This is a genomic window from Geosporobacter subterraneus DSM 17957 (assembly GCF_900142145.1).
Classification (GTDB): domain Bacteria; phylum Bacillota; class Clostridia; order Peptostreptococcales; family Thermotaleaceae; genus Geosporobacter; species Geosporobacter subterraneus.
This window is the reverse complement of the sequence record NZ_FQZV01000020.1, coordinates 1-55670: the sequence shown is the minus strand read 5'-3', so window position 1 is coordinate 55670 and position 55670 is coordinate 1. Positions and strand designations below refer to the sequence as shown.

Annotated in this window: 66 protein-coding genes and 1 pseudogene (1 of these 67 running past the window's edge); 43 read left to right on the top strand and 24 right to left on the bottom strand. The window is 38.8% G+C overall.

All coding sequences use genetic code 11. The features are described 5' to 3' along the window. Nucleotides 1–294 carry the 3' portion of a stage V sporulation protein AE gene (gene spoVAE / locus BUB56_RS08790; RefSeq protein WP_110940945.1) on the top strand. The gene continues 63 nt to the left of window position 1, outside the view, so only the last 294 of its 357 coding nucleotides appear in the window; the start codon falls outside the window, past its left edge; its stop codon occupies nt 292–294. 22 nt (nt 295–316) lie between these two features. Continuing rightward, nucleotides 317–895, top strand: a complete 579-nt coding sequence (locus BUB56_RS08785; protein ID WP_110940944.1) for a stage V sporulation protein SpoVABEA — start codon at nt 317–319, stop codon at nt 893–895. 67 nt (nt 896–962) lie between these two features. Here the strand turns inward: BUB56_RS08785 and BUB56_RS08780 are convergent, their stop codons facing one another. The 5 genes from BUB56_RS08780 to BUB56_RS08760 all read right to left on the bottom strand — a co-directional run bounded on the left by BUB56_RS08780 (nt 963) and on the right by BUB56_RS08760 (nt 6547). Next, complete coding sequence (locus tag BUB56_RS08780; protein WP_190014341.1) at nt 963–3845, bottom strand: penicillin-binding protein 1A; 2883 nt, start codon at nt 3843–3845, stop codon at nt 963–965. 177 nt (nt 3846–4022) lie between these two features. Beyond that, on the bottom strand, nt 4023–4832 hold the full coding sequence (locus BUB56_RS08775; RefSeq protein WP_110940942.1) for an ATP-binding cassette domain-containing protein: 810 nt from the start codon (nt 4830–4832) through the stop codon (nt 4023–4025). After that, nucleotides 4829–5593, bottom strand: coding sequence for a cobalt ECF transporter T component CbiQ (gene cbiQ / locus BUB56_RS08770; RefSeq protein ID WP_110940941.1), 765 nt, complete (start codon nt 5591–5593; stop codon nt 4829–4831). The genes BUB56_RS08775 and cbiQ overlap by 4 nt, the downstream gene beginning before the upstream one ends. Beyond that, nucleotides 5590–5904, bottom strand: a complete 315-nt coding sequence (locus BUB56_RS08765) for a PDGLE domain-containing protein (protein ID WP_110940940.1) — start codon at nt 5902–5904, stop codon at nt 5590–5592. Before BUB56_RS08765 ends, cbiQ begins: the two co-directional genes overlap by 4 nt. Beyond that, nucleotides 5894–6547, bottom strand: a complete 654-nt coding sequence (locus tag BUB56_RS08760) for an energy-coupling factor ABC transporter permease (protein ID WP_110940939.1) — start codon at nt 6545–6547, stop codon at nt 5894–5896. Before BUB56_RS08760 ends, BUB56_RS08765 begins: the two co-directional genes overlap by 11 nt. Nucleotides 6548–6924: 377 nt before the next feature. On the opposite strand from BUB56_RS08760, the gene BUB56_RS08755 reads away from it, so the two are divergent. Then, nucleotides 6925–7413 carry a prolyl-tRNA synthetase associated domain-containing protein gene (locus tag BUB56_RS08755; RefSeq protein ID WP_110940938.1) on the top strand — a complete coding sequence of 163 codons (489 nt, stop codon included), beginning with the start codon at nt 6925–6927 and terminating at the stop codon, nt 7411–7413. A gap of 15 nt (nt 7414–7428) precedes the next feature. Here the strand turns inward: BUB56_RS08755 and BUB56_RS08750 are convergent, their stop codons facing one another. Continuing rightward, nucleotides 7429–7902: a DUF441 domain-containing protein gene (locus BUB56_RS08750; protein WP_190014339.1), complete on the bottom strand. Its 474-nt coding sequence runs from the start codon at nt 7900–7902 to the stop codon at nt 7429–7431. 244 nt (nt 7903–8146) lie between these two features. Between BUB56_RS08750 and BUB56_RS08745 the strand changes: the two genes are divergently transcribed. From BUB56_RS08745 to BUB56_RS08725, 5 genes are all read left to right on the top strand, one after another. Next, a complete protein-coding gene (locus BUB56_RS08745; RefSeq protein ID WP_110940936.1) occupies nt 8147–9505 on the top strand; it encodes an MATE family efflux transporter in 1359 nt (452 codons plus the stop codon). Between the two features lie 191 nt (nt 9506–9696). After that, nucleotides 9697–9840, top strand: a complete 144-nt coding sequence (locus tag BUB56_RS08740) for a cyclic lactone autoinducer peptide (protein WP_110940935.1) — start codon at nt 9697–9699, stop codon at nt 9838–9840. A gap of 56 nt (nt 9841–9896) precedes the next feature. Next, the gene (locus BUB56_RS08735) at nt 9897–11276 is read left to right on the top strand and encodes a sensor histidine kinase (protein WP_110940934.1); all 1380 of its coding nucleotides are present in this window, start codon (nt 9897–9899) and stop codon (nt 11274–11276) included. Beyond that, complete coding sequence (locus BUB56_RS08730) at nt 11230–11814, top strand: accessory gene regulator ArgB-like protein (RefSeq protein ID WP_110940933.1); 585 nt, start codon at nt 11230–11232, stop codon at nt 11812–11814. Before BUB56_RS08735 ends, BUB56_RS08730 begins: the two co-directional genes overlap by 47 nt. Then, nucleotides 11795–12031, top strand: coding sequence for a hypothetical protein (locus BUB56_RS08725; RefSeq protein ID WP_110940932.1), 237 nt, complete (start codon nt 11795–11797; stop codon nt 12029–12031). Before BUB56_RS08730 ends, BUB56_RS08725 begins: the two co-directional genes overlap by 20 nt. Nucleotides 12032–12101: 70 nt before the next feature. Here BUB56_RS08725 and BUB56_RS08720 read toward each other — a convergent pair whose 3' ends face one another. After that, nucleotides 12102–12533 (bottom strand): hypothetical protein, encoded by a 432-nt coding sequence (locus tag BUB56_RS08720; protein ID WP_110940931.1) that lies wholly within the window; start codon nt 12531–12533, stop codon nt 12102–12104. Between the two features lie 310 nt (nt 12534–12843). On the opposite strand from BUB56_RS08720, the gene BUB56_RS08715 reads away from it, so the two are divergent. From BUB56_RS08715 to BUB56_RS19375, 12 genes and pseudogenes are all read left to right on the top strand, one after another. After that, nucleotides 12844–13356, top strand: coding sequence for a ferritin-like domain-containing protein (locus BUB56_RS08715; RefSeq protein WP_110940930.1), 513 nt, complete (start codon nt 12844–12846; stop codon nt 13354–13356). 172 nt (nt 13357–13528) lie between these two features. Continuing rightward, nucleotides 13529–14179 carry an MBL fold metallo-hydrolase gene (locus BUB56_RS08710; RefSeq protein WP_110940929.1) on the top strand — a complete coding sequence of 217 codons (651 nt, stop codon included), beginning with the start codon at nt 13529–13531 and terminating at the stop codon, nt 14177–14179. Nucleotides 14180–14446: 267 nt separating this feature from the next. Next, nucleotides 14447–14902: a (2Fe-2S)-binding protein gene (locus tag BUB56_RS08705; protein WP_110940928.1), complete on the top strand. Its 456-nt coding sequence runs from the start codon at nt 14447–14449 to the stop codon at nt 14900–14902. Between the two features lie 30 nt (nt 14903–14932). Further along, on the top strand, nt 14933–15817 hold the full coding sequence (locus BUB56_RS08700; protein ID WP_242946268.1) for an FAD binding domain-containing protein: 885 nt from the start codon (nt 14933–14935) through the stop codon (nt 15815–15817). Beyond that, nucleotides 15807–18074 (top strand): xanthine dehydrogenase family protein molybdopterin-binding subunit, encoded by a 2268-nt coding sequence (locus tag BUB56_RS08695; protein WP_110940926.1) that lies wholly within the window; start codon nt 15807–15809, stop codon nt 18072–18074. Before BUB56_RS08700 ends, BUB56_RS08695 begins: the two co-directional genes overlap by 11 nt. A gap of 25 nt (nt 18075–18099) precedes the next feature. Further along, nucleotides 18100–19623, top strand: coding sequence for an HAL/PAL/TAL family ammonia-lyase (locus BUB56_RS08690; protein ID WP_110940925.1), 1524 nt, complete (start codon nt 18100–18102; stop codon nt 19621–19623). Between the two features lie 68 nt (nt 19624–19691). Continuing rightward, nucleotides 19692–21653, top strand: coding sequence for a glycine betaine ABC transporter substrate-binding protein (locus BUB56_RS08685; RefSeq protein WP_110940924.1), 1962 nt, complete (start codon nt 19692–19694; stop codon nt 21651–21653). Nucleotides 21654–21791: 138 nt separating this feature from the next. Next, nucleotides 21792–22358: a flavodoxin family protein gene (locus BUB56_RS08680; RefSeq protein WP_110940923.1), complete on the top strand. Its 567-nt coding sequence runs from the start codon at nt 21792–21794 to the stop codon at nt 22356–22358. A gap of 99 nt (nt 22359–22457) precedes the next feature. Further along, a pseudogene (locus BUB56_RS08675) lies at nt 22458–22757 on the top strand (N-acetyltransferase family protein); the annotation flags it as partial. 9 nt (nt 22758–22766) lie between these two features. Next, on the top strand, nt 22767–23135 hold the full coding sequence (locus BUB56_RS08670) for a GNAT family N-acetyltransferase (protein WP_110940922.1): 369 nt from the start codon (nt 22767–22769) through the stop codon (nt 23133–23135). A 44-nt stretch (nt 23136–23179) separates the two neighbouring features. Continuing rightward, the gene (locus BUB56_RS08665) at nt 23180–23731 is read left to right on the top strand and encodes a GNAT family N-acetyltransferase (RefSeq protein ID WP_110940921.1); all 552 of its coding nucleotides are present in this window, start codon (nt 23180–23182) and stop codon (nt 23729–23731) included. Nucleotides 23732–23745: 14 nt separating this feature from the next. Continuing rightward, a complete protein-coding gene (locus BUB56_RS19375; protein ID WP_190014337.1) occupies nt 23746–24039 on the top strand; it encodes a hypothetical protein in 294 nt (97 codons plus the stop codon). Nucleotides 24040–24169: 130 nt separating this feature from the next. On the opposite strand, the gene BUB56_RS08655 is transcribed toward BUB56_RS19375, so the two are convergent. Further along, nucleotides 24170–24391 (bottom strand): hypothetical protein, encoded by a 222-nt coding sequence (locus tag BUB56_RS08655; RefSeq protein ID WP_207650417.1) that lies wholly within the window; start codon nt 24389–24391, stop codon nt 24170–24172. Between the two features lie 255 nt (nt 24392–24646). On the opposite strand from BUB56_RS08655, the gene BUB56_RS08650 reads away from it, so the two are divergent. Next, nucleotides 24647–25255: a DJ-1/PfpI family protein gene (locus tag BUB56_RS08650; protein WP_110940920.1), complete on the top strand. Its 609-nt coding sequence runs from the start codon at nt 24647–24649 to the stop codon at nt 25253–25255. A 100-nt stretch (nt 25256–25355) separates the two neighbouring features. Here BUB56_RS08650 and BUB56_RS08645 read toward each other — a convergent pair whose 3' ends face one another. The 4 genes from BUB56_RS08645 to BUB56_RS08635 all read right to left on the bottom strand — a co-directional run bounded on the left by BUB56_RS08645 (nt 25356) and on the right by BUB56_RS08635 (nt 27963). Beyond that, a complete protein-coding gene (locus BUB56_RS08645) occupies nt 25356–25604 on the bottom strand; it encodes a hypothetical protein (protein ID WP_110940919.1) in 249 nt (82 codons plus the stop codon). Nucleotides 25605–25737: 133 nt separating this feature from the next. Continuing rightward, nucleotides 25738–25863 (bottom strand): hypothetical protein, encoded by a 126-nt coding sequence (locus tag BUB56_RS20105; protein WP_278319474.1) that lies wholly within the window; start codon nt 25861–25863, stop codon nt 25738–25740. A gap of 348 nt (nt 25864–26211) precedes the next feature. Beyond that, nucleotides 26212–26433 carry a hypothetical protein gene (locus tag BUB56_RS08640; RefSeq protein WP_242946264.1) on the bottom strand — a complete coding sequence of 74 codons (222 nt, stop codon included), beginning with the start codon at nt 26431–26433 and terminating at the stop codon, nt 26212–26214. Between the two features lie 450 nt (nt 26434–26883). Further along, on the bottom strand, nt 26884–27963 hold the full coding sequence (locus tag BUB56_RS08635; protein ID WP_110940918.1) for a substrate-binding domain-containing protein: 1080 nt from the start codon (nt 27961–27963) through the stop codon (nt 26884–26886). A 463-nt stretch (nt 27964–28426) separates the two neighbouring features. On the opposite strand from BUB56_RS08635, the gene BUB56_RS08630 reads away from it, so the two are divergent. From BUB56_RS08630 to BUB56_RS08590, 10 genes are all read left to right on the top strand, one after another. Beyond that, nucleotides 28427–28774 carry a cupin domain-containing protein gene (locus BUB56_RS08630; protein ID WP_110940917.1) on the top strand — a complete coding sequence of 116 codons (348 nt, stop codon included), beginning with the start codon at nt 28427–28429 and terminating at the stop codon, nt 28772–28774. A gap of 482 nt (nt 28775–29256) precedes the next feature. Then, complete coding sequence (kduI, locus tag BUB56_RS08625; RefSeq protein ID WP_110940916.1) at nt 29257–30099, top strand: 5-dehydro-4-deoxy-D-glucuronate isomerase; 843 nt, start codon at nt 29257–29259, stop codon at nt 30097–30099. Between the two features lie 13 nt (nt 30100–30112). Continuing rightward, the gene (locus BUB56_RS08620; RefSeq protein WP_110940915.1) at nt 30113–30910 is read left to right on the top strand and encodes a gluconate 5-dehydrogenase; all 798 of its coding nucleotides are present in this window, start codon (nt 30113–30115) and stop codon (nt 30908–30910) included. A gap of 511 nt (nt 30911–31421) precedes the next feature. Continuing rightward, nucleotides 31422–32105 carry a sporulation protein YunB gene (yunB, locus tag BUB56_RS08615; RefSeq protein WP_110940914.1) on the top strand — a complete coding sequence of 228 codons (684 nt, stop codon included), beginning with the start codon at nt 31422–31424 and terminating at the stop codon, nt 32103–32105. Between the two features lie 142 nt (nt 32106–32247). Next, a complete protein-coding gene (locus BUB56_RS08610) occupies nt 32248–32949 on the top strand; it encodes a B3/B4 domain-containing protein (protein ID WP_110940913.1) in 702 nt (233 codons plus the stop codon). Between the two features lie 108 nt (nt 32950–33057). After that, on the top strand, nt 33058–33630 hold the full coding sequence (locus BUB56_RS08605; protein ID WP_242946263.1) for an MBL fold metallo-hydrolase: 573 nt from the start codon (nt 33058–33060) through the stop codon (nt 33628–33630). Nucleotides 33631–33674: 44 nt separating this feature from the next. Next, nucleotides 33675–33821, top strand: coding sequence for a hypothetical protein (locus BUB56_RS19875; RefSeq protein WP_242946262.1), 147 nt, complete (start codon nt 33675–33677; stop codon nt 33819–33821). Nucleotides 33822–33868: 47 nt separating this feature from the next. After that, a complete protein-coding gene (locus BUB56_RS08600) occupies nt 33869–34057 on the top strand; it encodes a DUF6954 family protein (protein ID WP_110940912.1) in 189 nt (62 codons plus the stop codon). Between the two features lie 296 nt (nt 34058–34353). Further along, entirely contained in the window at nt 34354–35616 is a 1263-nt protein-coding gene (locus BUB56_RS08595) for a DNA polymerase Y family protein (RefSeq protein WP_110940911.1), read from the top strand. 14 nt (nt 35617–35630) lie between these two features. Beyond that, nucleotides 35631–35894: a hypothetical protein gene (locus BUB56_RS08590; RefSeq protein WP_110940910.1), complete on the top strand. Its 264-nt coding sequence runs from the start codon at nt 35631–35633 to the stop codon at nt 35892–35894. A gap of 48 nt (nt 35895–35942) precedes the next feature. On the opposite strand, the gene BUB56_RS08585 is transcribed toward BUB56_RS08590, so the two are convergent. Next, nucleotides 35943–36854 carry a hypothetical protein gene (locus BUB56_RS08585; protein ID WP_110940909.1) on the bottom strand — a complete coding sequence of 304 codons (912 nt, stop codon included), beginning with the start codon at nt 36852–36854 and terminating at the stop codon, nt 35943–35945. A gap of 228 nt (nt 36855–37082) precedes the next feature. Between BUB56_RS08585 and hflX the strand changes: the two genes are divergently transcribed. Both hflX and BUB56_RS08575 read left to right on the top strand, forming a co-directional pair. Beyond that, complete coding sequence (hflX, locus tag BUB56_RS08580) at nt 37083–38381, top strand: GTPase HflX (protein WP_190014335.1); 1299 nt, start codon at nt 37083–37085, stop codon at nt 38379–38381. A 27-nt stretch (nt 38382–38408) separates the two neighbouring features. Then, nucleotides 38409–39074: a HEAT repeat domain-containing protein gene (locus BUB56_RS08575; RefSeq protein WP_110940908.1), complete on the top strand. Its 666-nt coding sequence runs from the start codon at nt 38409–38411 to the stop codon at nt 39072–39074. On the opposite strand, the gene BUB56_RS08570 is transcribed toward BUB56_RS08575, so the two are convergent. Beyond that, nucleotides 39071–39535, bottom strand: coding sequence for a DUF3189 family protein (locus BUB56_RS08570; protein ID WP_242946267.1), 465 nt, complete (start codon nt 39533–39535; stop codon nt 39071–39073). The genes BUB56_RS08575 and BUB56_RS08570 overlap by 4 nt on opposite strands. Before the next feature lie 219 nt (nt 39536–39754). Between BUB56_RS08570 and BUB56_RS08565 the strand changes: the two genes are divergently transcribed. The 3 genes from BUB56_RS08565 to BUB56_RS08555 all read left to right on the top strand — a co-directional run bounded on the left by BUB56_RS08565 (nt 39755) and on the right by BUB56_RS08555 (nt 41374). After that, complete coding sequence (locus tag BUB56_RS08565; RefSeq protein ID WP_110940907.1) at nt 39755–40186, top strand: NUDIX hydrolase; 432 nt, start codon at nt 39755–39757, stop codon at nt 40184–40186. 60 nt (nt 40187–40246) lie between these two features. Continuing rightward, nucleotides 40247–40894 (top strand): YigZ family protein, encoded by a 648-nt coding sequence (locus BUB56_RS08560; RefSeq protein ID WP_278319475.1) that lies wholly within the window; start codon nt 40247–40249, stop codon nt 40892–40894. Between the two features lie 90 nt (nt 40895–40984). Continuing rightward, nucleotides 40985–41374 (top strand): CoA-binding protein, encoded by a 390-nt coding sequence (locus tag BUB56_RS08555; RefSeq protein ID WP_110940905.1) that lies wholly within the window; start codon nt 40985–40987, stop codon nt 41372–41374. 8 nt (nt 41375–41382) lie between these two features. On the opposite strand, the gene BUB56_RS08550 is transcribed toward BUB56_RS08555, so the two are convergent. After that, entirely contained in the window at nt 41383–41745 is a 363-nt protein-coding gene (locus BUB56_RS08550) for a sulfite exporter TauE/SafE family protein (RefSeq protein ID WP_110940904.1), read from the bottom strand. After that, nucleotides 41745–42107, bottom strand: a complete 363-nt coding sequence (locus BUB56_RS08545; RefSeq protein ID WP_110940903.1) for a sulfite exporter TauE/SafE family protein — start codon at nt 42105–42107, stop codon at nt 41745–41747. The genes BUB56_RS08550 and BUB56_RS08545 overlap by 1 nt, the downstream gene beginning before the upstream one ends. 146 nt (nt 42108–42253) lie before the next feature. Here BUB56_RS08545 and cysK point away from each other — a divergent pair, with 146 nt between their 5' ends. Beyond that, the gene (gene cysK / locus BUB56_RS08540) at nt 42254–43177 is read left to right on the top strand and encodes a cysteine synthase A (protein ID WP_110940902.1); all 924 of its coding nucleotides are present in this window, start codon (nt 42254–42256) and stop codon (nt 43175–43177) included. A gap of 196 nt (nt 43178–43373) precedes the next feature. Continuing rightward, complete coding sequence (gene nadE / locus BUB56_RS08535; protein ID WP_207650416.1) at nt 43374–44129, top strand: NAD(+) synthase; 756 nt, start codon at nt 43374–43376, stop codon at nt 44127–44129. A gap of 85 nt (nt 44130–44214) precedes the next feature. On the opposite strand, the gene BUB56_RS08530 is transcribed toward nadE, so the two are convergent. Then, nucleotides 44215–44646, bottom strand: a complete 432-nt coding sequence (locus tag BUB56_RS08530) for a DMT family transporter (protein WP_110940901.1) — start codon at nt 44644–44646, stop codon at nt 44215–44217. 168 nt (nt 44647–44814) lie between these two features. Between BUB56_RS08530 and BUB56_RS08525 the strand changes: the two genes are divergently transcribed. After that, the gene (locus BUB56_RS08525) at nt 44815–45879 is read left to right on the top strand and encodes an HD-GYP domain-containing protein (RefSeq protein ID WP_110940900.1); all 1065 of its coding nucleotides are present in this window, start codon (nt 44815–44817) and stop codon (nt 45877–45879) included. A 158-nt stretch (nt 45880–46037) separates the two neighbouring features. Here BUB56_RS08525 and BUB56_RS08520 read toward each other — a convergent pair whose 3' ends face one another. Next, nucleotides 46038–47054 carry an LptM family lipoprotein gene (locus tag BUB56_RS08520; RefSeq protein WP_110940899.1) on the bottom strand — a complete coding sequence of 339 codons (1017 nt, stop codon included), beginning with the start codon at nt 47052–47054 and terminating at the stop codon, nt 46038–46040. A gap of 185 nt (nt 47055–47239) precedes the next feature. Between BUB56_RS08520 and BUB56_RS08515 the strand changes: the two genes are divergently transcribed. From BUB56_RS08515 to galU, 4 genes are read left to right on the top strand one after another with little or no spacing between them, the layout of a single operon-like run. Next, a complete protein-coding gene (locus BUB56_RS08515) occupies nt 47240–47794 on the top strand; it encodes a phosphatase PAP2 family protein (protein WP_110940898.1) in 555 nt (184 codons plus the stop codon). 14 nt (nt 47795–47808) lie between these two features. Further along, complete coding sequence (locus BUB56_RS08510) at nt 47809–48960, top strand: glycosyltransferase family 4 protein (RefSeq protein ID WP_110940897.1); 1152 nt, start codon at nt 47809–47811, stop codon at nt 48958–48960. A gap of 16 nt (nt 48961–48976) precedes the next feature. Beyond that, nucleotides 48977–50383 carry a UDP-glucose dehydrogenase family protein gene (locus BUB56_RS08505; RefSeq protein ID WP_110940896.1) on the top strand — a complete coding sequence of 469 codons (1407 nt, stop codon included), beginning with the start codon at nt 48977–48979 and terminating at the stop codon, nt 50381–50383. Then, entirely contained in the window at nt 50319–51212 is an 894-nt protein-coding gene (gene galU, locus BUB56_RS08500; protein ID WP_110940895.1) for a UTP--glucose-1-phosphate uridylyltransferase GalU, read from the top strand. Before BUB56_RS08505 ends, galU begins: the two co-directional genes overlap by 65 nt. Nucleotides 51213–51240: 28 nt before the next feature. Here the strand turns inward: galU and BUB56_RS08495 are convergent, their stop codons facing one another. The 6 genes from BUB56_RS08495 to BUB56_RS08470 form a co-directional block, all read right to left on the bottom strand. Next, nucleotides 51241–52338 (bottom strand): NADH:ubiquinone reductase (Na(+)-transporting) subunit F, encoded by a 1098-nt coding sequence (locus tag BUB56_RS08495; protein WP_110940894.1) that lies wholly within the window; start codon nt 52336–52338, stop codon nt 51241–51243. 11 nt (nt 52339–52349) lie between these two features. Further along, complete coding sequence (locus BUB56_RS08490) at nt 52350–52940, bottom strand: NADH:ubiquinone reductase (Na(+)-transporting) subunit E (RefSeq protein ID WP_190014332.1); 591 nt, start codon at nt 52938–52940, stop codon at nt 52350–52352. Then, nucleotides 52937–53557 (bottom strand): NADH:ubiquinone reductase (Na(+)-transporting) subunit D, encoded by a 621-nt coding sequence (locus tag BUB56_RS08485; RefSeq protein WP_110940893.1) that lies wholly within the window; start codon nt 53555–53557, stop codon nt 52937–52939. The genes BUB56_RS08490 and BUB56_RS08485 overlap by 4 nt, the downstream gene beginning before the upstream one ends. A gap of 2 nt (nt 53558–53559) precedes the next feature. Further along, entirely contained in the window at nt 53560–54162 is a 603-nt protein-coding gene (locus BUB56_RS08480) for an RnfABCDGE type electron transport complex subunit G (RefSeq protein ID WP_110940892.1), read from the bottom strand. Then, a complete protein-coding gene (locus tag BUB56_RS08475; RefSeq protein WP_110940891.1) occupies nt 54159–55118 on the bottom strand; it encodes an RnfABCDGE type electron transport complex subunit D in 960 nt (319 codons plus the stop codon). The genes BUB56_RS08480 and BUB56_RS08475 overlap by 4 nt, the downstream gene beginning before the upstream one ends. 390 nt (nt 55119–55508) lie before the next feature. Next, on the bottom strand, nt 55509–55670 hold a 162-nt coding region (locus BUB56_RS08470), incomplete at its 5' end, for a transposase (RefSeq protein ID WP_190014331.1).

Below are 55670 nucleotides of genomic sequence, written 5' to 3'. Positions count from 1 at the left end.
GATGGAACAAAACTGACACCTGCCCATGTTTTGGTATTATTTGTAACCTTAGGAGTTTTTTTAACAGCTATTGGAGTATATGACCCTATTGTAGATTTTGGCGGTGCAGGTGCTACCGTACCGTTGCCTGGTTTTGGGTACGCCCTTGCGAAGGGTGCCATAAAGGGAGTAAAGACATCAGGGCTCTTGGGAGCTTTTACAGGCGGGGTATCAGCAACTTCAGGAGGTGTGGCAGCCGCCATAGTATTTGGATATGCAATGGCAGTACTGTTTACACCAAAATCAAAACAGTAAGCCTTGGGAAAGGAATTAGATTATGACAGAAAAAAGAAAAGTAATTTTAGTAACCGACGGAGACTCTATCGCTCAGAGAGCAGTAGAAACTGCAGTAGCCAATATTGGTGCACGCTGTATATCCCGTTCAGGCGGCAATCCTACACCCATGAGTGGTATTGAAATTGTTGAGCTTATTAAAACAGCCAAATATGATCCTGTAGTAGTAATGGTAGATGATAAGGGATCCTCTAGAACAGCTCAGGGAGAATGGGCCTTATATGAGATTGTCAATCATCCCGATATAGAAATATTAGGTGTTATTGCAGTTGCCTCCAATACACAGGGGGTAAACGGTATAAAAGTGGATTTTTCTGTTACAAAGGATGGAAAACTCATCAGGGGATCAGTAGATAAAGACGGATTGCCGCGCAGCGGGAATGTGATCTATGGGGATACGGTAGATATTATTGAAAAGTGTGATGTTCCGCTAATTGTTGGGATTGGCGATATTGGCAAGATGCAGGGTAATGATAACTGTGAAATGGGGGCACCGATCCTTACAAGAGCTATGGAAGAGATACTAAAAAGAAGCGGATATAAGACAAAACAGGAAACATGATGGGAAGATAGCTCCAATATAAAGGAAAAAGGCCAAAGCTGGCCTTTTTCCTTTATATTTTAAAATATTAATTTGCAGGTTGTGGATCTTCTGTGAGATTATTTAAATCCAAGTTAGGAATCGAATCAATGATTCCCGGTACAGGTACAGTTGGAGAGCCATCTATAGGCGTACCCTGATTAAAGTGGCTATGCACATCACACTCGGCTGTAGGGACTTCATAAGGGAAATCCCTTGGAACAATGCCGTTATTGGCTGAAGGGTTATAGGGAATAGGCCTTCTTACAAATACACGCCTCTCAATAAGTGTGGGCGGACAATAAGGTGTTGCCAGCTTACCTGTAGATGTGTCGATTTCTACCTCCACATGGAGATCGTCAAATTCTTTTGGTTCTGTACCTTTTACAAACAACTCTGTACGAACCTGGCTGCCTCTAGGATCTCGTTGGCTTAATTCTGTAGGGAGCTTTCCAGATATTTTATCTATCTGAACGGATATCACATTCTGCGGCTTTTCAAAGTTTTTCGGAGGAAGTCCCTGATGAACCTGTGCCATCACAGTTTTCCAAAGCTGGGCACTCATGGCACTGCCGCTGGCTAACTCGATTTGCACGTCATTTCCAATCCAAACTGCCCCGACATAATAGGGGGTATAGCCTACAAACCAAGCATCGTAATTATCGGAGGTAGTTCCGGTTTTACCTGCTACAGGAATATTCGCGTTGCCTTGATCCAATTTGGCTCTTTGGCCGGTTCCTGCGGTTACGACGCTGCGCATCATGTCAGTAATGATATAGGCAACCTCAGGGCTTACAACACGGTTTTTATAGCCCCCGTTTTCTAGAATTAGGTTTCCTTCCCGATCTGTAATTTTAATAAAGGACTTTGGCTTCACGTACACGCCCTGATTTGCCAGGGAACCATAGGCTGCTGTCATTTCCAAAGGACTGATTCCTCTCGTCATACCGCCTAAGGCCATGGCTGCAAGGTTTAGATCGTTAGTCCCGCCTTTTTCATCTATTGTGGTAATACCCATTTTCTTCAGATATTCAACGGAGGTATTTACCCCAACCCGCTCTGCAACTTTTACAGCCATAACGTTCATAGACCATTGTACACCTTCACGAAGATTTGAAAGTCCCCAAAAAGCGTTATAGTAGTTCTTAGGCCACATTCGCCCGCTATGATCATAGTTGGGAACGTCATCTACTATATCAGCAGCTGTCCATCCATTGTCCAGAGCCGGAGTATAAACCGATAGAGGTTTGATGGAAGAACCAGGCTGTCTTGGGTTGGTTGCACGGTTGTAAAGCTTTCTGCCCCTAATATCACGACCGCCTACCAGGGCTTTAATTTCGCCTGAGCGATAATCCATAATCACCATGGAGGACTGAGGTTGGATAACACCTCTATCACTCATAGAATAATTGTCTTTTGAAATCAAAAGATTGCCATTGCTGTCTTTTTGAAAAAATTGTGGATTAGCGTCTAAAAACTCCTTGCTTACAACCAGATTCTTTTGCTCATCATATTGCTTGTGCTGGGCAGGAATTCTAACAGCTCCACCCTTAAGCATGAGATACTCTTTTGCTGCATTTTGAATATAGATATCCTTTGCCAGTACTTGAATGCCTTTTACCTCGCCATTTTCGTACAATGGCTCAAAGGACAGCCGTTTTCCTTTTAATAAAACCAGATTGCCTGCAGTATCATATTTATAGTCGTTTTTAGGTATCATAAGTTCTTCTTTATCGTTAATGAGGTTTTCTTTTTTATACATTAGGATGGCTTTGCTGTTATTGTTAATTAGGTTTCCCGCCCCATCCTTTTTAGCAACCAGACTAGGGAAATTTTTACTGTCTTGATATGCATTTTCCAGGGACTTTTGTATTTTTAAATCCATTGTACTATAAATCCTGAGTCCCTGATTGTAAAGCATGTCGAGAGCTTCTTCGTCGGTTTTACCCAATTCCTTTTTTAAGGCCTCTATAACATCCTGCTTTACCAAGTCTACGAAGAATGAAGAAATGCCTTGATTTTGTTGTTTCCCCGGCTTCAATCGGGGCTTCATGTCCTCATTGATCGCCTGATTGTACTCTTCTTCCGTAATCATATTTTTATTTTTCATAATACGCAGTACCAATTGCTGTCGGTCTTTATAGCGATCGTCGTAGACAATCGTGTAAATCTCGTCGCTGTCGTCTACAATATAGTGTTTTTCAGGATCAACATCTTCTTTCCGAAGGGTTTTCAGCGGAGAATATTTAGATGGGTGTTGCGTTAATCCTGCTATCAGTGCACATTCCGCTAAATCTAATTCACTTACATCCTTAGAGAAGAAGGTAAAGGCGGCTGCCTGTACACCATTAGCACCACCGCCAAAATGAGCGGTATTCATGTAAGCTTCAAAAATTTGTTCTTTTCGTAAATGCTTCTCCAGCTGGAAGGCATAATAGGCCTCTTTGATCTTACGTGTATAGGTTTTGTCATGGGTCAGATAAAGGTTTTTCGCCAACTGCTGTGTAATGGTACTACCGCCTGAAACTGGGTTCCCGCCGGCTTTTACAACATCAATAGCAGATTTTATAATTCTTTTCGGATTGATGCCCTTATGGTTAAAAAACTCTTGGTCTTCAATGGCAATGAAAGCATCCTTCAGATTTTGCGGGATGGCATCATATTTTACAATCGTTCTTGTACCGTCACTTCTTTCCACTTTTTCAATTAGATTCCCCTCTTTATCCAGAATAAAGGAGTTCTCATCCAGTATGGTGTAGATTTTTGATGGATCAATGGGTTTTGTTGATTTTAATGTAGCCACTACCAGGCCGCCAACAGCACCTGCACCGATAAAACCAAGCAACAATATAATCAATATGAGTATTTTTATAATACTAAATCTTCGTTTCTTTTTGGTATTTTTCTTTTTTCGTTCTGTATTTTCAGTCAAAATAAATCCCTCCTAATAATATGAAAAAGGAAAAAAGCATGCTTAAGAACACAGCTTTAGACCATTATACCATATTAAAAGAGGGATGTTAATAAATAAGCAGATAATCCCACTGCCAAGTATAGGAGTTTTCCTCACTCGGAAGATTATAACACACATTAAAGGACTAACTCCACACTATTTTAACCATTGGTTTATACGATTTGCTGCTTCCTGAAGGGTGGTGGGCAAGGTAAGAATATCCTTGTTAAGTTTCTGAAACAGTTTGGCCACAATGGGAAGACGCAGCCGCCCTTGGGCAATGAGATCCTCCCGCACCAAAAGCTCAGTACCGCCCTGTGCCAGTACTCGTCCATCCTTCATAAGAATGATATAATCAGCCCATTCACAGGCCAGATTTACATCATGGGTAGCGATCAGTATGCTCATACCCTGCTGATATAATTCATTCAAAAGGGAAAATAGTTGATCCTGGCCTTGAGGATCCAGATAGGCTACCGGTTCATCCAACATCATAATTTCGCAATCCATAGCCAATATGCCTGCAATGGCTGCACGCTTCTTCTGTCCAAAACTAAGATGATAAGGGGGCTTGTGGCGATAATCCCACATATCTACAGCTTTTAGTGCTCTTTCTACCCGGTGTTCAACCTCTTCTTTTGAATACCCCAGGTTTTCAGGGCCAAAGGCTACATCCTCCCACAGGGTGGAAGAGAAAACTTGATCATCGGGATCCTGAAATACCAGACCCACTTTTCTTTTTAGATCCTTTTCTGTCTTTTTGTTGACTGGGATTCCCAGAACCTCAACATTTCCTTCCTGCGGAAGAAAAATACCGTTAAAATGCAGAAAAAGGGTAGACTTTCCAGAACCGTTTGGTCCTAGGATGGCTACCTTGGCATGATTTGGGACTGAGAAGCTAATCCGATCCAATGCTTTTGTTCCATCCCGATAGGTATAAGTTAATTGCTCCACTTTCAGCATCATAAAATACCGCCTTTGTCGATCCAGATCATAAAGCAGGTGAAACAAAAAGACGCCAGAGCTACGCTGCAATCCCGATAACAAAGAGGCCCGGTTTTTTTTATCATGGGGGTTCGGTTATATCCTCGAGCCGCCATCGACCAATAGATTCGTTCACTCCTGTCAAGAGCCCGAAAGAATACATGGCCAATAGACTGTGCGATGATTTTTAAGGTATATGTGTTCATCAGACTTTTACCTTTCTGAAAACCCCGGGCTCTTTGTGCACGGTCAATCCGAAGGAATTCTTGATGAATAATTGTAAAATAGCGAAAAGTAAAAGAGATAATTTGCAAAAGAAGGTCTGGTACGCGCAGGGTGTACAGTGCCTGCTGCAATTCTTTTAGCGGTGTAGTCTCTGTAAGGAGCAGAAGAATCATAATACTGTTCAATGACTTTAACCAAAGCATAAGGCTGAAAAGAACCCCCTGCTCCGTTGCGATAAGTGAAGTAAACCCTATATGGATAGAAAAGAGGGGTTTACCGGGAATTTGAAAGGGAACTATCAAAAGCATAAAGCATAAAAAGGGAAGTGCTGTCCTTAATCTTCTTAGCATGATGCCTATGGGAAGGCCCATAAATAGGATACAGCACAGTACTACGCCGATACAGAGAAATAATAAGGAAAGACGATTGATCAATATAACACCCAAAACAAATATGAGGGAAGCGATTAGCTTCATGGTAGCATCTACCGGTTTGACAGAATCCCTTAATAAGATCATACTTTTGAGCCTTCTTTCACCTTAGATTTCGGCGTTATGAGCTTACCTATGCCGTAAAGAAATATAAAGGTTAACAGAACTCCGATAATACCGGCTAGAGCAGTAGCCACACCTTCGTGAGGGATCCCAGGGACCATATAATCAGGTATCAGGGATGAGATGATGTTATCCTGAGCCCATTCAATAAAGCCCGTATCTTCCCCAACTCTTTCCAAGCCATCAGGAGAAGAAGAAGCAAAGGGCGAAAAAATTCCCGCTACAATAAGCGCCGATGCAAGTCCAATCCAAATAAATTTTTTACTATTTTCCATGATGTCCCTCCTTATTCACTACAGGCTGAAGCAGCAAATCGCTTCGAACCTTTGCGATATAAGATATAAGAAACAAGGTAATTAGACCTTCTCCAATACCGATGATGATATGCCAGAACAACATTGGCGGCAATACAATCATTAATTCAGATCTTCTTGATAAAAAGATCTCCACTGCTGCTGCAAGAGCAGCTGCAACTACCGAAATACACCCTCCGGCTACGATCCCTGATGAGGAGTAACCTCTTTCATTTCGCTTAAAGAGCTGATAAAGATAATAACCTGAAAAGTTAGCAATAACAGCCATATTAAAAATATTGGCACCAAGGGCAAGTACTCCGCCGTCGCCAAAGAAAAAACTTTGAATGATCAATATAGCAGAAAGTACTAGGGCTGAAGCCCAAGGACCTAATAGAATAGATGCAAAAAAAGCACCAATGAGATGACCTGAAGTTCCCATGCCCACTGGGAAATTAATCATCTGTGCTGCAAAGATGAAAGCACCCATTACACCTAATAATGGAATTTTATGATCGTCCAGCTGCTCTTTTGTTTTTTTTACAGCGGTCCCAATTCCTCCTACTGAGGCGGCACCGGTTACTGCCAGCGTCGGCAGACTTAATAACCCGTCTGGAATGTGCATAGTGAACCCTCCTATGTAATATGATCTATAAAGCTAAATAAAAACAAAAAAAGATAACCTAAAGATGAAAGATGTCAATCTTTAAGATTACCTTCGTGGTATTCTTCGGGTATTTAAATTTTATCCTCCAGTAAATATGGAACCGTTAATGAGGCTGAAATTATGTTCGTAGATAAGACCTTCATGATCTTAGATTCAACTTTATTATAATAAAGTTGAGTGGAAAAATCAACCACTGTATTGCAAATAATTAATTAACAAAGTCATAGTTTTGTTCCGTCATAATTATAGGAAATAAGATAAAAAATAGAGGAAAAAATAAAGGAAAATAGAAATATAATGAAATATTGTTAGAAATACGAAAGAGAGGAAAGCACATGGAAAAAGAAAAAAAGGTATACGAAATACTTGAATATTTACAAATACCTTATTTAAGGTATGAACATACACCTGTTTATACAATTGAGGAAGCCAATCAATTAGATCTGGATATGCAGGGGCAGCATTGTAAGAATCTTTTCGTTCGAGATAAAAAGGGAGAAAGGCACTATCTGGTAATCATTGAAGAGTCGAAAAAAGTAGATCTGAAAAGCCTGTCCAAACAAATTGAAAGTACAAACCTCAGCTTTGCCTCAGAAGAACGATTGCTGAGATACTTAGGACTTACCCCTGGGGCAGTAAGTCCCTTTGGGCTTATCAATGACAGAGAAAAGCACGTTGAAGTATTGCTGGATGAGGATATAACCTTATTAAAAGATATAAGCTTTCATCCTAATGTGAATACGGCTACAGTCACACTAAGCTTCCAGGATTTCAGACGGTTTCTTAGCTGGACTGGAAATAAAATGAGATTGATAAAAGTATAAGTTCAGAATAATCCCTTATATTCCTTTCCATATTTTCTGGATATACGATATCATGTTATAAATCAATACTGCAACGCCGGATGCTACTAAGGGACCGACGGGAATCCCCTTAAACAAGATTACACCTAGTATGGTTCCTAATAGGATGGGCACAGCTACAGCGGGAGTTTCTAACAAAAGGACATAGCCTTTTCCTGTCAGCAGTATGATAAGGACACCACCTAGAACTGCAGAGACACCTAAAGGGGTTCTAAAAGACTGATAAATTTCAAGTATTGAGTATTTACCTGCGGCAATAGGGGCTAAAATACCTATGGTAACAATAATAATGCCTACTTTTAATCCATAAGCTTCCAGCTTTGGGAGCAGCAGATTTAAATTTAGAAGCTTTAACAGGATCAAAGCAGCTCCAGCTATTGCTAAAGAATCATTTTTCATAAATAGTCCCATAATCAAAATGGTCAGCAGCATCAAATAACTTTGCTCCATAATGAGCATCCTCCTGTATCAGAGTATGTATCTGAGAAAGCCAGGGATCAAGTTAAGGATTAGATATATTTAATATATTCTTTGTAATAGATTGTGTGAATGAAGGCTGCAGCTAGAAAAGCAGTAGTAATATAGGAAAGGCTATATTTTGTTGCTTTCCATACCTTCTCTCCATTATAATAGTATCGTTAGAGATGCGAAATAAAGCCATTTTATAGATGGTTAGAGGTAGGGGACGGAAGAAATGCAAATAAATCTACGGGATCGGGTATTTTATAAGACAATGATGGGAATCGCATTGCCCATTGCACTGCAAAACTTGATTTCATCCTCACTAAATATGGTAGACACGGTGATGATTGGCAAACTTGGAGAGAAGCAGATTGCTGCTGTGGGGTTGGCAAATCAGGTTTTCTTTTTATTTATTCTTTTGATGTTTGGCATCAACAGTGGATGTGCTATATTTACTGCTCAGTTTTGGGGGAAAGAAGATATCCTTAATATTAGAAGAGTAATGGGAATAGCACTGATTTCGGGTATAGCGGTCAGCTCGCTCTTTGGCATAAGTGCTCACTTTATGCCAGAAAAAATCCTAAGAGCTTTTACTAGGGATACAGCAGTTATTTTTATGGGAAGCCAGTATCTGAAAATCGTATCTGTCAGCTACCTTATTACTGCAGTTAGCTTTGCCTATGCTTTTGCCTCAAGAAGTATAGGCAAGGCAAAGTTGCCAATGGTAGTCAGTGCAGTATCATTATTGGCAAACACAGGATTAAATTATTTGCTAATTTTTGGGAAATTTAATTTTCCCCGAATGGGAATTCAAGGGGCTGCTTTAGCTACTTTGATTGCAAGGACCATTGAAATGATTTTAATGCTGGGGCTCATCTACAGCAATAAAGATGTGTTGGCCGGAACTCTTAAGGAGATGCTAAGTTTTGATTATAGCTTCTTTAAGAAAGTTTATCGAACGGCAATTCCAGTGATTCTAAATGAAGGGTTTTGGTCCTTGGGAATGATTATGTATGCTGCTGCCTACGCAAGAATTAGTACGGAGGCTATTGCATCGGTACAGATTGCCAATACGATACAGGGTGTGTTTATGGTTGTATCCATGGGATTGGGAAATTCCTGTGCCATTATGCTGGGCAATGTAATTGGGGCAAATAGGCAGAAAGAGGCTGTTGTCTATGGCAATACATTTTGCATATTAGGTCTTATAGCCGGTGCACTGCTAGGAATTATGTTGGTTTTGTTATCTCCCATGATATTAGGATTTTTTAATATATCGTCTGTAGTTTATCAAAATACCTCAAAGATTTTATTTATTATGGGCTTGTTTATGGCTTTTAGATTTTTCAATACAGTATTAATCATAGGGATTCTCAGAAGTGGTGGAGATACAAAATTTTCCTTGTTTCTAGAAATGGGAAGTGTGTGGATTCTGGGAGTTCCATTAGCCTTTCTGGGGGCATTGGTATTTAAACTTCCGGTCTATTGGGTATACGGACTAATTTCTTTAGAAGAGCTGGTTAAAGCCTGTATTGGTGTACCGAGGGTGATCTCAAAAAAATGGGTTAAGAATGTAATTGAAAATATGTAGCGGATACATTATGTTTCAGTATTATGGATACTTCTTCTAGGTCTCCAGTAGGAAATTTGATCTTTTGATGAAAAAATGACATAAATCGATAAAATTATCAACAAATTTCAACAATAGTCGCGTTTGCTTCATGATAAGATTGTCCTAAGCAGCGCTCATTTATCAGAATAAAAAGGAAAGGGGGGATCTGCATGAAAAAAATTATGGGATTTGTAAGAAGAAACGGCTTAACCATGTTATCATTTCTTGGACTAGTTGTAGGATCAATGGCGTCAACTACACAAACACTATTCTATACACATCAGGTTAAATGCCCTGAGGAACTACTAAAATAGGATCGAATGAGGGGTGATCGCCCCTCATTCGATTAGGAAAATGAGGAGAATAAAGAATGAACGTTTATACTCTGTTAAATGAGGTTGTTTTTGCTGCTGTAGAAGCACTAATCATTATGCTTTTGGTTTTGGCTATATCAAATAAAGGGCACTATCTTAAAGATGCAAAACACAAAGTTGCCTTTTTCGTAGTTTTCTATACGATTTTTTCTTACTACACTACTTCTTATGTTCCAGTTGGCTATCATACGGTTTTAATTATGATATTTGCAGTTATAAATTTGACATTGACTGCAGAATTAAGCTTCGGCAATGCTATTATGGGTTTTGCCATCGTTATGGCCTTTATGATCGTGACAGAGTTTCCAATTGTATTTATTTTTTCAGCAGTTAGCGGCGTGAATATTTCAGATATCATAACGAACCCACAGTTAAAGCTTCTTCTGACAATAACTGTTAAGGCAGTACAATTTTCCGGAATAGCGCTTCTATTTCGATCCGGTAAATCTCATATAAAGTTCCTATCCTCCAGTAAAGAGAACGTGATTGCTGCATATATTGTTTTTGGGGTTTGTCTGATGGGCATATTTGTTTCTAATATAAACTATGCTGTAAACAGCGGGGAAAGCATGTTTATCTATGAATTGCTACTATTTGCTATTTTCATTCTGTATATTATTCTAGGATTTATTATTATTAAAGAAAAAGAACAACTGCTGAGAATTCAACACAAATATAAATTACAGGAAGCCTATGTGAACAACATTGAAACCCTGTTAAATGTTGTTCGGCGTGAAAAACATGATTTTTCAAACCATATTAATACCATCTCCGCAATGTGTATACTGAATAAGCCTGATGCAGTGGATAGAATCAAAACCTATATTGATCGGTTAACCTGCAACCTACAATCCTCCTATCATTATTACAACACAGGCAATGACTATGTAGATGGGTTATTGGCTGTAAAAAGTAATTTTGCCTTTGACCACAATATTCATCTGGAGGTAGATTTCGAAGCATTGTTGGATCAAGTAACCATCGATTCCTTCGATCTTATCAGTATTATGGGTAATATTATTGATAATGCATTTGAAGCGGTTTTATTAAATCCGGAGCATGAGAAAAAGATTGTATCCATAACTTCTTATATCGAGGAAGGGAACTATTATTTATCCATATCCAATAATGGACCAATGATTCCACAGGATCATTTGGACATGATTTTCTCAAATGGATTTTCAACTAAAGAAAATAATAAGGATGATCATGGCTTAGGATTGTTTATTGTTAAGCAGCTTATTCAAAAGAACCAAGGCGATGTAAGGGTTTCTAGTTCAGAAGAAGAAACTGAGTTTTCTATTAAATTTGATAGGTGGAAAATAAAAGATGGAGAGATTAGCGCAACAAATTACCAACTTAATACAAACCAATAATCCTAAATTAAGTGATTTAGAGATTAAGAAAATAAAATTTGGGTTAGAGTGCTTTTTTGGAGAGGTTACAAAGCTTATCATTTATTTAGTAATATTCTCAACCTTATCTTTAACAAAGCATTTTTTAATAGCAACTTTATTTTTCTGCATTCCCAGAATGCCGGCAGGAGGCTTTCATGAGGATACTTATTGGAGATGCTTTTTTACAAGTTTAATGATATTTTCAGCCATTGCAATTGGTGGGAGCAGGTTTTTTCTGAATTGGCCTATTAGATTTGCGCTCATATTAATTACACTAATACTTATTTGGATCTATGCTCCTGTGGATCACCCGAACAAACCTATCATTAGCTTGGAAAGACGGAAAAGGCTGAAGTATTTTTCTTTAGCTGCAACAGCTGTACTTGTAGGAATCAGCTTTATTATTCCAGAAAAATATGCTGCGACTGCAACCTTTGCATTGCTTTGTGAGGCCTTATCCCTGCCAATAGGTGAACTTTCTAAAAGGAGATTTACAAATGAAGCGATTAATCGGTGAAATTATTCAAGACACACAGACTTTAAAAAGTTCACAAATGGAGTATAGCGCAAATCAAGAATTTTTTGTGGCCCTAGTTAGCATTTGTGAAGATTTATCGGTTGATATCCCCTTCTGGACAATGCGGGAAGATGTAGCCCTGGAGAAGGACAAGCTCGTCCAAATAAAACTGAACGCAAATACGGTGCTAAAGATCACTACAGAAAAGGTTGGATAGAATAGTGCTCATATCATAATATAAAATAATAGAAGATCCCAGTGGATCTTCTATTATTTTATATTGCTTACTATTTGGCTTTTACACTCTTATTAGCTATCCTAATCATAGTGTCGAGACCAACGAAACTAGTAAATATGGATACACCAAAGCCGTATAAGGCTAGAAGAGATATGATTGCAAAGGGTTTGTCCTTCATAAGCAGATATAAAGCCTCTACTATACTGATTACCGTTATGGCTGCAAATACTGCTTTTAGACCAAAAAAATTTTCTATTGTATTATAAATAAAAATTAGCACAACAACAAAGATAAAATCAACGTTTAGCAGTATTTTGACAGCAGGAAGAAGGCTTATGAAGCTGCTGGAAATGCCTAATAAATATCTTATATACACGACAATTGCTGCAACGTTTAGCAGGAGGAAGGCAAAGAGGCTTGCCACGCTTAAGCTAATAACAAAATAATTATCATTTCCTAACATATGAAGGATTCTTTTCATCTTTTGTTACCCCCTCAAAATAAATACTTCGTTTAATATATATTTTATAGAGGGAGAATCTATGACAAGCTGTAGAAATTATTTTTCAACGTAATAAAAAGCAAAAACACTTAGTGAAGGAAACATAATCTAATGGTATTTTTATCTTTTCTGTGTGTCAAACAAATTTATACTTCATTTATAAGGGGAAGTTTGATATGATAGTCTTATTAGATATTTGTAAACATTTTAAAATTTCTAATGATTAGGTTAGGACTTGACCGGGTAATTAATGAGTGTGTTAAGTTATGGTGAATAAGGAGGTTGGAAAATGGGAAAGAAAGCTGTAGAAATAGCAAACTTGGATGTGGAGAAGTTAATCCAGATGTTAAATGAAGCCTTAGCAGAGGAATGGCTTGCATATTATCAATACTGGATTGGGGCCAGGCTCATGGAGGGTCCTATGAGAAGTGAAATAGAGCCGGAACTGTTGATTCATGCCAATGAAGAATTGGTGCATGCTGAGCTGGTAGTCAACAGGATACTGCAATTAGGAGGAACACCTATCCTAAATCCTATGGACTGGAGCAAGTTTGCAAGATGTGAATACGAGGAACCTAATGATCCATACATTGAAGTAATCCTGGAGCAAAATCTCAGGGGCGAAAGATGTGCTATCCAGAGATATGAAGAAATAGCTGCGTACACAAATGGCAAAGATCATGCTACATATCAGATGGCTATAACAATCTTAAATGATGAATTAGAGCATGAACACGATATTGAGGATTGGATTACCGATATCGAAAGACTAAAGGATCAAATCAGACAAATTAGAATGTAAAGGGTAGAATAGATAAAAAACACCTCCTTTGAATATACGAGGTGTTTTTTAATTTGGTAAATATTGTACCTGTTTTACCAAAATATAGCATTCTTCTGGTATAATGAAAAAGTATTGTTGTCTAGTATGTGTTTGCGAAGATGTATTTTTAAACATAAAAGGGGGAATTGTTATGAAGGTTCAGAAGGTTAAAAATCGAGGTTTATTATTTACTTACTCCAATGATTGGGATCTTAACCTGTATTTGATTCGAGGGAATAGATACAATTATATCATTGATACAGGGCTAGGTCCATTGAATGTTGCACCCATTAAAGAGAATATAAAAGATGATAAAAAACAGCTCATTATAATCAATACCCACTTTCATTGGGATCATATATGGGGAAATAGTGCGTTTGATAATAGTGTCATAATCTCCCATAAATTATGCAGAGAAATGATAGCATCCAATTGGGAACAAATGCTGCAAAAGAATGGACGATATGCTCAGGGAGAATTTCAGATGCGGCTTCCGGAGGTCGTATTTGAGGGAGAATTATATTTCCCAGAAGATAAAATAAGGCTAATCTATACCCCTGGACATACGATTGATTCCATCAGCGTGCTGGATGAAGAGGAAAAGGTTCTAAATGCGGGAGATAACATAGGAGATACAATGGAAGAGCTTGTGCCTAGTGTTTATACCGATAAACAGACTTATTTAGAGACGTTGTACAGGTATAATGACTTGGACTTCGACACCTGTGTTTCTGGACATAATGTGATTTTAGAGAAAAAAGTGATTGATAAAATTATAGAAGAAGTACTGACTAGCATGTAACTGATTATTTCACATATTGAAAAAGTTTAAACTTTAAGAGAATCCTTAGCCTTTCTACGTTTATGCGTTAATACATATTTTGTTCAAAGTCTATCAAAACAGTGATAGGCTTTATTTATAATAAAGATAAATCTGTTTTACTAAAAAATTACCTTTACCTAGAATTCTTGACTTTTTATTGACGGTACAGTTATAGAATAAATATAGAACTATGATTAAGATACAGCTAATAAATATAAAGTTTACTGTGTACAAGGGGGAGTAGGTATGGCTTTGGAGTTAAATGTAAATGGAGTAGACTATCATCTGGAAGTAAATCCAAGACTTAGATTGTTGGATGTGTTAAGGGATCATCTAGGTCTAACAGGGACAAAAGAGGGTTGTGGTGAGGGTGAATGTGGTGCCTGTACCATTATCATGGATGGAGTGGCTATCAATTCATGTCTTTTATTAGCTCACCAAGCGAGGGGTAAAAAAATACTAACTGTAGAATCTTTAGCTCAAGATGGAGAGTTAGACAGACTGCAAAAAGCTTTCATAGATAATGGAGCTGTCCAGTGTGGATATTGTACACCGGGAATGCTGATGTCCTGTAAAGCGCTTCTTATGAGAAATCCCAATCCAAGTGAGGAAGAGATCCGTATTGCTATCGAGGGAAACCTGTGCAGATGTACGGGCTATACGAAAATTATAAGAGCCGTAAAGGATGTTGTAAAGAAATAGGGCGAAGGGAGGATATAAACCGTGGAGGAAATGTTATTTAAGGCACCAAATGATATTGAAGAACTGGTGACAGCATTAAAGGATGCGGATGCCAATACCTACTTAATCAGTGGAGGAACGGATTTGATCATTAAACTTCGGAAAAACAGGATCTATTCTGGAACAATCATCGACATGAAAGGAATCAGATCCTTGGAATATATACGAGAAGAATCTGAACACATCAAGCTAGGAGCCAATACTACCTTCACCCAGATCATCAATAGTCCTGTTCTGCAGCAGCACGCTGCATGTTTGGCACAAGCTGCAGGCCAAATAGGATCTACACAGATTCGCAATGTGGCCACTGTAGGAGGGAATATAGGTAATGCCTTTGCAGGAGCAGACTGCATACCTGCGCTTATGGCTATGGATGCACAGGTAAAGGTGATCTGTTCCAAGGGAGAAACCTATGTAAAGAATGTAGCAGATATTATACTTGGTTCAGGAAAGAACAGTCTTAGAAAAGACGAAGCAATCATAGAAATACAATTTCCAATACAAGGTGCAGGGGGTAGAACTGCCTTTGGAAAGATTGGAAGCCGATCGAGAGTAACCATCGCAAAAATAAATATAGCTGCCTTTGTCAGATTAGATGGGTCAAAAAAGAGAATCGAGGAAGCGAGAATCTTTTTAGGAGCATTAGGACCTAGGGCTTTTCGATCAGAGATAGTAGAAGAGGCTATGGTGGGGAGAACTATTTCACCGGAGTTGTTCAATTCCTTTGCAGCCGCTTTGACAGCACAAGTAGATGCTGCTATTGCAGGAAGAAGTTCACAGGAATACAAAAGAGAAGCAATACGTGGTTTAGCCGATGAAGTATTTTGTAAATTATTTGGAGATCTGTCCCAGGAGGTGAAGCAAGATGAAAGATAACTTAAAGTATGTAGGAAAAGATATTCCCATGCATGACATCAGCGAAAAGGTTGCCGGGAAGATAAAATATGCAGGGGATATGCAGCTGCCGGGAATGCTTTATGCAAAGCTTGTACTAAGTGATATCGCTCACGGTCGGATAATAAAAATAGATACCTCCAAAGCAGAGGCTTTAGCGGGCGTCGTAAAGGTCTTTACCTATAAAAATTCACCGGATACCCGATATAATTCACATAAATGGTATGTAGGGTTGGAGGTGCTAGAGGATGAGAAATTGTTTACAGAGCATGTAAGATTTATTGGAGATCGTGTTGCTGCTGTAATAGCAAAGGATAGATATACAGCTGAGCGGGCGGCGGAACTCATTGAGATCGAATATGAGCCTTTGCCGGTTATCACCAATCCAGAGGAAGCGATTAAAGATAAGGGCTACAGTATCTCTAGAAAAGAGATCAAGAGCGGAAATCCGGAGGATATCATCAACCGTGCAGCTTTAGTGTTTGAGGATCGGGTCGAGACCCCTAAAGTGCATCATGCTGCGATGGAAACCCATGTTTGTGTTGCTGCACCAGGCCCGGGAGGAGAAATTACGATTTGGACACCTTGCCAGGTTGTTTTTCAAGTACGTTTAATTGCAGCGGAAGTTTTAAGTATGCCTTTGAATAAGGTTCGTGTAATCAAAACCACCATGGGAGGATCCTTCGGTGGAAAAGGCCAACCGGTACTTGAGCCTGTTTGTGCTTTTCTGGCAAGGGAAGTGGATGCTCCAGTGAAGCTGCAGTTGGACAGAACGGAAAGTATTCTTGCTACTAGAACCAGGACGGCTACGATCGGTACAATTAAAACTGCAGTGGATCAAGAGGGGAACATTCTAGCTAGAGATATTCATATGCTTGTAGATACGGGGGCTTATTTCACCAATGGAGATGCAGTTTCCATGGCCATGGGAAAGAAGGCTTTCCGCTTATATAGGATCAAAGATCAGAAATATGTAGCCGACGTAGTGTATACCAATACCCCTGTAGGGGGAGCCTGCCGTGGTTACGGCTCTCCACAGATTCACGCCCTGTCAGAAATCCACATGGATAATATCGCTCGGGCTTTAAAGATGGACCCGGCAGAGTTGAGGTTGAAAAATCTCGTTCAACCCTATGATTTAGATCCGATTGGAGGTCCTGCACTGGGTAACGCAAGAGTCATCGATTGTGTTACAAAAGGAATGGAAGCATTTCGCTGGAAAGAAAGATGGCAGAAACCTCAAAATCCGGGACGGTATGTCCGCGGTGTGGGGATGGCTTGTGCAACCCATGGAAATGGTTATCACGGAGGGTATCAAGACTTCATTACCATGTCACTAAGAATGACAGAAGATGGAGGGGCTTACCTCAATGCAGGCATCCATGATTTAGGCTGTGGTACAGTTACAACGATGAAACAGATCGTTGCAGAAGTATTAGATATAGATGTAGATAAGATTTTAGCACCAGAAGCAGACACATTAGTCAGTCCCTTTGATATTGCAGGGACACAAGCCAGCAGAGTAACCTTCGTCTGCGGCGGATGCGCTATGAAGGTATCAGAGATGGTTAAAGAGAAATTTATTCACTATGCATCAAAAATATGGGCATGCAAACCGGAAGATATAAAGATGGAAAATGGAACCGTTTATAAGGATAGGGAAAAGGATCAAAAATTAACTTATGGAGAAATGATTATTCTGATACAGAAAAAATTCCAAGATGATATTAGTGAGACCTATACCTATACTTCTCCTGCTAATCCTGCAGTATATGCTGTAAATTTTGCAGAGGTAGAAATAGATACCTATACGGGACTAGTGCGAGTTACAGATGTACTGGCAGTACATGATATTGGCAAGGCGATTAATCCAGGATTTGTGGAAGGTCAGATCCAAGGTGCCATCCAAATGGGCATCGGCTTAGCACTCACTGAAGAAATCAAAGCAGACCGCAATGGAAATATATCTGGAGATCGTTTTAGCAAATATCATGTGATCAATGCACCGGATATGCCCGATGTAAAGGTGCTTTTAGTAGAGGAAGGGGACGAACATGGTCCATTTGGAGCTAAAAGTGTAGGTGAAATCAGTACCTGTGCCATCGCTCCAGCTATTGTAAATGCTATTAATGCTGCTTTAGATATCAATGTAACATCATTGCCTGTAACACCAGAGAAAATCCTAAAGGCATTAAAGAATAAACGGGAGAGACAGCAGACAGAGACCATTTTGGTTTAGTGGATAAAGGGAAAGAGGTGCAAATATGACAGAAGAAAAGGTAATTCTTAAAGGAAGCGGGCTAACTATTGAAGAGGTAGCTAAGGTAGCCCGTGAAAAGGCACAGGTTGAAATTACATCAGAGGCAATGGATCGGATCATAGCGGGCAGAAACCTGGTCTATGAAATGGCAGAAAGTGATGTGCCTGTCTATGGCTTCACCAGAGGGGTTGGGTTGAATAAGGATCGGCAGGTTGTGGCCAGATACTATCAGGATTATAACAGAAATCTGATTCTATCCCACTGTGTAGCTGTAAAACCTGAGGCCAGTGAGGAAAATGTAAGAGCTATTCTGCTAGCTAGGTTAAATACATTACTGGTGGGATGTACAGGGATTCAGCCAGCTATTGTCACCATGTATAAAGATTTTCTAAACCATGAAATTCATCCGGTGATTCCAGAGCGAGGCTCTATCGGTGAGGGGGATATTACTTGTTTGTCCCATATAGGTCTTGCAATGATTGGGGAAGGGGAAGTTTTCTTTAAGGGTGAGAGGATGCATGCCGCCGAAGCCCTAAGACGAGCCGGATTAGAACCTATTGTATTAGGACCAAAGGATGGATTGGCAATTGTTAGCTCCAATGCTCTTGCAGCAGGGGAAGGCGCCTTACTATTAAAGGATATTGCGGACCTAATCGATATTGCAGATGTTTTGTATGCCTTATCACTGGAGGGATTCAAGGGAAATGTAAGCCCCCTCAATGAAGCAGCCTATGAAGTAAGGCCTTTGCCAGGTCAGGCTTATTCTGCTAAAAAAGTGAGAGCCTATCTTGAAGGAAGCTACCTGTGGCTGCCAGGTGTGAATGATACCCTGCAGGATCCCCTTAGCTTTAGGGGGTCCTGTCATGTTCATGGTTCTGTAAGAGATGCATTAGAATTTGTATTGCAATTTATGGATTATCAGCTTAATACCTCTGATGACAATCCTTGCGTGCTGGTAGATGAAAAGGTGATGTTCCCATGTTCTAACTATGAAGTAACCTCCTTAGCTCTTGGGTTTGAAATGCTTGGGTTAGCCTTGAGTCATCTTTCAAGGAATGCCTGCTTTAGAACCATTAAACTCAGTACCCCTAAGTTTACGGGACTTTCTAGATTCCTAACACCAGCGGATACCAGTGTAATAGCCTATGGTACGATTCAAAAAACATTTACAGCTTTAGATGCAGAGGTAAGACACCTGTCTAATCCAGTAACCGTAGATTACTATTCTCTGGCAGGGGAAATTGAAGACCATGCCAGTAATTTGCCGATAGTAGTGCAAAAAACAGCTAAGATCGTTGATAATATCTGCTACATTTTAGGGATGGAAGCCATGCATGCTGCTCAGGCTATTGATTTACGCAAAGCAACAAGATTAGGGAAGGGAACAAAAGCAGCATATGAGGCAATTCGTGAAGAAATTCCCTTCTTAGAAAAAGATAGGAACTTGACGGTAGATATTCAAAAAGCTTATGAAATCATCAAATCTGGCAAGCTGTTAGATGCAGTAAAGAAAGCTATGGCTGAATAATAGATAAAAAAGTTCGCTACTGGTAAAGGTGCGAACTTTTTGAGTAGAAAAGAGAAGGGGGATATAATTTGAGAAAAAAACGGATAACAGTTCTGGGGAGCTGCATGGCGATTATCTTGCTTAACAGTAGCTATTTCTATCAACTGCCACAGAAGATCGGATTGGGGAATGGTACGTCTTTCATTTTAATTCAGGGCTTGTTATGCTCGATAATATATTTTGCCCTCGGAAGAGAAACTGATTCTCATCATACGGAGGCTATAGCAGACAAGCTGGCGCACTTTGATTATTCCGCCGTAATAGACTCCAGTAAAAAGAGGACAAAGACAGATCAGTCTCTTAGTCAGCTGATGGAGGTACTTAGAAAGCTCATTGCAGATATTTATGGCGTAACAAGAACCGTGGAATCTAATGGTTTTGCACTGAACCAGGATATTCAAATAATTGAGGATTCCTCTAGGGATATTGTTAGGGCAGTAGATGAAGTGGCCCAAGGAAATAGCCATGTGGCAGATTTGATTGAGGAGATCACCATAAATACTACAGAGGCCAGTCATTTTATTCAGGATATCAATCAGGATGTAAATGAGATAAAACGCAAAGCCGACAATACGGTTGTACTGATAGAAAAAGGGAAAGCTGCCATGGATTTTCAAAAGCAAACGGTGGAAAATAACGTGAAAAATTTTCAAACGATTTCAGCGGTGGTACATAATCTAGAAAAGGCCGCCAGCGAAATCAATTCCATCGTCAATACCATATCGGGTATCTCGGATCAAACGAATTTATTAGCGTTAAATGCAGCTATTGAGGCAGCTAGAGCCGGGGAAGCCGGCAAGGGCTTTGCTGTTGTAGCTGAGGAAATTAGAAAGCTGGCTAATAATACGGGAGATTCCACCAAGCAGGTAAAATCTCTTATTGATAGGGTAAAACAGGGTGTAGAAGGGATTGTGCATGAGGTTTCAATGGCTGACAATGCGGTGAATGAACAGGCTCAAGCCATTAAAGATACTGACGAGGCTTTCAGTACCATTAGCAATGCTGTAGTAACTATCGATCATCAAATCGCTCAGATACTGGAGAAAACAAAGCGATTATCTGCTGCCAGTGAGGGAATCGGTAAAGCCATAGAAAACATAGCTGCTGTGTCAGAGGAAACTGCTGCAGGGGCACAAGAAGTAACAGCGGTTACACAAAATCAGGCAGCTACGATCGCAGTGATGAACGAGAGAATTTTAGATTATACAAAAAAAATCGGTGTTATCGGTCAAGAATTAGATCGATTCCGATTTATTAAGATCGCTCAAACTGAATATGATGAGCATATGATTCAGGTAGAAATATTTAAGCAGATTGTAAAAAAGAAACTAGGGTTAGCATTAGAGGGGATAAAAGTACCTAGTGCAGAACTTTTTCGCAGTGTAGCGGAGGGAAAAGTGGATGCTACAGTGGCTCCCTGGATGCCTGCTGAAGAAGCGTCTTTTAGAAAGTATGCTAAAAACCTGGAAGATATGGGTGCTAATCTGTATGGCTGCAAAAGCGGACTCGTAGTTCCTGATTATGTACCAATTGACCAAATTGAGGATTTAAAGCATCATGCTGCAAATTTTGAGAATAAAATCTATTCTGTTCAAAGAACAACAGCCATAGGCTCATTGATGCCTCAGGTTGTCGGTAGCTATGGACTCAGTTTTATGATAGAGTATGGAGATGAAAAATCAGTTTTAGATGCACTGGAAAGAAGGATAGAGAAAAAAGAATGGGTTATGATTACAGGATGGCAGCCCCATTGGATGTTTGGAACCTATAAGTTGAAATTTTTAAAAGATAGTAAGCAAATTTTGCCGGAAGATCAGTATTGTATAACCCTTGGCAGAAAGGGATTACAGCAAGACAATCCAGAGTTTTACAGAATTCTTAAGGAATTCAGCCTAGACATTAATGGCATTAACTATGCATTGAATAATATTCACCGAGGAGCAACGGTAGAGGATGCAGCAAAAGAATATATTGAAAAGTATACCAAATAATCAATAATATGTTAATATTAAAGGGACTCTTAGATCAAGCATCTAGGGGTCTTAAAATTTATTCAGAAATCAAAAGGACAGATATAGAACAAAGTAGCAGTTTAATTGCCTGTATCAGCGACATAGGGGGTGAGTGAAATGAGGAGGAAATGGCTTGCCGTCATCGGAAGTCCTAGAAGGGGAAAAAATACTGACTTATTGGTGGATTGGATCATAGAAGGATTAAAGCAGATGAATATCAATGTAGAAAAGTACTACTTGGACAGTTGGTTGATTTCATCCTGCAACGGCTGCGAATACTGCATAGAGACAGGAAAGTGCCATATTCAAGATGGAATCTCTGAAATCATAGAACAGATGAAAATTGCCGATGGATATATATTCTCTTCTCCATCATATAATTACAACATGACTGCCCAAATGAAAGCATTGCTAGATAGGACGTTCTGTTTAAATGATTATCGTGATGGTTGGAAAAGCAGATTATCTCCTAATAAAAAAGCCATCATTGTGGGAATTTGCAAAGGTAAAACACAGGAATCCATGGGTTTTACAGTAGCGGGCATGGAGAAGGCGCTTACAGAGCTGGGTATAGAAATCCTAGATATCATTGAATACTATGATACAAAAAATATTCCTGTTGAAAATAACGTTACTATACAAGAAGATATTATGAACAGAATTAAGCATAGCGTTTATTTCTAGACAGGTATCCAACTAGCAACTTTTGATTCAATAAGGGGTGAGGAATGAGATGATAAATATTCGCCGGGCTGAAATCGCTGATTCTGCAAACCTGTAGGATTTGCGTTATTCTTCCATAATTTTTCTACTTTTTTGGGAAGGCCGGGCCTTTATCTGGAGGATTTATACATAAAGCAGGAAATGAGAGGAAAGGGATTAGGAAAAATAATGCTATCCTTCTTGGCGAAACTAGCCGTAGAAAGAAATTGCGGCAGATTCGAATGGTGGTGCCTGGATTGGAATGAGCCTTCTATAGCCTTTTATAAGCAGTTAGGGGCCATTCCTATGGACGAATGGACAACCTACAGGGTATGTGATCAAGCATTAATCGATATGGCTGGTGAGTTTGATAAGGAGTAAAAGGGGGAAATAAGGGCTTCCTTTTATACTTTAAAGAGAAGCAGTGAAGTTTTCTATGGCTATTTTATTGAAGAAAGATTGGTCGGAATTATTTCATATAAGGTAGAGAATGATGTACTGGATATGCATAGGGTTGCAGTGCATCCTCTTTATTTTAGAAGGGGTATTGCTGAGAAGCTGATTCATTATATAGAGGAAGATAATAATAGGCTTACTAAAGCCATAGTAGCTACCGGTAGGGGAAACAAACCAGCAGAAAATCTCTATTTAAAGAATGGATATCATAAAACAAAAGATCTGGAAATCGCAAAGGGTGTTTATATAACGAAGTTTGAAAAGAATTTGCAGCATAAAGCTTGTGACGAAAAAAGAATATAGGAAAAACAAGGGGGATATAATCGTGAAAAGTAGGAGGCTGGCTTATGAGAGATATTATGATTAGTAGGCCTAGACCTGAAGAGGTTTCATTAATTAATGAATTTTTCGAAATTGTATTAAAGGATACATTTGAAAGAAATGGAATTTCCGATTTAGTAGATACGCTAGATAAGGAGATTGAAAATAAGAGGTGCTTTTTAAATCAGGATATGGAAAGCTGTGGTGAGGATAGATATTTTCTTATAGCAAAACAGGAAGAAAAAATTATAGGGACAATTGAATATGGACCGGCAAATGAAGTGATTATTTCATGTACTAATGGAGAATCAAAAGCATTAATAGAGATCGGAACCGTATTTGTGCATCCGCAGTATCAAAGAAAAGGTGTTGGCAACAGGTTGCTTAGTTCAATATATGCTGAACTAGAAAAAAAAGGTATAGCAGAATTTTATCTTGATAGTGGGTATAAAATTGCGCAGAAGGTATGGGTATACAAGTTTGGCAACCCTGAATATCATTTGAAGGATTATTGGGGTGAAGATGCGGATCATATGGTATGGAGAGTGTGCGTAAAAGATGTATTATTGGCAATATAAGTTGAAGGGGGTTATTGCAATATGCAGAAGAATTTCAGGAAAATACCGTTATACAGATTTCTGATGATATGCAACGAGGAGGGTGTGGAAAAGTCTGTTCTAGATATGGTGAGGTGCCCTGCCTGGGGGACCATGAGTATGAACAGATGGATGATGAGCCGGTGATACACTCATATTTTAGACATATAGAAGCGGATAAATACTTTGGAGATATGCATTTATTGTATAAAGAAGTGGGGGTATTGGAGCGAATATACGAAGGAAAATTAATCAAACAGGGATTTATCGATTATATTTTAAAGAAGTAAGCATATGGCTTTTTATACTTTAGTCAAGAAGTACTGTATAAATGACCGAGTTATCTTTCTTCAAGAATGTGATATCATCTAAAAATTTATGTATGTGGGTTGGAGATAAACTCCAATCCCTTTGCCTTAATTACCAGAAGCCTTTGCCACCAAACATAAATGGGGAACAGAAGATGATTACTAATAACAGGAAGAAGAATAGCAGTTCATCTCCTGTTCCAAATAATCCTCCTAATGGTCCTTGGAATAGCACAATTAGCAGTAAAAAGAAGAACAGCAGTGAGGATCGTTCTCCAGGATCACAGCCGAATAAACCACCAATCAAACCTCCTAAACCCTTAGCTTCAGACATATCGTACACCTCCTATAACAGCAATTAGGTTTTGTTCTTTGTCCTTTTTCTACTTTAAAATATGTATGTAGGGCTTCATGTGTTACTAAGATGAATGAAAAATAATTTCGAGCTTATGGATTTAAGACCATGAATGATCATTGTCTGATCGTTTATAGAAAGAAAGGCTAAACCTATTGTAAAAAAATATACTGAAAAAGGAGCTCCTTAAGCAATTAAGAAGCTTTTTCAAAATAAAACAAGGGGGGATATCATATGGTATATAGAGTAGATGTATTTTTGTTTAATAAATTTGAAACATTGGATGCATTTGGTCCTGTTGAAATATTGGGGAGATTGCCTGATATTTTTAAATTGAATTTCATATCTGCCCATGGAGGACTTGTTGAAAGTGCGCAAAACGTAAGTGTGGATACAAATCTATATGTTGATAAAAATAGTGCTGAGAGAATTTTACTTTTGCCAGGTGGGCTTGGAACAAGAGAAAAAGTACATGATAAAGATTTTATCGATCTCATTAAACGCATTTCTGATCAGTCAAAATACATACTTAGTATATGTACAGGTTCGGCCTTGCTTGCTAAAACGGGAATATTAAATGGGAAGAGAGCAACAACAAATAAAAGAGCGTTTAAGTGGGTTACAGAGCAAGGTAAGGATGTACTGTGGATAAGAGAAGCCAGATGGGTAAAGGAAGATAGGATATACACGTCTTCCGGAGTATCGGCTGGAATGGATATGACATTAGGTTTTATAGAAGATTTAATGGGAAAGGAAAAAGCATTAGAAATCAGCTGCGGCATTGAATATATTTGGAACGAAAATAGCGAATATGATCCATTTTCTAAGTTGTATGGTGATTAGATTAAAAAATACTTATTGTACTCAATTCTTATTAAATGCCGCAACCCTAAAACCGGATAACCAAAAAATATAGTATTATTCCAGACTAACGGCTAGTATTTTACTCTTCCTTCAAATGCTTCATATACTCTTTTTCACTAATCGATGCGATATGCCATACTTTTACTTTTAACTGCTCTGCCAGATCCTTTCTAAACCTTAAAATTGCTTCGTTTATCTCTTTGTTATTCATTTTCTTTTTTGCTTCAAAGCATATTTCCACATACGCAGGTTCCGATGAAGGGATTCCCTCGCTGTTTTTCATTCCGGCTTCTTTTTCAATGCGAAAATGGAACTTATAGGTTTTCATATACCATACCTCCATGCTATAATATATGAATTTTAAGTAGCATATGACGTTTTAATGTTCAAGTAATTTCTTTAGTGTCATATCTCACTTTTTATGTATAGGAGGCAGGAGCTTTCCAGCCTCCCTATTTATTTTAGCATCGGCCTCCAAAACCTAAAACAGGAAAGCAGAATAGTACTACAAGCAGCAAGAAGAAAAATAATAGGCTGCTGTCGCATCCGCCAAAGAAACCGCCTACTCCACATTGCTTATCAGTCATTATATTCACCTCCTTTATCTAGGCGTAGTGTAAACTAAATTACACCCTTTATGTTTTGAAATATGGCTTGTTCTCTTCTCAATACAAAATATGTAACTCAGTGAAATAGGTGCTATATAGTAGAAATACAGTAGTTAAAATTAATAATTTGTTTTATTCAAGGACACTTTTTAATATAGTTATTTCAATACATGTCGTTCATCATATGACAATACCTAGGAAGTTCTCCCAGGTATTGTCAGGAGGTAATGCATTCATGACTGATTTATCCTTTGTTAAAAAAATAGTACAGTCTAAAAAATTTTATGTATATAGGATCGGAGGTAAACTCCAATCCTTGTGCATTTATTAGCAGAAGCCTTTACCACCAAACATAAATGGGGAGCAGAAGATGATTACTAATAACAGGAAGAAGAATAGTAGTTCATCTCCTGTTCCAAATAATCCGCCTAAAGGACCTTTGAATAGAACAACTAATAGTAAAAAGAAGAATAGAAGTGAAGATTGTTCTCCAGGGCCACAGCCGAATAAACCACCAATTAAACCACCTAAACCCTTAGCTTCAGACATGTCTGACACCTCCTATAACAGTAATTGAATTTTGGTTTATGTCCTCTTTCTACTTTAAAATATGTGAGATGTACACTGTATGTGACCAAATTATAGAAATAAGAAACAATAAATTAATGGATGTGGATTTAGAGGGGGGGTTACCATTCTCCGGTACTTATGGTCTAAGTGCTTTATAGTTAAGCCAGTGATTTGTTTGATTTTTGATAAAAAGGAACCCTAAAGGGTGAGTATACTGAACCTCTAAAAACGGACATTGCAAAAGAACACCCCTATTGTAGGGTCAAATCAAAACTACAATAGGGGTGTTCTTTTACAATGGAGGAAAGGAACAAAATACATACTACTCTTAATCCTTAGGGATAGCGGACAGCTTTAAGCTGAGAAAGTCTTATAAAACAGTACAGAAAAGCAGGAAAAGATTAGTTGCATCCAAAAGAGATAAAAACGTTAGAAAATATAATTTTGAGTATAGAATTCAATGTTACTTTTTAACACAATTGTAGGTTGTATTTGAGTTAAATTGCTAGAAGGATATTCCCCTTTTACCAAAAAGTCAAAGAGCATTTTAGTGGCTACATAGCTTTGAGTAGATACTTTTTTGTCAATGAGTGCAGTTAAGATGTTTTTTTGCAGGTAACTTATGCTATCAGAAAAACAGTCGTTTCCTACCAACTTGATTTTTCCCTGTAAACTCAATTCCTCAATCAATTCACAGATTAAAACAGTATGTCGCGCACTTTGGGCGTAAATGGCGTAAACATCTTTAGTGTTTAGGATTGTGTTCCGTAATTGCTCTTTGACAAGATTTACATCGTGTCCGTAAGTGTAGATTAAATTACTCTGAGGGAAATTAGACTCTATATAGTTTTTAAAGCCTAAGAAATTGTAATATTGATCCAGCATGGACAAGTCACCGATTGGGTTACCTGTCAAAATAATATTGGGGGAAAAATCGGTTTGATGAAATGAAGTTAGTAATTCGGCAGCAAGATTACCAACCATCTCGTCATAGCATTTTACGCAGCAAAATCTTAAATCTTTATATAGGTCAGAGCCTATTAATGCGATAGGAACATTTTTTTGAGAAAATTTTTCCAGAAAGTATGAAGTGTTACTGTCGTCCACAGCGATGGTCAATAATCCATCTATGTCATTGGAGTATAGATCATATACTTCTTTTAACTTATCCCCTTGACTGTTCTTTTGTAAAGGATAGTAAAAGTCCAGTGATTTTATATTAAATTCTGAAACTTGATCGAGAAAATGCCTGGCACCAATCCAAAGGTTTAAATAGTAATACCTGTTGTACATTGTTGGTTCAGGAAGAACAATTGCAATTTTAAAATCCTTTCGTTTTAAAGAAGATGCCATATAATTGGTTTTATATCCCTTCTCTGAGGCTAACTGTTTGATTTTTAGCGCAATTTCTTCACTGACACCCTCTTTGCCCTGTAAGGCACGGTGCACGGTAGTAATGCTAACCCCTAAGTCATTGGCAATATCTTTCATTGTCACCTTTTGATACATATCATATAGCTCCTTGTTTAACTATACAAATTGCAAAATATATTACAATGATACAGTGAATTCCAAGTTGTGTCAACGAAGTAAAGCAAATATTTACGCAAACGATTAACTTAAAAGCAATGACAAAGATATGGTCAAATGTATTAAAAGACATAACATAAGTCAGCAATAAACATGAAAAATGTATGATTGTGCAAAAATAGAATTAACACCCTAAGGAAATTGACAATCCTTAATACTATAGCTATAATTAAGTAAACGTTTACTATAAGGAGGTATGCGATTGAAAAAATATGAAAAAAGGATGGTATCAACAGGATTATAGTAATGATCACAGTTACAATGTTGGTTTCCCTGGTCATAATTATTTTTTTATCATATAGTGATACGATATTTTTTCAACCAAGCACTAAATAGAATTGGAGCCGTAAAAATTAATACATTGTACAGTAAAGGAGAAATTATGAATCATAATTTAGAAAATAAGGTATGGGTTTTCAATGACGAAGTTATCGGGGAGCAGCTTGACAGCGGTGTACAAAGAAAGGTACTGGCATATTGTGAGAAGGTAATGTGTGTGGAACACTATTTTGATGAAGGAGATATAGGTGCTCTTCATACTCATCCAAATACACAAATCACATATGTGGTAGATGGAGAGTTTGAATTTACAATTTCAGGTGAGACCAAGATTGTTAAAAAAGGCGATGCAATGCTGAAACAAGATGGTGTGACACATGGATGTAAATGTATCAAAAAAGGAATATTGCTGGATATTTTCGTACCAATGCGTACAGATTTTGTAAAATAACATGAGCCAAATTATTATAACAAAGAGAGTATTCAATAATACATTTGCCACTGTTATCATTGCAATGGTTTGTACAGCGCTGTGGGGAAGTGCTACGCCAGCGACTAAAATCGTTTATAAATTTTTTTAAATATCCAGCACAGATAGTATAACTAAATGCTTATTTGCCGGTATTAGGTTTTTATTGGCAGGACTAATCGTCTTATTGTTGACAATAGTCAGTGAAAAGAAGTTCATTATATCATCAAAGATGGATTATTTTAAATTGTGGGGGCAAGGTATTTTAGAAACAACTCTGCAGATAAAATTTCTATATTTCCCCTGCTGACTCCATTCTTTGGTACTGCTTTTTCAGCAATGATATTAAAGGAAAATATTTTTACAGTTAATAATTTTCTTGCTTTGGCATTGGTAAGTACTGGTATTTGGTAGGTCAATAAATAATAATTATAAAAAGGATAACTTGATAGGAGAGATATTATATGGAAATCAGATATTCAGCCAATCAAAAAGATTTTAAGAGATATACCACACAAGAGATAAGAGATGAGTTTTTGATTACAGATTTATATAAAGCAGATGAAGTGGTAGCAGTATACAGTCATGTGGATAGAATGGTAACTCTAGGATGTATGCCTGTCAATGAGAAAGTTGCTTTGGATAAAGGAATGGATGTTTGGGCGAACTTTGGAACAAGTTATTTTCTGGAAAGACGTGAAATAGGTATATTTAATATTGGTAGTAATGGCAAGATTATTGTTGATGGAACAGTATACTCTTTAGGATATAAAGATTGTCTTTACATAACAAGAGGGGCAAAGGAAGTGCATTTTTCTTCAGATGATGGAAATACGCCTGCGAAATTTTACATGGTAAGTGCGCCAGCCCATTGCAGTTATGAAACAAAGCTGATCAAAATAGAGGAAGCAGCTAAAAAAGCATTAGGAGCACTAGAAACATCAAACAAGCGTATAATTAATCAGTTTATCCATCCTGATGTCCTGAAAACCTGCCAGCTTCTAATGGGTATGACCGTATTGGAGCCGGGCTGTGTGTGGAACACCATGCCGGTACATACACATGAGCGCCGCATGGAAGTTTATATGTATTTTGAGATACCTAAGAATAATGTAGTATTTCATATGATGGGTGAAGGAAACGAAACGCGTCATATTGTCATGAATAATGAGCAAGCAGTAATTAGTCCAAGCTGGAGCATACATGCCGGTGCAGGAACATCAAACTATGCATTTATCTGGGCTATGGGTGGAGAAAACCAAGCTTTTGATGATATGGATACAATACCGACGAAAGAGCTTCGATAGGAGAGTGGATTAAGTGGAAAAATTATTTTCTTTGGAAGGAAAGATTGCACTGGTAACAGGTGCATCCTATGGAATAGGTTTTGCAATTGCAAGTGGCCTTGCAAAGGCAGGAGCAACAATTGTGTTTAACGATATTAAAGAAGATTTTGTAAACAAGGGCGTTGCAGCATACAAAGAAGCTGGCATAGATGCTAAAGGGTATGTCTGCGATGTTACCGATGAAAATGCAGTAAATGCAATGGTTGCACAAATAGAGAAGGAAGTAGGAATCATTGATATTTTGGTAAATAATGCTGGAATTATTAAGAGAATACCAATGTGCGAAATGAGTGCAGCAGAATTTAGACAGGTAATTGATGTAGATCTAAATGCACCATTTATATGTGCAAAGGCGGTCATTCCATCCATGATCAAAAAGGGGCATGGGAAGATTATAAATATCTGCTCCATGATGAGTGAGCTAGGAAGAGAAACGGTATCTGCTTATGCAGCAGCTAAGGGTGGTCTTAAAATGCTTACAAAAAATATTGCAAGTGAGTATGGTGGGCATAATATACAATGCAATGGTATAGGGCCTGGATACATAGCAACCCCTCAGACAGCTCCTTTGAGAGAGAGACAGCCTGATGGAAGCCGTCACCCATTTGACAGCTTTATCATTGCAAAAACACCGGCGGCACGTTGGGGTGAACCCGACGATTTAACAGGTCCGGCTGTATTCTTAGCATCGGACGCTTCTAATTTTGTAAATGGACATATTCTATATGTTGACGGTGGCATATTGGCATATATCGGCAAGCAACCACAATAATTTTTCAAATCAAATAAAAACTTAATTGAATAGAATAGTTGTCTGTCCTATATTTTTACTTGTATTTCATAGGCGTCAACTTAACCCATAATTTGTCATCCTGAGCGGAGTAAAACGGAGTCGAAGGATCTTTAAGCTAGATGATATATTCTGATAATCAAAAGTAATCTTGCTTATGTTCTATAAGATTCTTCGCTAACGCTCAGAATGACATGCTTCTAAGGTTTATTTGGAAATAATTGGATTACGTTGACGCCTATGACTTGTATTTAACAAGACAATATATTATGAGAAGTAAACCATTCTATATCATCTTAATATGTGTATACATTAAAAGTATATACCCTTACCGTTGTTTTAAAAAATTTTTATACGCACTAAATACAAAATCACTCCTCAATAAAATGATAAAAGGGGTGATTTTGACAGTGTATATTGAAAAAACTTTTATACCAATCAATCACAAAATCACCCCTCAAGTCATAAAATAGATAAAGGGGGTGGTTTTTTGATGCGAAGGAAATATAGACGACCCAGGAAAAAAGGAAACCTCAAAGCATTTGTAGCAATTATAGGTATATTTCTATTCCTGATCTACAGCTTCCTCCTTGTGGACAGAAAGGTAAAGCCGTCGGTTCTTGCGATCGCTGAGGTAAAAGCGCGGGAGATTGCAACAAGAGCCATTAATGAGTCTGTTAACTCAAAGGTATCTGACGATATAAAATACCAGGATCTAATCTTTATCCGCACAGATACAGAAGGCAACGTAACATTGATGCAAGCCAATACTGTAATGATGAACCGCCTAGCATCAGAGGTTGCATTGACTGTTCAAGACAATATCAAACAGATCCAGGCGTCCTCTGTTAAAGTGCCCTTAGGAAACGTATTTGGCAGCCAATTGCTTGCACAATATGGGCCTAAAATTGATATTAAGGTTACCCCCATAGGTATGGTAAATGTAGACTTTAAAACTCAGTTTGAGCAATCGGGTATAAATCAGACAAGACATAAAATCTATCTGGTGGTAAACACACAAGTAAGAATCATTGTACCTTTTTCATCCAATACTACTTCTGTAGAAACCTCAGTCCCTATTGCAGAGACTGTCATTGTTGGGAAGGTGCCTCAAAGCTATATCTTTGTACCAGAAAATCAGATGTTAAATATTATGCCAAAACCATCTTCTGAGTAGCTGTCATTTCTAAAATGACAGCTACTTTCACGAAAGAATAGGAAATGCGATATAATGAAAAAATAAAGTGATATAATATAGGTAGAATAAAGTGGAATAAGTGTTTTTATATTGGATAAAAACTGGGAGGGAGAGATAAGGAATGAGGAAATTTATTGTTGAGGATGATTTTTGGAAGTTGTTTCCCAAGGCTCAAATCGGTATCATCATTGCCCGGGACATAAATAACCATAAAAATGCCGTAAACTATGAGCCGTTAATTGAGAAAGCAGGTCAGGAGGCCTTAAAGCAGATCGGAGATATAGAGTTGGCAAAGCACCCCGCCATTGCAGTATGGAGGGAAGCATACAAAAACTTTAGGGCACCGAAGCAAAATAGATCCTCTATCGAGGCCTTAATTCGAAGAGTTTATAACGGAAAAAGCATTGGCTCCATTAATCCACTGGTAGATATTTATAATATTATTTCTCTTCAATATCTATTGCCCTGCGGAGGGGAAGATTTAGAGTCGGTCCAAGGTGATATGAGGCTGACAGCAGCTTCTGGAGATGAACTGTTTGTTCCCTTGGGACAAACAGAAAATGATCCGCCAAATCCAGGAGAAATCATCTATAGGGATGATGCAGGAGGCATATGTCGTTGTTGGAATTGGCGGGAGGCAGATCGAACAAAACTCACAGAGAATACGAGGGAAGCTATTCTTGTAATAGAGTGTATAGATGGCAGCAGAGAAGCCTTATTTAAAGAAGCTGTAACCTCTCTGGCAAAACTGATCCAGGAACATCTGGGGGGAGAACAAAAAATCCGGTTTTTAAATAATGAAATGCGTGAGGCATGTCTATAGAATAGAGTGAATAACTGAAGGAGGACCAATGAAGCTAACGGTTTTTGCTAGATAATAACCCCTTTATTGACCGATACTTTTATGGAGAGCCGGGTGCAGCCTACCTGATTGAGGAGAAAAGGGTGCAAGATTTTATTTGATACCGGTTATTCCCATGCTTTCATTCGAAATGCGCAGAAGATGGGAATTTCTCTCCTAGACCTAGATGCTATCGTCCTTTCTCATGGACATATGGATCATACATGGGGATTGGTACCGCTGATTCAGCATTACATAGAGGCTGCTGTAGAAGGGAGAAATTGTAAAAAACCAAGAATCGTTGCTCACCCTTTTGTATATATGACAAGAAGTGTTAAAGACTACATAGAAATCGGTTCTTTGCTTTCTCAGGGGAAACTAGCAAAGCATTTTAATCTTTCTCTGAGTAAGGAACCTATATGGTTGAGAGAAAACCTCCTGTTCTTAGGAGAAATAGAACGTACCAATGATTTTGAAGCTCAAAAACCGAACGGAAAAATTCTTAGACAGGATTCGGTAGAAGAAGAGGATTTTTTATTGGATGATTCTGCATTGGTTTATCGATCGACAGAAGGGCTGGTGATCATCACAGGATGTTCTCATGCCGGGATTTGTAATATCATGGCCTATGCAAAAAAATCTGCAGAGATGACCGCATTATAGATATTATTGTAGGGCTACACTTATTGAATCCAGAGGAAAAGCAAATGGCAGGGACACTTCAGTATATCCAGAAGCAGGAACTACCCAGCCTTCATGCTTGTCATTGTACAGACATCTATTCTAAGATAGCTTTGTGCCGGATCTCAAATCTAAAAGAGGTAGGTGTAGGTCTGGCCCTTGAATATGAGTAATAATTACAAAAATATGATATGATAGAGATAGAGAGGGGAGGCCAAGGATGAAAAAATTCCTTATATATGTTATTTTTGCTGTAGGATTTTTACTATTAACCTTCTTTGGAATGGGGCCTGTACTGCTGGCAGATGGTGCTGTAGAAGAAAGGGCCTTGACGCTGATTGCAGTGTTATTAGGATATACGCTGTTGTTAGGGATTTTTCGGTGGTGGAGAAATAAAAATAGGAAATAAATAAAGTGATTTAGTGAATAAACTCAACAGGCTGGTAACGACCTATTGAGTTTGTTTGTTTTTATGAAACATATTAACATTTCTTTTAGCATAGGCAGGCAATCATCTGCACCTTTATTATACTGAAAGAGACGTGTAAGAGTAACGTCCATAGGATTGAATTTAGTCTTTCACTTTATTTTTATTATGAAAAATACCTTTACAATCGAACAAGTGTTCGTATATAATTAAATCAAAGCTCATAAAATAATACAGGATTAGTTGAAAAATATAAGTTGGGGGATGGTGGTGGAAGCTTGAAGAAGAATACAAAACGTATCATTTTCCACATAGATGTTAACTCTGCATTTTTATCATGGGAAGCTGTTTATCGGTTGCAGCAGGGAGAGACTTTAGATTTGAGAACCATTCCCTCTGTTGTGGGAGGGGATCCTAAAAGCAGAAGAGGAATAGTATTGGCAAAGTCTATTCCGGCAAAGCATTACAAGATTCAAACGGGGGAAACTCTATATGCTGCACTAGAAAAATGTCCCCATTTAAAAATTGTCTCTCCGTCCTATGGACTTTATGTACGCTGCAGCAATGCAATGGTAGAAATTCTGAAAGAATATTCACCAATTGTTCAGCGGTTTTCCGCTGATGAATGTTTTCTGGATTATACAGGCATGGAGCCGCACTTTGGAGAGCCTGAAGCTGCTGCACGAAGGATTAAGAATCATATTTATCGAGAGCTAGGTTTTACAGTAAACATAGGAATTTCTACCAACAAACTTTTGGCTAAGATGGCTTCTGACTTTAAAAAGCCCGATCAGGTACATACTCTTTTTCCTTGGGAAATCCCTAAAAAAATGTGGCCGCTGCCAGTAGAGGAACTTTTTATGGTAGGACGTGCTACTGTTCCCAAGCTCCACAAGATGAGAATATTTACAATTGGAGATTTAGCTAATTATGATCCGGTACATATTCGCCATCGATTAAAAAGTCATGGAATAATGATTTGGCAGTATGCCAACGGCATAGAGGATTCTGCTGTTAGGGGGGGGAATGCCATTGAAATGAAAGGAATAGGCAACTCCACCACCATTGCCTTCGATGTAGAGGACCGCAAAACAGCCCATAAAATCCTCTTGTCCCTTACAGAGACTGTAGCTATGCGGCTAAGAGATGCAGGATACTGCTGTAGATTAGTAGCTATCAGTATTAAAAACAGTGATTTTTATACCTATTCACATCAGAGAAAATTACTTGCAGCTACCGATGCTACGGGCAGGATTTATCAAACAGTGCGGGAGATTTTTGATGAGGTATGGCAAGGGGAAAAAATCCGACATCTAGGCGTTCGGGTATCAGATTTTTGTTCAAATGAGTTTTTTCAACATTCTTTATTTGATGAAGCAGATTTAGAAAAAACAAGAGCATTGGACCAGACCATAGATCGCATTCGGTTAAAGTATGGGACTAAATCTGTAATGCGGGCAAGTTTTTTATACTCAGATATCAAGCCGCTTTCAGGTGGTGTAGGACAGGATGACTTTCCACCCATGTCAAGTATACTGTAAGAGGATGTGATGCAATGAAAGTAGTTCGAAAGCCCATTGATGTATCGGCCATATTCTATCAGGAAGGGGTCATAGTACCTATAAAATTTCGAATACAAAAAAGTGATGAATCCTGGGTAGTAGTAAAGGTAGATCGGGTAATTGCAAAAGAACTGGAAAAGCTTGCAGGGAATAAAATGTGGGTATTTACCTGTGAAAGTACTATCGGAGATATGCAGCGGCTGTATCAGCTAAAATATGAATTAGATACCTGCCAATGGATGTTGTTTAAAATATAAAAATGGATTTAGACATATGCCTAAATCCATTTTTATATTTTAATATTTTTAGCATGGAGGTTTTGTTCCATCAATCTGATCAGGGAAGAGCTGCGGGAATGTCGTACAGATTGGTGAGACATCTGCTGCAAGCACTGGGAATCCTGTAGAGAGTACACAAAGTTGTACGGGAACAACGATCTTTTTCTCGCAGGTTACGCACAATGCGATGATGAGATCGACGGTTACGGCTCCAGTAGTAGGACAAATGCTGATATCACGGGTAATGCTGTTTGTTGCTAACCTTACTTCACAGTCAATATTGCAAAATTCAGTAAATCGTGGCAGGAAGGCGGTATCGAATACAGATGGCAGACATAGCTCAAAGAAGTTTGTAAGAACTAAAGGCGCAGTAGGGGGAGCAATTGGTGCATTGGCTGATAGGGTAACAGTTTTTTCACACTTGCAATGATCGGACACAACTGCATCAATTTCTACAATTACATTCCCAGAAATTTTAATATTCTGGGTTCCGAAGATCGGTGTTCCTTTACCGACTTCGTCACATTCTTCTGTATTCGCAAAGATAACATTTTCTGATAATGTTCCATCAGGGCCGACTACAGTGATGGGCTTGCCTGCACTGTCTCGAACAAAGTCTGCTCCTGAGAGCATTGTCTGGGGATCGGCTACAAGGTTGCGGGGATCGTTAATATTTTTAGGATTAAAGAATTTATGGCAGCGTATATCTAGTATTCTTATAATCCTTGTTCCAGCACCAAGAGCAGGAGTGAAGGGCTGGTTTTTAATACTTCTTAATCCTTGTAGGTTAAACAGTGCAGCATCATATACCTTTTGCACATAAATAGGTTCCGCAACCACGTTTCTAAGAGAACCATCGAAGGTACATCCCGTTTCTGCCGTACAACATTGTCTGGGCAGGGTGAGATCAAGCTGTGGGGATTGATTAGGCCTTGTCATAAAGTTTCCTCCTCTATATTTTCATAAAGTCTATAGATGTCCATTTCCAATACCAATATATTTTGGAAGAATAGATGTGTGACTGCTTTTCCCAAAAATAAGTATGGAATAACTTCAAAGAGCCAGTTATTGCAAACTGTTGATTATAAACACTTAAAAATCCTTGATGTTTTTGCTCAGATTTAGAGTATAATAAAAGATATATAGAAAAGTAGGGTTGGTGAAGATATGCAATTTAATGAAAACAACGAAATTATTGAACACATAGAGCAGAGAGCCATTTTAGTAGGCGTTAGTACTGGAAGCCGGGATGAGATTACTACGATTGAAAACTCTATGGAGGAGTTAAAGGATCTGGCAAAAGCAGCTGGAGCGGAAGTACTTGAACAGGTAGTACAAAACAAGCAGCGTATCGATGCTGCATACTATATCGGGAAGGGTAAGGCTGAGGAGATCCAAATTTTATGTAATGCCCTGGATGCCAATCTAGTCATTTTTAATGATGAACTGTCCGGTGCTCAAATACGAAATCTGGAAGAACTGATGGAAGTAACAGTGATTGATAGAACTACTTTAGTCTTGGATATTTTCGCACAGCGGGCCAAATCTAAGGAAGGAAAGCTGCAAGTAGAGCTGGCACAGCTGCGCTATCGTCTGCCAAGGCTTGTAGGATTGGGAAGGTCTCTTTCACGGACAGGAGCAGGAATCGGTACCCGAGGACCTGGGGAAAAAAAGCTGGAATTAGATCGAAGACATATATTGGATAGAATCAATGATATTCGACAGCAGCTGGAAGAAATTAAGAAGAATCGGGAGGTCCAAAGAGGTAAAAGAAGAAAGAGTGAAATCCCTGTAGTAGCGCTTGTAGGCTATACTAATGCGGGAAAGTCTACTTTGATGAATCAAATACTAAGCTATGCAGGGTTTCATCAGGAAGACAAGAGCGTTTATGCAGAGGATATGCTCTTTGCTACATTGGATACGGCCCATCGAAAAATCCAGCTGCCAGATAAAGAGGAATTCATTTTAATTGATACCGTAGGCTTTGTCAGCAAGCTGCCTCATGCTTTGATTGATGCCTTTAAGGCGACCCTTGAGGAGATACAGGATGCTCATCTGATTATCCATTTGGTGGATGTGACCAATCGGGACTATGAGATGCAGATAAAGGTTACTGAAAATGTACTGGAAGAGCTGGGTGTAAAGGATAAACCTACAATTCTTGTGTATAATAAGATCGACCGGCTGGAGGAAGAAAATAGGTACGTGCCTAGAGGGGAAAATATACTCCATCTTTCTGCAGCAAAGGGCATTGGTTTAGATGCACTGCTAAAAGCGGTGAAGGAAAAGCTCTTTTATGACCAGAAAAAGGTATCTCTCTTAATACCGTACAATCGAGGGGATATTGTTTCTTATCTCTGCGATAACACCAAGGTTCTTTCTACAGCCTATCAGGAAGAGGGTGTTTTGGTAGAAACATGGCTAAATACTGCAGATTACAATAGATACAGCAGTTTTATCCGATAAGCAGCGGAGGCGGGGTGTGGAAGATACATGAAGTTGCATACATTAAGCTGGCAGGATTTAGGGGAAAAGGATGAACATTTGATGACGTATCTGCTCTATAAAGAGGGAAAAGACGTGGAGCTCATCGCTAAAATCAGAAGATTAAGTGTAGAGGAAGTAAATCATCATCTGATTCGGGCAAAGTGGGAAAGGCTTTCAGCAGACCGGAAAGAAAAAACCTTGCTAGAACGGATGATTGAAATGGATAAGAGAGAAAGAAAAGATATATTAAAAGCCATGACAACAAATGAGAAAACCGTATTAGCTAGAGAAATTTATAAGAAATACTTTGAAATTAATCATTCAGAAGATAAGATGCTGGTTATTTGGTTGATTGGGGAATTAAAGTTAAGGGAGCTTCTAGGATGCATTCATGAGGATATACATCACCCCCATGGCAATGTTAGAAGATTAGCCTGTTCGGCCATAGGAAAAATTGGAGATGTGAGCAGCTTGAACTATCTTCATAAGGCACTAGTAGATACAAAGCCGCAGGTAAGGCAATACGCAGCTAAGGCTTTGGGAAACCTGGGCGATAGGAAAACCGTACAAAAAATCCGGCATTTGCTATACAATCCCAATGAACGGGACTATGTGAGGCGGGCTTTTGAGGAGGCGATCAAAAAGATTGAAATGAGATATTCCATTGATTAGTGAAACTGTTTTTTTGTCTCCTGCACCAACTTGATTAGACAATCATAGGCGGCTAGTGTACCCTTTGCCACAATAGGACGCCCAAGTTTAACCCATTCCAGTCTCCTTGAAGAAAAGCCTCCTATTTTCATCCAAATATTTACACAGGGCATCGTATTCACAAATAGGATGTCCTCTTTGTTTTGTCCTAAAATTTCCCATAGATCTAAGATTGCAGGCAGCATAAGATGGGGAATAAATTGTCTGCTTAAGTTGTATACATAGTTTCCGTACTCATCTATTCCACGTAAAAAAATCCTGCCACGGTCAACCTTCTCCTGTGTATCATAAAAGGGAATATGCAAAAGATCGAAAGTATTGGGAGTGTGATCGATGGGGAGCATATTTAAATGGATAGCGGCAGCGGTAGAGGAGGAATGAGAACCTCCGACGCAATGATAAATAATGTGCAGAAATATCACCTCCAAATACTATTTTAACCACCTGCAAAAAAAATATAAAAATTTATCAAAAACCTATACATGATATTGGAAAATAAAGATATACTATAGAATAGTTAAAATCTGACTAGACAATTTCAATAAATACTTTACTCTATAGAAAGTTTTCTGAATAGTCTTGAAAAAACTTGGGCTTTAAGATATGATATTATTAAATATGTTGGAGGGAGGAATCGTCCAATGCTTTTTAGAAGTTGTGCAGGCGGTGTAGTTTTTTTGGAGGACAAGGTCTTGATTTTAAAAAATGAAAAAGATGAATGGGTACTGCCAAAGGGTGCAATTCGTAATGGGAATCTCGCAAGAGACACAGCGATTAACCGTGTGAAGGAAGAAACCGGTATAGATGCTGAGATTGTCTCTACAATTGGAGAAACTTGTTACGAATTTTATTCTATTTCCAGACAAAAACCTGTGTGCAACGAAATAACCTGGTATTTGATGAGTGCTTCAAATAACCATTGCAACCTGAACAAGGAATTAGGCTTTAAGGATGTAGGATTCTTTTCGATTGATGAAGCATTAGATAGGATTACTTACAGTCAGGATCGTTCTCTGGTAAGTCTCTCCTATAGAAAATTTAAAGAGTTATCAGAAAAAGAATTAATGGTATAATGATAATGAAGAGTAGTGCATTTGACTACTCTTCCAATTTTTTAAGGGGGCTTGAGCATGCTGAAAAGATATAAGACAATCCTTCAATACGGAGAGGCGGAGCATATCGTTGAAAAATCAAGATTTATAGGATATGCAAAACCAGTGGCAAATGAGGAGGAAGCTTTAGCTTTTATAGAAAGCATTAAAACAAAACATAAAAGTGCAACCCACAATGTGCCTGCATATATGATCGGGGAAAAGGATGATATTCAGCGTTATAGTGATGATGGAGAGCCTGCAGGAACAGCAGGAGTACCTATTCTGGATATGTTAAAAAAAGAAGAGATCAAGAATACGGCGATTGTGGTGACAAGATATTTTGGCGGCATTAAATTAGGAACCGGAGGCTTAGTGAGAGCTTATACAGCTGCAGCAAAGCTTGCATTACAGGAAGCAAAAATGATCGAAAAAGCTTTATATGATGTAGTAGGCATAAAAATCGATTATACCCTTTTAGGAAAGGTTCAAAATGAACTAATGGGTAAGGGATACACAATCAAAGACACTATTTTTGAGGATAAGGTTAATTTATCTGTATATGTAGCTGTAGAGCATAGTAAGCAGATGATTCATAACATCACAAATCTAACCAACGGAAAGGCTGATATTCATGTAGTAGATACACTTTATTTGAATGAATATCATGGACGACTGATGAAAGAATAATTGCATTGAATAAGACATTGAATAAGAGAATAAGTTTTCTGGGGATGGGTATATAATAATATGCGTAAAAGATCAAAGGAGGAAGATACTATGGATATGGAGTTATTAAAAAAGGAAATGCTAGAGAAAAAAACATGGGCGGTGATTGGGGCTACACCCAATGTAGAGAAGTTTGGCTATAAAATATATAAGAAGCTAAAAAGCAAAGGATATGAAGTATATGCTGTAAACCCAAACTATAATGAGGTAGATGGAGATGAATGCTATCACGACCTAGCATCACTTCCGGTAAAGCCAGAATGTGTAGATATGGTGGTACCGCCGGCTGTCAGTAAGGGCTTTTTAGAAGAGATAGAGAAGGCAGGCATAGAGTACGTATGGTTTCAGCCTGGAACATTTGATGAAGACACGATCGATTTGGCAGAAAGCAAGGGATTGAAGATTGTTTATTATGATTGTGTTTTAGTAGCGCTGGGATAAAAGCCGTACTATTTCGTACGGCTTTTTTCTTTCCAAAAGAACTCATAAAGACCCATAAAAAAAAGAAAAATGCCAAAAAGTCTGCGCAGTAATTCAGAGGGGAGATTTACAGCCAGAAAAGAACCTCCTATAGCTCCCAGTATACCTAATAGGCTCAATGGAAGGCAGAGTTTGATCTCAATATTTTTATTTTTAAAATGGGTGAAGAGGGCCACAATCGCAACCGGCAGAAATGAGATTAGATTTATGCTTTGTGCCTGCTGTTGGTCTAGGGTCGTAAAAAGGATTAGAGCGGGGATTAAAATCGTTCCTCCTCCAATCCCCATTGCACCAATTATCCCAGAGAATAGACCGATTAGAATGAAAACCATTACAACACCATCCTTATTGCTGCAATAATCATGAAAATACCAAAAGCTTTTCGGAGTAAATGATCGGGGATTCGGGAGAAAAGCCGAGCACCAATATAGCTTCCCACCACACCGCCTAAGATGACTTTTAAGGTTACATCCCAAACAATAATTCCATGCTGTATATAAATGAAGGCACTGACTAAAGTTAATGGAAGGATAATGGCGATGGCTGTAGCATGGGACTTATGCTGGCTTACATTTAAAAGAAAAAACATACCCGGAACTAAAATCGTTCCACCGCCTGCACCAAAAAGTCCATTCATAACTCCAGAAACTAAACCCAATAATAATAATTTAAAGGAAAAAGATTTTTTATTCATAAGAATCTCCTATCGTTTTTAATACATCACTATCCTATAGTTTGAACAATGAAAATATTTTTATTAGTAGGTTGACAGATAAAATAAAATAGCATAAAATAATACCATAAATTCCGATAAGAAAAGTATGAAATGGAGGTTATAAAATGAAAGTTGCAAATAGTATTATAGAGCTAATAGGAAATACACCAATGGTTAAGCTGAATAAATTGGTAGGGCATGAAGATGCAGATGTTTACGCAAAGCTTGAATTTTTTAACCCTGGCAGCAGCGTAAAGGATCGTATTGCCCTGAGCATGATCGAAGCTGCGGAGAAGGAGGGTAAATTAAAGCCAGGTTCTGTAATCATCGAGCCTACCAGTGGAAATACCGGTATTGGTTTGGCTATGATTGCAGCAGCTAAGGGCTATAAAGTCATTTTGGTCATGCCTGAGACAATGAGTATAGAAAGAAGAAAGCTGCTCAAGGCATTTGGTGCAGATTTGGTTTTAACAGAAGGAGTAAAGGGAATGCGGGGGGCAATTGAAAAGGCAGTGGAGATATCTAAGGAAAATCCAGAGTATTTTATGCCTCAGCAGTTTGAAAACCCTTCAAATCCTGAAGTTCATCGAAATACTACCGCTAAAGAGATTTTAGATCAGATGGATGGTCAATTTGATATGCTGGTGGCAGGCGTGGGCACCGGTGGAAGTATCACCGGTATTGGAGAAGTCGTAAAGAATGCAATTGGCGACGTAAAGATTGTTGCGGTAGAACCTAAGAATTCTCCTGTACTTTCCGGCGGTCAGCCAGGGCCTCATAAGATTCAAGGAATTGGTGCAGGTTTTGTTCCTAAAATATTGAATACAGATGTAATTGATGAAATTGTGCAGGTAGAAGATGAAGTGGCTATGGAGTATGCACGAAAAATGGCAAGAGAAGAAGGGATTCTCGTAGGAATTTCTTCAGGAGCTGCAGTTTTTGCTGCAATACAGCAGGCAAAATCCTTAGGAAAAGGAAAAAAGATTGTTGTGATTATTCCAAGCTATGGGGAGAGATACCTCAGTACACCTTTATTTGATATGGAATAAGCATGATAGAGGGCATGGATTGCGTGATGATGATCCATGTCTTTATTTTCGTTGTGCAGCCAGCTTCGAAAGCATAGAGAAAAACTTAGGAAAATTAAACTTATTTCTATGAAAATTTGCTGATTATTTATGTTATAATATGTAAAATGATTGAAATCCATGGCAGCGCTCAGCATTAGAGAAAGGGGTTAAGGTAATGGAAAGAAGCATCGCCGAAAAAATTGATTTAACAGTGGAATGGCTTAGAGAGAAGGTGAAGCAATCTGGAACAAATGGGCTGGTCGTAGGCATATCCGGTGGCATCGATTCTGCATTGGTTGCATTTTTAATTAGAAAAGCCTTTCCAGAGAATTCTATGGGAGTTATCATGCCTTGTAAAAGTAATCCTAAGGATAGAGAAGATGCGCTGAAAGTAGTTGAAGCTTGTGGCATCAAGCATATTGAGGTAGAATTAACACAAATACACGACAATTTGTTTCAAAAGGTTACCAGTGTTTTAGGTGAGGATCTTCTGAGGGATGCAGGGCACAATCTACGTTTAAGTGATGCAAATTTAAGAGCGCGGCTTCGGATGAGTACTTTATATAGTGTTGCAAATGCGTTAAATTATCTAGTAGTAGGAACGGACAATGCCGCAGAGGTGTATACTGGATACTTTACAAAGTATGGTGATGGCGGTGTAGACATTTTACCGATCACTCATTTGAAGAAGAGAGAGGTGTATGCGTGGTCTAGGTATTTAGGTGTACCTCAAAGTGTATTGGATCGCCCTCCCAGCGCTGGACTATGGGAAGGACAAACCGACGAATTGGAAATGGGTACCAGCTACGATATGGTAGATGATTTATTGGAAGGAAAAGAAATTCCACAGCGGGATAGGGAAATCATTGAGAGACTTCATAAGCGGTCTGAACATAAACGAAGGATGCCGGAGGGGCCTCCTGTATTCTAGAAAAGCATATCAACTTTTTATATCAAACACACCATCAAAGTAAAGTTGGTGTGTTTTTGCTTTCCCAGGGCGAAGCAACCCTTTCTTATTGTTTTACTGTGAGATAGGTTCCCAAAAGCAGAAGGATAATACCAAAGCACTTAAACCAATCCAGATGATCCTGTTTAGAAATGACGATGTCAAAAAAGAGACCGCTAATAACTTGAGAGGCGACAATAATTGTCAGGGTAGTAGCTACACCAAGTTTCGGAATGGCTTTTGTAACAAAATACACAATAAAGGTACCGAAGATACCTCCAACAAGCAATTGGGGATTCACATGAATAATCTTGCGATACTGATGAATAGTACCCTTTAAAATATTTGCAACCAATATAACCAGTACCCCTGTTAGCAGGTTATGGAGTGTGGCGATTTTAGGCGTGACAATTTTTCCAAGCTTAGCGTTAATACTTGCCTCTAAGGTGGTAAAAATTCCGGCGAGAATTGCAAATATTAGTGCAAGAGACTCTTTCATTTACCTTGACCCCTTTCCGATTATTCCCCATTTATTATATATTCAGGAAAATGGCAATTAAGGATGAAATTAGGAAAAAATATAGTACTTTTTCAGTGCAGGAAAAATTGATTTCATAGCGTATTGATTATTATAGAAAAAAACTGTTTGTATGGGAGCGGGGGTTATATGAGACTGATCAAGCTAAAAAATGTAGTGTCTGGAATGACCTTAGCAAAGGGCATATACTCCTGCGAAGGAAAGGTGCTGCTGGCAGAAGGGGTAAGACTGACAGGAAGCTATATTGACCGGTTAAAGGAAATAGGCATTTATGAGATTTACATAGAAGACGAGATTTCTAAAGATATACATATACGGGATATCATTGATGATCAGACAAGGATTGCAGCAAAACGTACGATCTGCCAAGCTGTTCGTGATTTAAGGCTAAAGAAGAGTTTCGACGTACCCAGAGTAAGCGAAATTGTTAATCGAATTGTAGATGACTTGCTTTCCAATAAAAATATTATGATTAATTTGGCGGATTTAAGAAGTGTAGATGAATATACTTTTGCCCATTCTGTTAATGTGGCCGTGGTGGCGATCGTTATCGGGAAAGCTCTTGGGTATAACCAGTTGCGGCTGAGAGATTTAGGGATTGGGGCCATATTGCATGATATCGGAAAAACGGAGATTCCTCTGGAAATCCTGAATAAGCCTGGACGGCTTGAAGCTTCTGAGGTAGAAATTATGAAGAAACATCCGGAATACGGGTACGAAATCCTAAAACGTCATAGAGATATCAGTACCCTTTCAAGAGGAATTCCCCTTATGCATCATGAGCGGATAGACGGTTCAGGATACCCTTATGGAAAAAAGGGAGATGAGATCCATGAATTTGCAAAAATCGTTGCGATTGCAGACACCTATGATGCGATGACTTCCAACCGTATATATAAGCAGAAGGTTGCCCCTGACAAAGCCATTGAGTACTTAGTATCTACCGGCAATTATAATTTTGATTATAATATTGTAAAGCTGTTTTTAAATCATGTGACTTTATATCCAGTTGGAACGATTGTACGCTTAAATACAGCACAAAAGGGAATTGTGATAGATAATAACCAGTATTCGCCTACCAGACCCATTGTGAGAATCATAAAGGATGAAAAACTCCATAGCAGTAGTGAATTTGAAGAGATTGATCTGCAAAAACATCTTACTGTATTTATTGAAGAAATTTGTGATGAATAATCTATGAAAGACAGCAAATAATAAAATTGGACAGGATTGTAGAGAGAGCGAAAAGCCAGGATTTAGTCCGAGTTTTTAAGTAGTAGTAGAACTTAAGGACCTTTCTCTATCAATCCTGTTTTTGCTTCCATATAAAAAAGCCCACACAGTGGGCCTTTTTATATGGAACCAGCCAAATCATCACGCATTAAGCCTATGTTTTTCATAACAATACTTGCGTTAATTTTTATGAGGTTTAGGTCCTTCTTCTCCACGGACTTTTGTAGATTGGATACGGAAGCATCAAATTTATCTGCTGTAGTTTTCGCCTTTTTTTCTATCAATTTTGACTTGACGCTTTGAGACTGCTCTTTAATCTTATCTAGGCTTTCCTGAGCACCTTGATAATTTTCCGAAGCTGCAGTGATTACCACGTTCCGAACGAGGAACTTTAATGTAAATACCGTAGGAGGGACATCTTTTTTAAAGTTTCCCATAAATTTAGGTAAATGGGAAGTGAGGAGATTCGCTGTTGACAATGTTTCAAAATATTTATTCTGCATACCGTGGGCTGTAAGTGTGTCTAAGGTATTTTCAAACCCGACAATGGTTTCCGAAGGTACATTCTCTTCCATTAATACAGGCTCCAGGACATTCCACTTATCATGAATTCCTTTGATGGTTGTGTTGATTTCCTTCCAGGTTTCTGTGATATCTTCAGGAGGCTTTTGCATTTGATTATTTTCCCCTCCTGTTTTCTCCCTGAGCAACACTTCTGTTAGGATTACGTCACCCAAGGTTCGTGGTTGAGGCTGTGGGGGTTCCTGTTGGCCGCCACCGGCAGGCTGACTTTGCTGGCCCTGCTGGCCGCCACCTTGATCACCTCCTTGACCTCCGCCACCCTGACCACCATCTTGTGCGCTGCCTTGTGCCATGGTTTGTTGTGCCGCTTCCTGCTTTTGTTGCTCCTCTTTTGCTTTTTTCTCTTCAATGGCTTTTTCAAAATAGGGGACGAGGTCAGCTAGCTGCATGATTTTAATCGCGTCGTTCTCGATCTCTTCAATGGTTTTTGGCATAGGTTTTTGCTGATTTTCAGACTGAGGACTTGGCTTCTTTTGTTTTTGACCGCAGCCAGTGATCATCAGGATCATACTTATCATCAGCAGGAACAGAATTCCTTTTTTATTCATTCTCATACTGTATATCACCTCTAATTTAGTATTTCCTGCACAAGAAGAATCATACTGCAAACCTGGCTGCATACCATAGAAGCAGACGATAAATTTAACCTAAAGCTAACTTTTGCTTTACAAGGGAATAACCTTTGGAAAGGACATTTTGTAATACAATAAAAATGAAAATAAAGGAGGAATGAGATTTTATGAATAAGATCATCAGACTTATCCATGTGGGGGATTTAAAATTATTTTATATGTTCAATGATGGATTTAAGTGTAGCTTATTTGACAGGCTGGTTCCCGTTATAACGGGATTTGGAGGCGCCTTTTTTACAGTAACAACGGCATTAATCCTTATTATTTTCGGAAGCGATGCATTCCAAGCTATGGGATGGCAGTCTATTGCAGCTTTGAGTACCAGTCATATTTTCGTACACTACTTGAAAAAAGTTTTTACAAGACCAAGACCCTTCCTAAATCTCTCAGATATAAATACCTTTAATATGCATTTATATGATTATTCATTTCCATCAGGCCATACGACGGCAGCATTTTCTCTGGCATGCACCCTCTCATTTCACTTTCCCCTTCTTTCATGGATTTTTATAGGCACTGCATTTATTGTAGGATTTTCAAGAGTTTATTTGGGGGTTCATTACCCTTCAGATGTAGTGGTGGGCATGATCATAGGAACGATTTTTGCGGCCATCAATCATATTTTATTTTATCCATGGATTCAACAGATTTTTAATCTATAAGGAGGGGAAGAAAAATGCGGGTTGCTATTTTCACCGATACCTTCTTACCACAGATCAATGGTGTAACCAATACTCTAGATAAGTTAATCAGATACTTTGAAGATAATGGAATTGATTATCGGGTGTTTGCCCCTCTAGAGGGCAACGAAGAATACAATCATAAGATTATCCGATTTTTTAGCTTCAAATTTTTTTTATACCCAGAATGTAGAGTTACGCTGCCTAACTATATTTCGATGATGGAGCAGTTGAATGCTTTTAAGCCGGATTTGGTACATGTAGTAACTCCCTTCAATATAGGGCTTTGCGGTTTAAAGTATGCAAAGGATACGCAAACCCCTTTGGTAGCTTCCTACCATACTAACATTCCTCAATATCTTGAATATTTCAATTTAAAGTTTCTCTTCAATGTATCCTGGAGTTTTTTTAAGTGGTTTCACAGCTTTTGTGCGAAAACCTATTGCCCTTCTCGGATGACTCTAGAGCTTCTTGAGAGTCATGGAATTGAAAATCTTGAGGTTTGGGGAAGAGGGATTCAAACAGAAAAATTTTCCCCTGTATATAGGAGTAAAGCTCTTCGTCAAAGAATGAACCTTGAAGGCAAGACGGTATTCTTATATGTAGGAAGAGTGTCTCCCGAGAAGGATTTAGATATTTTTATGGCCGTTGCCCAGCGGCTTAATGAGAAATATCATGATGATGTACACTTCTTGATGGTAGGAGATGGGCCATTAACAAAAACACTAAAGGAAACAGCACCGGATAATATGACATTTACGGGATTTTTAAAAGGGGAAGAATTGTCTGAAATCTATGCATCCTCCGATATATTCTTATTTCCATCTTCTACTGAAACTTATGGCAATGTGATTCTTGAGGCCATGGCTTCGGAAATCCCTGTCATTGCTTGCAATGCTGGGGGGATATTGGAGAATCTAATAGACGGATATAATGGAATCGGCTGTGCCGAAGGACAGGTAGATGCTTTTTATCATGGGGCAGAGGAACTGTTGCTCAATGTTGAGCTGAGGAAAAAATTAGCCTCTAATGGAAGAAAATATGCCATGGATATGGGATGGGATCGTGTTTTTGAAGATCTGGTAAAGAGCTATCAACAGGTTATAAAAGATGCAAAATATTTATCCAATAGTAAACAGACGGCTTAACAGAGGAGAAATGATGATGAAAGTTATAGTTGTAGGAACTGGCTATGTAGGATTGGTTACAGGAACTTGCCTGGCTGAAATTGGTCACCGGGTCATTTGCATAGACAAAGATGAAATGAAAATTGAAAAGTTAAAGCGAGGAATATCTCCAATTTACGAAGCTCATTTAGAGGATATGATCTGCAGAAATATAAAAGAGCAGAGGTTGAGCTTTTCAACAGATATGAAAGAAGTGGCAGAGGATACACAAGTAATTTTTATAGCCGTAGGAACCCCCTCCTTGGAAGACGGGGATGTAGATTTGTCTCAGGTAGAGGAGGTTGCTAGAGAAATCGGAAAAAGTCTGGTTTCTTATGGCGTTATTGTAAATAAAAGTACTGTTCCGGTTGGTAGCTGCGTAAGAGTCGCACAGATCATCAGACAAAATCTCCGGAAAGATATATCCTTTGACGTAGTATCTAATCCTGAATTTCTAAGGGAAGGTACAGCGGTATATGATACCTTCCATGGAGATCGCATTGTTATCGGCAGCAGATCCAAAAAGGCTGTAGAAGTACTGCGGGAGTTGTATAAACCCTTTCATCAGAAGTTTTTCATTACCAATCCGGAAAGTGCTGAATTGATAAAGTATGCATCCAATGCATTTTTAGCAACAAAGATATCCTTTATTAATGAAATGGCCAATCTTTGCGAAAAGACTGGGGGAGACATCAGAGCGGTCGCTGAGGGAATGGGTATGGATCAGCGTATCGGCAATAAATTCTTACAGGCAGGGGTCGGTTTTGGCGGGGCATGCTTCCCAAAGGATGTGAAAGGACTGCTAAAAACCGGGGAAAAATATGGGTATGACTTTAAGATTATCCGACAAACTTTAGCAGTAAATGAGGGGCAGAAACAAAAACCCTTGAGAATATTAGAAGAAAATATAGCTGATTGGAAAGGAATCAAGGTGGGGATTCTAGGCCTTGCATTCAAACCTGGAACAGATGATGTTCGTGAAGCACCTGCCCTGCAAATCATTAAGGATCTGAGAGGAAAAGGTGCACAGATCAGGGTATATGACCCGGTGGCCAATGCCAGTATGCAGTCTGTCCTCCAGTTTCCTATAACCTACTGCAACAATCCTTATGATGCAGTGACAGACTGTGATGCAGTAATATTATTAACGGAATGGCCGGAGTTTCAGGAATTGAACTTAAGGAAAATACGCAGGCTCATGAAACGCACAATTTTTATCGACGGCAGAAACGTTTTTGCTTCAGAAGCAATGGGAGAGAAGGGATTTGATTATTATCCCATGGGAATTGGCTCAGAAGAGACAGCTCAGAGGAAACTAAAGGAAGGAGTGGTAAAGGTTAATGAGAGTGAAAAAAGCAATTATACCAGCGGCAGGACTTGGAACCAGGTTTCTACCTGCAACTAAGGCGCAACCAAAGGAAATGCTGCCAATTGTCGACAAGCCCACAATACAGTATATTGTTGAAGAGGCATTGGAATCGGGGATAGAAGATATTCTTATAATAACCGGCAGAAATAAGCGTTCCATAGAGGATCATTTTGATAAATCCATAGAGCTGGAAATAGAGCTTCGAAAGAAAAACAAGCTTTCCTTGCTTCAAAACATCCAGAATATTTCCAGCGGTACCAATATTCACTATATCCGGCAGAAGGAGCCTCTTGGGTTAGGACATGCCATCTATTGTGCAAAATCCTTTATTGGAAAAGAACCCTTTGCAGTGCTTTTGGGAGATGATATTGTACAAAGTCAAAAACCCTGCTTAAGACAGCTGCTAGACGTATATGAAAAGTATCAAAGTACGGTGCTGGGGGTTCAGGAAATCGAATATAGGGATGTTACGAAATATGGAATTATTTCATGCGATAGGATGGAGCATGCCCTTTATCAGGTGACGAATCTGATAGAAAAGCCTTGCCTAGAGGAGGCCCCCACAAATATGGCCATTATGGGAAGATATATTATTACACCAGGTATATTTGAAATACTTGAGCATCTAAAGCCCGGTAAGAACAAGGAGATTCAATTGACCGACGCACTAAAACAGCTCAATGAAAAAGAACCGATTTATGCCTATGCCTTCCAGGGAAAGCGATATGATGTAGGGGATAAATTGGGTTATCTTCAAGCTACCATTGAAACAGCCCTTTATAGAGAAGATATAGGCGGAGAACTCTATCGTTATCTGCAGCAGATTGTCGAAGAATATAGACAGGTGGCAAGTGAAATTGCCTAAAAAATGCGGCTCATTTGAGCCGCATTTTTTAATCAAACTTATCATAGTAAATTGATTCCTCGGGAATCCCCTTCTCTTTTAATGCCCCAACAGTAGATTCTATCATGGCTTTACTACCGCAAAGATATGCTTCCATATTGCTGCCGTCTGTAATATAGCGTTGAATCAAATCCGTAACACGGCCAACGTCTCCAGTCCATTGGTCTTCTACCCTTGGCCTGGAAAGGACAGGATAGTATTTGAGATTCTGGAGCCTATTCTCAAAACTCCGCATTTCCTCTGACAGGATCAGATCATCGAGGGTACGGGCACCAAAAAAATAGGAGGTTTTTCGCTGAATAGCTTCCGCTTCTATTTGATATAGGATTGAACGGATCGGAGCCATTCCTGTACCTACAGCAATTAAGACAATTTCCCGGTCTGTATCCCGAAGATAAAAATCACCATAAGGACCGTTAAACAGCACTTCATCCCCCAGTTTTAGATGTTTATGCACATAGGTAGTACAAATACCATTAGAGACATAACCAATAATCAGTTCGATATAATCTTTATCTGCATTACTGGATGCCAAGGAATATGCACGATAGACTTCTTCTTCATTACCCTCATAGAGTGGTGCTTTTAACTGAACATACTGTCCGGCCTTAAAGGTGATTTCCGCAGGATCATTCAGTTTTAAACGGAGCAGCTTGATGGTAGGGGAAAGGTCTTGGATTTTTTCTACACAAGCCTTGTATTCCTTTACGTTAAACAATTCCTCAGGAATTTCAATCTTCATATCTTCTTTAACCTTACACTGACAAGATAATCGAACATGATCTTTTAATTCTTGCTCAGAAAGATAGGGAAGCTCAGTGGGAAGTACAGGACCACCGCCCTCTAAAACCTTTACCTTGCAGTAGGCACAGCTGCCTTTACCGCCACAGGCAGAGGGAATGAAAATTTGGCTGTCGCGAAGGGAAGAAAGTAATGAACTGCCCCCTTCTGTAACACATTCCTTTTCATTGTTGATTAAAATTCTACATTCACCATAATTTGCGATATATGAATTGGCTAAGGTAAGCATGATTGCCAAAACAGCCGCTATGGAGGTGATTACTGCAACGGATATTAAGATTGTCATATTAACACCTCCTATTGAATCTGCACGATGCCGGAAAAGCCAAGAAAAGCTAAGGCCATCAAGCCTATAATAATCAAGGTGATACCGGGGCCTTCCAAGCCTTTTGGAACCTTATTCTTTTTAATCTTTTGCCGGATACCTGCAAGGGCAAGAATTGCTAAAGTCCAGCCTAAACCGGATCCTAAGCCAAAAGCCATAGATTGCATAAGGGTATATTGACGAATAACCATGAATAAGGATACCCCTAAAATCGCACAGTTCACAGTAATCAGCGGAAGAAAGATTCCCAGTGCATAATACAGATTGGGGATATATCTTTCCAGGATCATTTCTACCAACTGTACAAATGCAGCAATTACAATAATGAAGACGATAAACCTTAGGTACTCTAACTCAAAAGGCACCAATACGTAATGATACACAAAATAGTTCAGAATGGTCGTTGCTGTAAGCACAAAGGTAACTGCCTGACCCAAACCGAGGGAGGTATTTAGTTCCTTGGATATGGCTATGAAAGAGCACATGCCAAGGAAATTAGAAAGGATCATATTATTCGTAAAAATAGCAGCAAATAAAATGACAATAGGACTTACTTCGATCATGCAGTCACACCTTCTTTCTCTTTTTCATCCTCTGGAGATAAATTTCTGGCAAGCCATAAGACGATGGCCAGCATAAAGAAGGCACCGGGAGGCATCACCATAATACTCCATTTCATCCACCATGCTCCTAAAACCGGGATGCCAAAAAGGGTGCCGAAGCCTGCCAACTCTCTAAAAAATGCAATAAACAGCAGAATAAAAGCATAGCCGATGCCCGAGGCAATTCCATCTAAAAAGGAAGCAAGAGGTGGATTGTTTTGTGCAAAGGCCTCACATCGCCCCATAATAATACAATTTGTAATAATCAAACCTACATAAGGTCCTAAGGCTTCACTCATAGCAGGATAATAGGCTTTTAAAATAATATCCACGATAATAACATAGGATGAGATAATTAAAGTCTGTACCATCATCCGGATATGCTTAGGGGTAAAGGTTCTAAGGATAGAAACTGTCAAACTGGAAAAGGATGTAACGAAAATTAATCCAATACCCATGACCAAAGAGTTAAGCATGAGATTTGTAACTGCCAGCGCAGAACAGATTCCTAAAATCTGGCGAAAGATTGGATTATCCTTCCATATGCCTTCTATGAATATTTTTTTTGCTTTTGGCATTTCTAAATCCCTCCTTTGGTCTTTTCTTTAAAGCTATGGATATCTTCGTTGATGATATTGAGAACGGCCTTTGAGGTAGCGGTGGCACCTGAGATTGAGTCCACTAGGCCTTCCTGGGCTGGTTTATAAAAAATAAAAGGATAGGTATCTCCTAATGAGATATTACGAAATTGTTCTTTAAACCAAAGCTCGTCAATTCTGCCCCCTAAACCCGGTGTTTCGGAATGGGCAAGAAAGTCCACCCCTATGATTTTATCCAGTTCGGGATTCATAGCAACGATGCCTCTTATGGAGCCCCATAGGCCAGATCCCTCTATCGAAAAGGCATATCCAAGGGGATTGCCATCTTGAAAAGCTTCATATACAGCATAATTGCCTAAAGTACCTTCCTGAATGTGCTGGCGATAAAGCCGATTGATTTCATCAGCAGGCATTCTGCTCTCAGTAGAAATATTAAAAACATATAGAATTGCACGCTGTTGCTTTAGCAGCTGATTTGCTTCGATACGAGTAGAGGTATTTTCATTTAACGCAGCTAATGCAAAAGTGAAAGTAGCAGTAATCAGGATCATGAAAATAATCGCATATAAGCTTCCTTTTTTCATGCCATCACCTTCTTTCGATGATTCTTATAGGCTTTGACGGCTTCATCAATCAGCGGGGCGAAAGTATTACCAATAAGAATAGCAAACATAATTCCCCCGGCGAAAAGGGCATAGCCTCGGATAATCACGGTAGTCATACCAATAAGGATACCATAAATCCACTTTCCCTCTACGGTCATTGGGGACGAAATGGGGTCTGTAGCCATAAATACAGTACCAAAAAGGAGTCCTCCCGAGAGTAGTCCAAATAGAGGATGGGGAACTGTAGCCGAACCCATTAAAAACAGAGAACTGCTCATGGTTAGATATCCTAGCAGTACAGCAGTCATGGTCTGCCAGGAGGCAGATTTGGTATATATTAGATAAATTGCGGATATGAGAATGAGGAGTGCACTGGTTTCACCAAGGGAGCCAGCCACATTCCCGAGAAATAGATTTAGATAAGAGGTCGTTTGTCCAGAATCTCTGAAGATTAACATTGGCGTGGCTTGAGAAAGTACATCAACGGTTTCTGTAAGCCATAGGCCAAAACCTCCGGGAAATTCCGATGCAGGTTTTGACCAATACATGGTCAACGGTGTGGGAAAATTGACATACACAAAGCATCTGGCTACAAGGGCAGGATTAAAAATGTTTTTTCCAAAACCACCGAACACTTCTTTTCCAAAAATAACACCAAATATGATGCCAATACCTGCTACCCAAAAAGGTGTTACAGGGGGCAATGTTAAAGTATAGAGCATGCAAGTTACAATAACAGCTTCTGAGATGGGTTTTTTATTTCTCTTTTCAAAAAACCACTCTGTTAGCGTACCAAGTACCGTAACCCACATCATTAGTGCAAGAGCTCTTAAGCCAAAAAAATAAACTGAAGCAAGGCAGATCGGCAAAAGACTTATGATTACCTTTCTCATCAGTTTTTGCTTCATGAACAGCTGCTTATAATCGATCCCCATGGAGACACTCCTTTCATGTGTTATAGAGTAAAGATACCCACTTCGCAGCACTTTAAAAATTTTTTATGCGGTTAGCCTATCGATTAGTAATAGAAAACAGAAGATTGCAAAAGAACAAGGGCTTAAAATGGATGGATTCACCAACTTCAAATCTTTTACATAGAATACAATTGAGTGGTTCTTTACATATTATTTTTTTACAGCTGCAATATTCTACCTGAATTATTCATGAAGATCTAAAAAATGAATTTAGACCCTCAAAATTGAGTTTTATCAGTTTTAAAAATCTATATAAAGGAAAAAGTTCCTAAAAAAGGGTAGACTTATCCCGTAATAGTTGTTTTTGGGTTGTTTTTGCCGTTTTGAAATTGCCAAGGTTCACTGTTTTTGCTATTCAAACTTTGGGAGTCGCCTTATGTTTTCAAAGGTTTCGTAGAATTCCTCTTTATATGGGCAGCTGCTACAAAGTTTGAATGTAATATATCTTGCTGATCGGATTATCTTTGATGCAATCTTGATCAACTTTAAGCGGATGGTATCGATCTGCATTTT

Excerpts from the sequence above, each read along its gene's own strand:
- BUB56_RS08740 (WP_110940935.1), top strand. The coding sequence starts at position 9,697 with ATGAAAAAAATTATGGGATTTGTAAGAAGAAACGGCTTAACCATGTTA.
- BUB56_RS08515 (WP_110940898.1), top strand. The coding sequence starts at position 47,240 with ATGAATAAGATCATCAGACTTATCCATGTGGGGGATTTAAAATTATTT.
- BUB56_RS08480 (WP_110940892.1), bottom strand. The coding sequence starts at position 54,162 with ATGAAAAAAGGAAGCTTATATGCGATTATTTTCATGATCCTGATTACT.
- BUB56_RS08555 (WP_110940905.1), top strand. The coding sequence starts at position 40,985 with ATGGATATGGAGTTATTAAAAAAGGAAATGCTAGAGAAAAAAACATGG.
- BUB56_RS08680 (WP_110940923.1), top strand. The coding sequence starts at position 21,792 with ATGAGGAGGAAATGGCTTGCCGTCATCGGAAGTCCTAGAAGGGGAAAA.
- BUB56_RS08520 (WP_110940899.1), bottom strand. The coding sequence starts at position 47,054 with ATGAGAATGAATAAAAAAGGAATTCTGTTCCTGCTGATGATAAGTATG.
- cbiQ (WP_110940941.1), bottom strand. The coding sequence starts at position 5,593 with ATGATCTTATTAAGGGATTCTGTCAAACCGGTAGATGCTACCATGAAG.
- BUB56_RS08610 (WP_110940913.1), top strand. The coding sequence starts at position 32,248 with ATGAGGAAATTTATTGTTGAGGATGATTTTTGGAAGTTGTTTCCCAAG.
- BUB56_RS08475 (WP_110940891.1), bottom strand. The coding sequence starts at position 55,118 with ATGGGGATCGATTATAAGCAGCTGTTCATGAAGCAAAAACTGATGAGA.
- hflX (WP_190014335.1), top strand. The coding sequence starts at position 37,083 with ATGCAATTTAATGAAAACAACGAAATTATTGAACACATAGAGCAGAGA.
- BUB56_RS08565 (WP_110940907.1), top strand. The coding sequence starts at position 39,755 with ATGCTTTTTAGAAGTTGTGCAGGCGGTGTAGTTTTTTTGGAGGACAAG.
- BUB56_RS08750 (WP_190014339.1), bottom strand. The coding sequence starts at position 7,902 with ATGGAGCAAAGTTATTTGATGCTGCTGACCATTTTGATTATGGGACTA.
- BUB56_RS08590 (WP_110940910.1), top strand. The coding sequence starts at position 35,631 with ATGAAAGTAGTTCGAAAGCCCATTGATGTATCGGCCATATTCTATCAG.
- BUB56_RS08630 (WP_110940917.1), top strand. The coding sequence starts at position 28,427 with ATGAATCATAATTTAGAAAATAAGGTATGGGTTTTCAATGACGAAGTT.
- BUB56_RS08665 (WP_110940921.1), top strand. The coding sequence starts at position 23,180 with ATGAGAGATATTATGATTAGTAGGCCTAGACCTGAAGAGGTTTCATTA.
- BUB56_RS19875 (WP_242946262.1), top strand. The coding sequence starts at position 33,675 with ATGGCAGGGACACTTCAGTATATCCAGAAGCAGGAACTACCCAGCCTT.
- BUB56_RS08530 (WP_110940901.1), bottom strand. The coding sequence starts at position 44,646 with ATGAAAGAGTCTCTTGCACTAATATTTGCAATTCTCGCCGGAATTTTT.
- yunB (WP_110940914.1), top strand. The coding sequence starts at position 31,422 with ATGCGAAGGAAATATAGACGACCCAGGAAAAAAGGAAACCTCAAAGCA.
- BUB56_RS08575 (WP_110940908.1), top strand. The coding sequence starts at position 38,409 with ATGAAGTTGCATACATTAAGCTGGCAGGATTTAGGGGAAAAGGATGAA.
- BUB56_RS08760 (WP_110940939.1), bottom strand. The coding sequence starts at position 6,547 with ATGCACATTCCAGACGGGTTATTAAGTCTGCCGACGCTGGCAGTAACC.
- BUB56_RS08510 (WP_110940897.1), top strand. The coding sequence starts at position 47,809 with ATGCGGGTTGCTATTTTCACCGATACCTTCTTACCACAGATCAATGGT.
- BUB56_RS08765 (WP_110940940.1), bottom strand. The coding sequence starts at position 5,904 with ATGGAAAATAGTAAAAAATTTATTTGGATTGGACTTGCATCGGCGCTT.
- BUB56_RS08745 (WP_110940936.1), top strand. The coding sequence starts at position 8,147 with ATGCAAATAAATCTACGGGATCGGGTATTTTATAAGACAATGATGGGA.
- BUB56_RS08730 (WP_110940933.1), top strand. The coding sequence starts at position 11,230 with ATGGAGAGATTAGCGCAACAAATTACCAACTTAATACAAACCAATAAT.
- BUB56_RS08710 (WP_110940929.1), top strand. The coding sequence starts at position 13,529 with ATGAAGGTTCAGAAGGTTAAAAATCGAGGTTTATTATTTACTTACTCC.
- BUB56_RS08785 (WP_110940944.1), top strand. The coding sequence starts at position 317 with ATGACAGAAAAAAGAAAAGTAATTTTAGTAACCGACGGAGACTCTATC.
- BUB56_RS08545 (WP_110940903.1), bottom strand. The coding sequence starts at position 42,107 with ATGAATAAAAAATCTTTTTCCTTTAAATTATTATTATTGGGTTTAGTT.
- BUB56_RS08505 (WP_110940896.1), top strand. The coding sequence starts at position 48,977 with ATGAAAGTTATAGTTGTAGGAACTGGCTATGTAGGATTGGTTACAGGA.
- BUB56_RS08735 (WP_110940934.1), top strand. The coding sequence starts at position 9,897 with ATGAACGTTTATACTCTGTTAAATGAGGTTGTTTTTGCTGCTGTAGAA.
- galU (WP_110940895.1), top strand. The coding sequence starts at position 50,319 with ATGAGAGTGAAAAAAGCAATTATACCAGCGGCAGGACTTGGAACCAGG.
- BUB56_RS08585 (WP_110940909.1), bottom strand. The coding sequence starts at position 36,854 with ATGACAAGGCCTAATCAATCCCCACAGCTTGATCTCACCCTGCCCAGA.
- BUB56_RS08700 (WP_242946268.1), top strand. The coding sequence starts at position 14,933 with ATGTTATTTAAGGCACCAAATGATATTGAAGAACTGGTGACAGCATTA.
- BUB56_RS08725 (WP_110940932.1), top strand. The coding sequence starts at position 11,795 with ATGAAGCGATTAATCGGTGAAATTATTCAAGACACACAGACTTTAAAA.
- BUB56_RS08645 (WP_110940919.1), bottom strand. The coding sequence starts at position 25,604 with ATGAAAACCTATAAGTTCCATTTTCGCATTGAAAAAGAAGCCGGAATG.
- BUB56_RS08695 (WP_110940926.1), top strand. The coding sequence starts at position 15,807 with ATGAAAGATAACTTAAAGTATGTAGGAAAAGATATTCCCATGCATGAC.
- BUB56_RS08490 (WP_190014332.1), bottom strand. The coding sequence starts at position 52,940 with ATGATCGAAGTAAGTCCTATTGTCATTTTATTTGCTGCTATTTTTACG.
- BUB56_RS08715 (WP_110940930.1), top strand. The coding sequence starts at position 12,844 with ATGGGAAAGAAAGCTGTAGAAATAGCAAACTTGGATGTGGAGAAGTTA.
- kduI (WP_110940916.1), top strand. The coding sequence starts at position 29,257 with ATGGAAATCAGATATTCAGCCAATCAAAAAGATTTTAAGAGATATACC.
- BUB56_RS08655 (WP_207650417.1), bottom strand. The coding sequence starts at position 24,391 with ATGTCTGAAGCTAAGGGTTTAGGAGGTTTGATTGGTGGTTTATTCGGC.
- BUB56_RS08550 (WP_110940904.1), bottom strand. The coding sequence starts at position 41,745 with ATGGTTTTCATTCTAATCGGTCTATTCTCTGGGATAATTGGTGCAATG.
- BUB56_RS08720 (WP_110940931.1), bottom strand. The coding sequence starts at position 12,533 with ATGAAAAGAATCCTTCATATGTTAGGAAATGATAATTATTTTGTTATT.
- BUB56_RS08650 (WP_110940920.1), top strand. The coding sequence starts at position 24,647 with ATGGTATATAGAGTAGATGTATTTTTGTTTAATAAATTTGAAACATTG.
- BUB56_RS08485 (WP_110940893.1), bottom strand. The coding sequence starts at position 53,557 with ATGCCAAAAGCAAAAAAAATATTCATAGAAGGCATATGGAAGGATAAT.
- BUB56_RS08755 (WP_110940938.1), top strand. The coding sequence starts at position 6,925 with ATGGAAAAAGAAAAAAAGGTATACGAAATACTTGAATATTTACAAATA.
- BUB56_RS08640 (WP_242946264.1), bottom strand. The coding sequence starts at position 26,433 with ATGTCTGAAGCTAAGGGTTTAGGTGGTTTAATTGGTGGTTTATTCGGC.
- BUB56_RS08775 (WP_110940942.1), bottom strand. The coding sequence starts at position 4,832 with ATGATGCTGAAAGTGGAGCAATTAACTTATACCTATCGGGATGGAACA.
- nadE (WP_207650416.1), top strand. The coding sequence starts at position 43,374 with ATGGAAAGAAGCATCGCCGAAAAAATTGATTTAACAGTGGAATGGCTT.
- BUB56_RS08690 (WP_110940925.1), top strand. The coding sequence starts at position 18,100 with ATGACAGAAGAAAAGGTAATTCTTAAAGGAAGCGGGCTAACTATTGAA.
- BUB56_RS08635 (WP_110940918.1), bottom strand. The coding sequence starts at position 27,963 with ATGTATCAAAAGGTGACAATGAAAGATATTGCCAATGACTTAGGGGTT.
- BUB56_RS08525 (WP_110940900.1), top strand. The coding sequence starts at position 44,815 with ATGAGACTGATCAAGCTAAAAAATGTAGTGTCTGGAATGACCTTAGCA.
- BUB56_RS08495 (WP_110940894.1), bottom strand. The coding sequence starts at position 52,338 with ATGACAATCTTAATATCCGTTGCAGTAATCACCTCCATAGCGGCTGTT.
- BUB56_RS08600 (WP_110940912.1), top strand. The coding sequence starts at position 33,869 with ATGAAAAAATTCCTTATATATGTTATTTTTGCTGTAGGATTTTTACTA.
- cysK (WP_110940902.1), top strand. The coding sequence starts at position 42,254 with ATGAAAGTTGCAAATAGTATTATAGAGCTAATAGGAAATACACCAATG.
- BUB56_RS08705 (WP_110940928.1), top strand. The coding sequence starts at position 14,447 with ATGGCTTTGGAGTTAAATGTAAATGGAGTAGACTATCATCTGGAAGTA.
- BUB56_RS20105 (WP_278319474.1), bottom strand. The coding sequence starts at position 25,863 with ATGACTGATAAGCAATGTGGAGTAGGCGGTTTCTTTGGCGGATGCGAC.